46 protein-coding genes and 2 tRNA genes are annotated in these 44,144 nt (G+C 66.1%); 19 read left to right on the top strand and 29 right to left on the bottom strand.

What is annotated here, in order from left to right:
* Nucleotides 1-411: 411 nt before the first annotated feature.
* Nucleotides 412-897 carry a hypothetical protein gene (locus P2G62_RS16445; protein ID WP_275735971.1) on the bottom strand — a complete coding sequence of 162 codons (486 nt, stop codon included), beginning with the start codon at nucleotides 895-897 and terminating at the stop codon, nucleotides 412-414.
* Nucleotides 898-1,020: 123 nt separating this feature from the next.
* Here P2G62_RS16445 and P2G62_RS16440 point away from each other — a divergent pair, with 123 nt between their 5' ends.
* On the top strand, nucleotides 1,021-1,449 hold the full coding sequence (locus P2G62_RS16440; protein ID WP_275735969.1) for a SufE family protein: 429 nt from the start codon (nucleotides 1,021-1,023) through the stop codon (nucleotides 1,447-1,449).
* A 160-nt stretch (nucleotides 1,450-1,609) separates the two neighbouring features.
* On the opposite strand, the gene P2G62_RS16435 is transcribed toward P2G62_RS16440, so the two are convergent.
* The 8 genes from P2G62_RS16435 to P2G62_RS16400 form a co-directional block, all read right to left on the bottom strand.
* Nucleotides 1,610-1,960 carry a RidA family protein gene (locus P2G62_RS16435; RefSeq protein WP_275735968.1) on the bottom strand — a complete coding sequence of 117 codons (351 nt, stop codon included), beginning with the start codon at nucleotides 1,958-1,960 and terminating at the stop codon, nucleotides 1,610-1,612.
* 77 nt (nucleotides 1,961-2,037) lie between these two features.
* Nucleotides 2,038-2,898 (bottom strand): cell envelope integrity protein TolA, encoded by an 861-nt coding sequence (gene tolA, locus P2G62_RS16430; RefSeq protein WP_275735967.1) that lies wholly within the window; start codon nucleotides 2,896-2,898, stop codon nucleotides 2,038-2,040.
* Nucleotides 2,895-3,335, bottom strand: a complete 441-nt coding sequence (locus P2G62_RS16425; protein ID WP_275735966.1) for a biopolymer transporter ExbD — start codon at nucleotides 3,333-3,335, stop codon at nucleotides 2,895-2,897. Before P2G62_RS16425 ends, tolA begins: the two co-directional genes overlap by 4 nt.
* 3 nt (nucleotides 3,336-3,338) lie before the next feature.
* A complete protein-coding gene (locus tag P2G62_RS16420; protein WP_345799279.1) occupies nucleotides 3,339-3,719 on the bottom strand; it encodes a biopolymer transporter ExbD in 381 nt (126 codons plus the stop codon).
* Nucleotides 3,716-4,444, bottom strand: coding sequence for a MotA/TolQ/ExbB proton channel family protein (locus P2G62_RS16415; protein WP_275735965.1), 729 nt, complete (start codon nucleotides 4,442-4,444; stop codon nucleotides 3,716-3,718). The genes P2G62_RS16420 and P2G62_RS16415 overlap by 4 nt, the downstream gene beginning before the upstream one ends.
* Before the next feature lie 333 nt (nucleotides 4,445-4,777).
* A tRNA-Gly gene (locus P2G62_RS16410) sits at nucleotides 4,778-4,851 on the bottom strand.
* 58 nt (nucleotides 4,852-4,909) lie between these two features.
* The gene (locus P2G62_RS16405; protein ID WP_275735964.1) at nucleotides 4,910-6,934 is read right to left on the bottom strand and encodes an ASKHA domain-containing protein; all 2,025 of its coding nucleotides are present in this window, start codon (nucleotides 6,932-6,934) and stop codon (nucleotides 4,910-4,912) included.
* Between the two features lie 254 nt (nucleotides 6,935-7,188).
* Nucleotides 7,189-8,031: a MoxR family ATPase gene (locus tag P2G62_RS16400; protein WP_275735963.1), complete on the bottom strand. Its 843-nt coding sequence runs from the start codon at nucleotides 8,029-8,031 to the stop codon at nucleotides 7,189-7,191.
* A 240-nt stretch (nucleotides 8,032-8,271) separates the two neighbouring features.
* Here P2G62_RS16400 and dksA point away from each other — a divergent pair, with 240 nt between their 5' ends.
* Together dksA and P2G62_RS16390 are read left to right on the top strand one after the other, a co-directional pair.
* Nucleotides 8,272-8,694, top strand: a complete 423-nt coding sequence (dksA, locus tag P2G62_RS16395) for an RNA polymerase-binding protein DksA (protein ID WP_275735962.1) — start codon at nucleotides 8,272-8,274, stop codon at nucleotides 8,692-8,694.
* Between the two features lie 91 nt (nucleotides 8,695-8,785).
* Nucleotides 8,786-9,961 (top strand): FAD-dependent monooxygenase, encoded by a 1,176-nt coding sequence (locus P2G62_RS16390; RefSeq protein WP_275735961.1) that lies wholly within the window; start codon nucleotides 8,786-8,788, stop codon nucleotides 9,959-9,961.
* A 142-nt stretch (nucleotides 9,962-10,103) separates the two neighbouring features.
* On the opposite strand, the gene P2G62_RS16385 is transcribed toward P2G62_RS16390, so the two are convergent.
* The 4 genes from P2G62_RS16385 to P2G62_RS16370 all read right to left on the bottom strand — a co-directional run bounded on the left by P2G62_RS16385 (nucleotide 10,104) and on the right by P2G62_RS16370 (nucleotide 13,149).
* Nucleotides 10,104-10,673: a peroxidase-related enzyme gene (locus tag P2G62_RS16385; protein WP_275735960.1), complete on the bottom strand. Its 570-nt coding sequence runs from the start codon at nucleotides 10,671-10,673 to the stop codon at nucleotides 10,104-10,106.
* A gap of 76 nt (nucleotides 10,674-10,749) precedes the next feature.
* Nucleotides 10,750-11,529 (bottom strand): exodeoxyribonuclease III, encoded by a 780-nt coding sequence (xth, locus tag P2G62_RS16380; protein ID WP_275735959.1) that lies wholly within the window; start codon nucleotides 11,527-11,529, stop codon nucleotides 10,750-10,752.
* 55 nt (nucleotides 11,530-11,584) lie between these two features.
* The gene (locus P2G62_RS16375; RefSeq protein WP_275735958.1) at nucleotides 11,585-12,538 is read right to left on the bottom strand and encodes a hypothetical protein; all 954 of its coding nucleotides are present in this window, start codon (nucleotides 12,536-12,538) and stop codon (nucleotides 11,585-11,587) included.
* Between the two features lie 281 nt (nucleotides 12,539-12,819).
* Nucleotides 12,820-13,149 carry an iron-sulfur cluster assembly accessory protein gene (locus P2G62_RS16370; RefSeq protein WP_275735957.1) on the bottom strand — a complete coding sequence of 110 codons (330 nt, stop codon included), beginning with the start codon at nucleotides 13,147-13,149 and terminating at the stop codon, nucleotides 12,820-12,822.
* Nucleotides 13,150-13,228: 79 nt separating this feature from the next.
* Here P2G62_RS16370 and P2G62_RS16365 point away from each other — a divergent pair, with 79 nt between their 5' ends.
* Nucleotides 13,229-14,425 (top strand): deoxyguanosinetriphosphate triphosphohydrolase, encoded by a 1,197-nt coding sequence (locus tag P2G62_RS16365; RefSeq protein ID WP_275735974.1) that lies wholly within the window; start codon nucleotides 13,229-13,231, stop codon nucleotides 14,423-14,425.
* 127 nt (nucleotides 14,426-14,552) lie between these two features.
* Here P2G62_RS16365 and P2G62_RS16360 read toward each other — a convergent pair whose 3' ends face one another.
* From P2G62_RS16360 to P2G62_RS16350, 3 genes are all read right to left on the bottom strand, one after another.
* Complete coding sequence (locus P2G62_RS16360; protein ID WP_275735956.1) at nucleotides 14,553-14,915, bottom strand: hypothetical protein; 363 nt, start codon at nucleotides 14,913-14,915, stop codon at nucleotides 14,553-14,555.
* 73 nt (nucleotides 14,916-14,988) lie between these two features.
* Complete coding sequence (locus P2G62_RS16355; RefSeq protein ID WP_275735955.1) at nucleotides 14,989-16,584, bottom strand: peptide chain release factor 3; 1,596 nt, start codon at nucleotides 16,582-16,584, stop codon at nucleotides 14,989-14,991.
* Nucleotides 16,585-16,637: 53 nt separating this feature from the next.
* Nucleotides 16,638-17,645: a Hint domain-containing protein gene (locus P2G62_RS16350; protein ID WP_275735954.1), complete on the bottom strand. Its 1,008-nt coding sequence runs from the start codon at nucleotides 17,643-17,645 to the stop codon at nucleotides 16,638-16,640.
* A gap of 207 nt (nucleotides 17,646-17,852) precedes the next feature.
* On the opposite strand from P2G62_RS16350, the gene P2G62_RS16345 reads away from it, so the two are divergent.
* Both P2G62_RS16345 and P2G62_RS16340 read left to right on the top strand, forming a co-directional pair.
* Nucleotides 17,853-18,632: an SDR family oxidoreductase gene (locus tag P2G62_RS16345; RefSeq protein WP_275735953.1), complete on the top strand. Its 780-nt coding sequence runs from the start codon at nucleotides 17,853-17,855 to the stop codon at nucleotides 18,630-18,632.
* Between the two features lie 90 nt (nucleotides 18,633-18,722).
* Nucleotides 18,723-19,835 (top strand): ABC transporter ATP-binding protein, encoded by a 1,113-nt coding sequence (locus tag P2G62_RS16340; protein WP_275735952.1) that lies wholly within the window; start codon nucleotides 18,723-18,725, stop codon nucleotides 19,833-19,835.
* Nucleotides 19,836-19,939: 104 nt separating this feature from the next.
* Here P2G62_RS16340 and P2G62_RS16335 read toward each other — a convergent pair whose 3' ends face one another.
* From P2G62_RS16335 to ccmI, 3 genes are read right to left on the bottom strand one after another with little or no spacing between them, the layout of a single operon-like run.
* Nucleotides 19,940-20,161, bottom strand: coding sequence for a DUF1289 domain-containing protein (locus P2G62_RS16335; RefSeq protein ID WP_275735951.1), 222 nt, complete (start codon nucleotides 20,159-20,161; stop codon nucleotides 19,940-19,942).
* Nucleotides 20,154-20,633, bottom strand: a complete 480-nt coding sequence (gene ruvX / locus P2G62_RS16330; protein ID WP_275735950.1) for a Holliday junction resolvase RuvX — start codon at nucleotides 20,631-20,633, stop codon at nucleotides 20,154-20,156. The genes P2G62_RS16335 and ruvX overlap by 8 nt, the downstream gene beginning before the upstream one ends.
* On the bottom strand, nucleotides 20,630-22,162 hold the full coding sequence (gene ccmI, locus P2G62_RS16325) for a c-type cytochrome biogenesis protein CcmI (protein WP_275735949.1): 1,533 nt from the start codon (nucleotides 22,160-22,162) through the stop codon (nucleotides 20,630-20,632). The genes ruvX and ccmI overlap by 4 nt, the downstream gene beginning before the upstream one ends.
* A gap of 230 nt (nucleotides 22,163-22,392) precedes the next feature.
* Between ccmI and P2G62_RS16320 the strand changes: the two genes are divergently transcribed.
* From P2G62_RS16320 to rarD, 8 genes are all read left to right on the top strand, one after another.
* Nucleotides 22,393-23,640 carry a sarcosine oxidase subunit beta family protein gene (locus P2G62_RS16320; protein ID WP_275735948.1) on the top strand — a complete coding sequence of 416 codons (1,248 nt, stop codon included), beginning with the start codon at nucleotides 22,393-22,395 and terminating at the stop codon, nucleotides 23,638-23,640.
* A gap of 115 nt (nucleotides 23,641-23,755) precedes the next feature.
* On the top strand, nucleotides 23,756-23,908 hold the full coding sequence (locus tag P2G62_RS16315; RefSeq protein ID WP_275735947.1) for a hypothetical protein: 153 nt from the start codon (nucleotides 23,756-23,758) through the stop codon (nucleotides 23,906-23,908).
* A 48-nt stretch (nucleotides 23,909-23,956) separates the two neighbouring features.
* A complete protein-coding gene (locus P2G62_RS16310) occupies nucleotides 23,957-24,280 on the top strand; it encodes a sarcosine oxidase subunit delta (RefSeq protein ID WP_275735946.1) in 324 nt (107 codons plus the stop codon).
* A complete protein-coding gene (locus tag P2G62_RS16305; protein ID WP_275735945.1) occupies nucleotides 24,277-27,231 on the top strand; it encodes a sarcosine oxidase subunit alpha family protein in 2,955 nt (984 codons plus the stop codon). The genes P2G62_RS16310 and P2G62_RS16305 overlap by 4 nt, the downstream gene beginning before the upstream one ends.
* On the top strand, nucleotides 27,224-27,775 hold the full coding sequence (locus P2G62_RS16300) for a sarcosine oxidase subunit gamma family protein (RefSeq protein ID WP_275735944.1): 552 nt from the start codon (nucleotides 27,224-27,226) through the stop codon (nucleotides 27,773-27,775). Before P2G62_RS16305 ends, P2G62_RS16300 begins: the two co-directional genes overlap by 8 nt.
* A 155-nt stretch (nucleotides 27,776-27,930) precedes the next feature.
* Nucleotides 27,931-28,530, top strand: a complete 600-nt coding sequence (locus tag P2G62_RS16295; RefSeq protein ID WP_275735943.1) for a superoxide dismutase — start codon at nucleotides 27,931-27,933, stop codon at nucleotides 28,528-28,530.
* A gap of 154 nt (nucleotides 28,531-28,684) precedes the next feature.
* Nucleotides 28,685-29,119, top strand: a complete 435-nt coding sequence (locus P2G62_RS16290) for a host attachment protein (RefSeq protein WP_275735942.1) — start codon at nucleotides 28,685-28,687, stop codon at nucleotides 29,117-29,119.
* Nucleotides 29,120-29,229: 110 nt separating this feature from the next.
* Complete coding sequence (gene rarD / locus P2G62_RS16285) at nucleotides 29,230-30,108, top strand: EamA family transporter RarD (RefSeq protein WP_275735941.1); 879 nt, start codon at nucleotides 29,230-29,232, stop codon at nucleotides 30,106-30,108.
* Here the strand turns inward: rarD and P2G62_RS16280 are convergent, their stop codons facing one another.
* The gene (locus P2G62_RS16280; protein ID WP_275735940.1) at nucleotides 30,109-30,666 is read right to left on the bottom strand and encodes a TIGR00730 family Rossman fold protein; all 558 of its coding nucleotides are present in this window, start codon (nucleotides 30,664-30,666) and stop codon (nucleotides 30,109-30,111) included.
* Nucleotides 30,667-30,754: 88 nt separating this feature from the next.
* Here P2G62_RS16280 and P2G62_RS16275 point away from each other — a divergent pair, with 88 nt between their 5' ends.
* Together P2G62_RS16275 and P2G62_RS16270 are read left to right on the top strand one after the other, a co-directional pair.
* Nucleotides 30,755-31,987: a LysM peptidoglycan-binding domain-containing protein gene (locus P2G62_RS16275; protein ID WP_275735939.1), complete on the top strand. Its 1,233-nt coding sequence runs from the start codon at nucleotides 30,755-30,757 to the stop codon at nucleotides 31,985-31,987.
* A gap of 99 nt (nucleotides 31,988-32,086) precedes the next feature.
* Nucleotides 32,087-33,922: an ABC transporter ATP-binding protein/permease gene (locus P2G62_RS16270; RefSeq protein WP_275735938.1), complete on the top strand. Its 1,836-nt coding sequence runs from the start codon at nucleotides 32,087-32,089 to the stop codon at nucleotides 33,920-33,922.
* A 39-nt stretch (nucleotides 33,923-33,961) separates the two neighbouring features.
* Here the strand turns inward: P2G62_RS16270 and P2G62_RS16265 are convergent, their stop codons facing one another.
* The 9 genes from P2G62_RS16265 to P2G62_RS16225 form a co-directional block, all read right to left on the bottom strand.
* Nucleotides 33,962-34,321, bottom strand: coding sequence for a YigZ family protein (locus P2G62_RS16265; RefSeq protein ID WP_275735937.1), 360 nt, complete (start codon nucleotides 34,319-34,321; stop codon nucleotides 33,962-33,964).
* Nucleotides 34,322-34,503: 182 nt separating this feature from the next.
* Nucleotides 34,504-35,583 carry a 2'-deoxycytidine 5'-triphosphate deaminase gene (locus tag P2G62_RS16260; RefSeq protein WP_275735936.1) on the bottom strand — a complete coding sequence of 360 codons (1,080 nt, stop codon included), beginning with the start codon at nucleotides 35,581-35,583 and terminating at the stop codon, nucleotides 34,504-34,506.
* A 76-nt stretch (nucleotides 35,584-35,659) separates the two neighbouring features.
* Nucleotides 35,660-35,737 (bottom strand) — tRNA-Pro (locus P2G62_RS16255).
* Nucleotides 35,738-35,860: 123 nt separating this feature from the next.
* Nucleotides 35,861-36,874, bottom strand: coding sequence for a MerR family transcriptional regulator (locus P2G62_RS16250; protein WP_275735935.1), 1,014 nt, complete (start codon nucleotides 36,872-36,874; stop codon nucleotides 35,861-35,863).
* A gap of 80 nt (nucleotides 36,875-36,954) precedes the next feature.
* Entirely contained in the window at nucleotides 36,955-37,257 is a 303-nt protein-coding gene (gene ihfA / locus P2G62_RS16245) for an integration host factor subunit alpha (RefSeq protein ID WP_275735934.1), read from the bottom strand.
* A 207-nt stretch (nucleotides 37,258-37,464) separates the two neighbouring features.
* Nucleotides 37,465-38,439, bottom strand: a complete 975-nt coding sequence (locus tag P2G62_RS16240; protein WP_275735933.1) for a beta-ketoacyl-ACP synthase III — start codon at nucleotides 38,437-38,439, stop codon at nucleotides 37,465-37,467.
* Entirely contained in the window at nucleotides 38,436-39,527 is a 1,092-nt protein-coding gene (plsX, locus tag P2G62_RS16235; protein WP_275735973.1) for a phosphate acyltransferase PlsX, read from the bottom strand. Before plsX ends, P2G62_RS16240 begins: the two co-directional genes overlap by 4 nt.
* Nucleotides 39,528-39,636: 109 nt before the next feature.
* Nucleotides 39,637-39,843, bottom strand: coding sequence for a 50S ribosomal protein L32 (gene rpmF, locus P2G62_RS16230; protein ID WP_275735932.1), 207 nt, complete (start codon nucleotides 39,841-39,843; stop codon nucleotides 39,637-39,639).
* 196 nt (nucleotides 39,844-40,039) lie between these two features.
* Nucleotides 40,040-40,636 (bottom strand): DUF177 domain-containing protein, encoded by a 597-nt coding sequence (locus P2G62_RS16225; protein WP_275735931.1) that lies wholly within the window; start codon nucleotides 40,634-40,636, stop codon nucleotides 40,040-40,042.
* Between the two features lie 139 nt (nucleotides 40,637-40,775).
* Between P2G62_RS16225 and bamE the strand changes: the two genes are divergently transcribed.
* The 3 genes from bamE (at nucleotide 40,776) to P2G62_RS16210 (ending at nucleotide 44,051) form a co-directional block, all read left to right on the top strand.
* Nucleotides 40,776-41,258, top strand: coding sequence for an outer membrane protein assembly factor BamE (bamE, locus tag P2G62_RS16220; RefSeq protein WP_275735930.1), 483 nt, complete (start codon nucleotides 40,776-40,778; stop codon nucleotides 41,256-41,258).
* Between the two features lie 142 nt (nucleotides 41,259-41,400).
* Complete coding sequence (locus P2G62_RS16215; RefSeq protein ID WP_275735972.1) at nucleotides 41,401-42,186, top strand: GNAT family N-acetyltransferase; 786 nt, start codon at nucleotides 41,401-41,403, stop codon at nucleotides 42,184-42,186.
* 263 nt (nucleotides 42,187-42,449) lie between these two features.
* Nucleotides 42,450-44,051 (top strand): PAS-domain containing protein, encoded by a 1,602-nt coding sequence (locus P2G62_RS16210; protein WP_275735929.1) that lies wholly within the window; start codon nucleotides 42,450-42,452, stop codon nucleotides 44,049-44,051.
* The last annotated feature ends 93 nt before the right edge of the window (nucleotides 44,052-44,144 follow it).

Here is a 44,144-nt window from a genome sequence, read left to right as displayed (position 1 = left end):
AGAAAATAAAACGTCTCGGAGAAGGTCGTGCCGGTCATCGCCGCCTTCGCCTTCAGTTCGGCGACCGAAGCCGCCAATGTCGCAAGGTCCTGTTCCACGTCAAAGGCTCCCTGTTGGTGTGGAAGATCATTCTTGTTATTGGGAGGCCGCGCAGGCCCCCTTGGACCTTTTGTCTAAGGAGAATTTGCCTAAATCGCAAAGATTTTGCACAAAAAGCAATATTGGCGCAGAAATGACCGGCCACTTGCGCCACGGACGGGCGCTTTGCCGCAAAAAGCATCATGTCGGTTTTGGACCCGTCGCCGCATCGCGTGGCATGCAGACACCCGCCCCCCCCGCAAGGCCCAGGGGGCGCGTGTGCTGTGACGTGCGGACGTGAAATCCGGTGTTGCGGCCGGGGGTGGACGCCGCTTAGCGGCTGACCGAGCGGGCGTTGCCCGCGCCGCTGACCACGACCTTGCTGACCGAGGCCAGACGCGCGTTCGAGATGAAGGCGGCCACGGTGACTTCGCGCGATTCCGGGGTGCTCACGCGGCTTGCGGCCGGGCTTCCAGGCTGGGGTTCGGCCAGCACGAAGCGATAGCTCATCACCCCGTCAACCGGATAGCCGTCGTTCTCGGCGATCAGCTCGGCATCCCACCAGCCCTGCGTCGGCGGCAGCCCGGCGGCCGAGACAATGGCGCCGCCCTGCGTCGGCTTGATCTCGAGCCGGGTGATCGTGGCGGCCTCGACGCGGAAATCGCCACGTGCCTCGGCATAGCCGCCTTCGGGGGCCAGCGTCGTGGGCTCGGGCCGCGAGGGGCCGAACCAGTTGAAAGGGTTCAGGCGGCTTTGCCCGAAACCGCAACCGGCCAGAGCCGTGGCAAGGACGAGCGAGGCGATCAGGGGCGTTTTCATGGGGTCTCCCAAGGCTGCGGCAGCGTTCTGCCTTGGGTAGCCCATCGCGCGGGGTTTGAAAAGCCGCCACTGGACCCTCGCGCCCCGTCGCGTTAGGCAGGGGGCAAGTGACAGGAGGGGCAGATGGCCGCGCAAGCCTTTGAAGAAATCGCCGAGACCTTCGAATTTCTGGACGACTGGGAAGACCGCTATCGCCATGTGATCGAGCTGGGCCGCGCGATGCCGCCACTCGACGAGGCGGTGAAAGTGCCTGCGACCAAGGTCGAGGGCTGCGCCAGCCAGGTCTGGCTGCTGCCACGGATCGAGGGGCAGGGGCCGCAGGCGCGCTTCGATTTCGCGGGCGAGTCGGATGCCATGATCGTGCGCGGCCTGATTGCGGTGCTGCACGCGCTCTATTCCGGGCTGAGCGTGGCCGAGGTGCTGCAGGTCGATGCGGCGGCGGAACTGGGGCGGCTCGGACTGACCGAACATCTGAGCCAGCAGCGTTCGAACGGGGTGCGCGCGATGGTCGAGCGGATCCGGCTTCTGGCGTCCCAGACCGCGGCGGCCTGAGGGCGGGGAGGGGGCGCTGCCCCCTCTGCGGCCGCGCCGCATTCACCCCCGAGGTATGTATGGCAAGATGAAAGGGCCTTTGCGGTCGGCTTTCTTTCTGGCCGAAATATCCCGGGGGGCGGCGAAGCCGGGGGGCAGCGCCCCCCTGAGCGCGCCGGGCTCAGCCCTGCGCGGCGGTGATGATGATTTCCACCTTGTAGCCGGGCGCGGCCAGTTTCGCCTCGCCGGTGGCGCGCGCGGGGCAGTGGCCTGCGGGCACCCAAGCGTCCCAGACCGCGTTCATCTCGGCAAAATCCGCGATGTCGGCCAGCCAGATCTGCGCGCTCAGGATGCGGGTCTTGTCCGATCCGGCCGCGGCCAGAAGCCGGTCGATATTGGCCAGAATCGCCGTGGTCTGTTCGGTCACGCTGGTGTCGGGCGTGCCGACCTGACCGGCCAGCCAGATCAGGCCGTTGTAGGTGACGGCTTCGCTCATCCGCGCGCCGCATTCGATGCGTTCAATCGTGGCCATGGGGCCCTCCTGTTGCTGATGCTGTGGCGGTGTTAGCCAAGCCATCGCGCGCACGCCAGTGCAAAGCGCAGCCGCGCTCAGCGGGCGAACTGGATCTCGACGGCGAAGCGGTAGGTCGGATCGGCCAGACCTGCAGGAGCGGGCGGGAACCGGCCGGCGCGGCGCACGGCAGAGAGCGCGGCCTGATCCAGGGCGGGGTTGCCCGAAGACCGCGCGACCGATGCGCTGGCAAGTTGACCCGCGCGTGTCACGGTCAGCCGCACGGTGGTCACGCCCCGTCCGCGCCCCGCGCCCGAGGGCGGGCGTTTGGCGCGTTCGATCCGCGCCCGGATCGTGCCGCCCCATTCGGCGATCAGGCTGCGGGTTCTGGCAGGCGATGCGGTGGCGCTTTGGGCCTGGGCGCTCTGGCCGGCCTGCCTGTTGCCGCCGGTGCCTTTGGCGCGCTGTGCGGCCTGATCCTGATCCTGGCCGGATTTCGCCTGGCGTGGGGCGGTCGCGGCCGGTTCCTTCGCGGGGCGCGCCTGTTTCTTCCGGGCTTCAGGTTTCGGCGTGGGGCGGGTGTCGGGGACGGGATCGGCCTTCGCTTCGGCCTCGGGATCTGGCGGTACCTCGGCGCGGGGGCGTTCAGGGGCCGCGATGGCGGGCAGTTCGGGCAGCGGGGGCAAGACCGCAAGGGGCACTTGCGGCGGGGAAGGGGGCGCGATGTGCAGGGGGGGCAGCGGCTCGGGCAGGGGGGGAGTGTCGGTCAGGGGGGCATCGAAGCGGGCGACCATTTGCTGAACCGCTGCGTTGGCGGCCTCGAGACTGTTCAGCGTGTCGCCCTGCAGCCCCGCAGCCTCGGCCCCGCCTTCGGGCAGGCGCACGAGGAACACCGCCGCCTGCAGCGCCAGCGCCACGATCCCGAAGATCGCGGTTTCGGTCATGCCGCGCAGGGTCATCCGGCCTCTCCGGCGCGCACGACCAGATCGGTCACGGCAAAGCCCATCTGCCCCAGTTGTGGCAGCAGCGCGGCCAGACGGGCCACCCCGGTTTGCGCATCGGCACGCAGCATCAGGCGCGGCGCTTCGGCCGTGCAATCGTTTTGCGCGCAATAGGCGGTGCGTTGGGCCGCCAGCGCCGCCAGCACCGCCGCATCCGCGTCCGGCGCGGGGCTTTGCGTGTCGTGAAAGGCCAGAATGCCATCGGCGGCCAGATGCAGGGTGAATTCACCCTGCGCCTCGGAGGCGGCCTCGGCCTGCGGCGGGGTCACGGCGAAGGGTTCGGGCGGGGCCAGCTGCGCCGATATGAGGAAGAAGATCAGCAACAGGAAGACGACATTGATCATCGGCAGCAGGTTTCCGGTGCTTCCCGCGGGGCGGGGCGAGGGGATCTGCATTGCTCACTCCACCAGCATGAGGCGGGTGAAACCGGCTGCGCGCAGCCGTTCCATCACCGCCACGAGGTCTTGCAGCGTCACGTCGCGCCCGCGCAGGACCACCGGGGCCTCGGGCGGCGTTTCGCGTGCCTGCAAAGCGGCCGGCAGATCGGGCAGCGCAACCGGCAGCCCGTTGAGCAACACCCCCTCGGGGCGCAATTCGACCAGCCGCAATTCGACCGGGGCGGTATCGGAGGCAGCCGCGCCGTTGGCCAGCGGGAGCGCCGCGTCATTCGACAGGCGCGAGGCGAGCATGAAAAACACCAGCAGCAGAAAGACCACGTCGATCATCGGGGTCAGGTCGGGCTTGCGCGTGCCGCGCGGCGCGTCCAGCGACAGCATCATTCGGCCACATGCAGTTGCGCGGGAACATGACGGGCGCGGGCAAGCGGCTGCGCGGCATGCCGCGTATCGGGGCGCGCCACGAAAACACGGGTTGCGGCGTCTTCCATGTCGTGGCGCAGCCGTTCGATCACGCTTTCAAACCACGACAGCGCGATCTGCGCCGGGATCGCCACCGCCATGCCTGCGGCCGTGGTCAGCAGTGCCTCCCAGATGCCCCCGGCCAGCGTCGCGGGATCGGCACGGGCGCCGGCCTCTTGCAACGCCTGAAAGGCCGCGATCATGCCGGTCACCGTGCCCAGCAGACCCAGCAGCGGGCCGATCACGGCGGCAAGCTCGATCCCGCGCAACCCGGCGCGCGCCTGCGCTAGCAACATCTTGGCCACGCGCACCGTCTCGGCCTGCGCCTCTTCGGGGCGCAGGCCCGGGGTGCGATCGGCGTGCATCGCCGCACAGACCAGCCGTGCGCGCAGGCCGTGCCGCGCCGCGAGACTGGCGATTGCCGTGTCGTGCCGGTCCGCCGCCCAATCCGTCAAGGCGCGCTCGACCGCCTTGCCGCCGGACCAAGCGCCCAGCATCGCCAGCCGCCAGGTCTTCCACAGGATCAGCGCCAGGGTGATCGTGGACAGCACGGCGATTGCCCACATCGCAGGGCCGCCGAGCAACACGAATTCGCGCATCCGTGCAAGCGTCGGAAGGAGGATCTCTTGGGTCTCGGTCGGGAACATCTGCGCTCTCCGTCTGCGGGCATGGTCCGTCGGGCGATCAGGGGCTGACGGGGGAGGCGGTGGCCGGCACGCGCGGAAACGGCGCAGCCGGGCAGGCACTCGGCCCCTTGTCGGCAAGGAAAGGCCCTGACGGATGTCTCGTGCGTGGCTGGAATCGGCTTCGCGTCTGTTGCTGATCTAGCATCCAGCGCGGATATTGGCCAGATAAAACCTACAGAAATGATCGGGTATATTACGGGACAATCCACGGCCAAGACGGCCACACAACCTGATGCACGCAGCACCCGACAAGGCACGCTCAATGGCGCGCGGATGTGGCATTTTGAGGGAGATTGGAGCGGGTGAAGGGAATCGAACCCTCGTCATCAGCTTGGGAAGCTGCGGCTCTACCATTGAGCTACACCCGCGTTGCGCGACTAGGTAAGCGAAGCGCCCGGTTTCGTCAAGCGGGCGCCGTGCGTTTTGTCAGCCCCGCCTGCGCCGCCGCCCGCCACCTTCGCCGCTGCCGCCGGTGTTGAAGCTGACATCGGGCAGGGTGACGATCTTGGCCAGTTCGGGGAACGGGTCGGTGGCATGGGGCAGGGCGTTGGCGGCCACGAAATGCTCTTGGAAACGGGGTTCGATCGCGGTTTCGACCTTGTGGATGTTATGCACCTGCGCCTCGATCGCGCGCCGCGCGGTGACAGAGCACAGCGCCATCCGCGCGCCCGTGCCCGCCGCATTGCCTGCCGAGGTGACGGCACTCAGCGGCGCATCGGGGATCATGCCCAGCACCATCGCGTGTTTCGGGCTGATATGCGCGCCGAAGGCCCCGGCCAGCACCACCCGGTCCACCCGGTCCACGCCCATCTCGTCCATCAGCAGCCGCGCGCCGGCGTAAAGCGCCGATTTCGCCAGCTGGATCGCGCGGATGTCGCCCTGCGTCACGGTGATGCGCGGCCCGTCCGGGCTTGCGTCATGGATCACATATTCATGGGTGCGCCCGGTGGCCACGCAGCGCGGGGTGCCGACCTGCTCGGCCGCGCCGATCAGGCCCGAAGCATCGACGATGCCCGCCATGCGCATTTCGGCCACCGCCTCGATGATGCCCGATCCGCAGATCCCGGTGATCGCGGGCGTGCCGAAGGCCGGATCGTCGGACCAGTGGTCGTTGCCGATGATGCGAAAGCGCGGCTCTTTGGTTTGCAGGTCAATCTCGATCCGCTCGATCGCGCCGGGTGCTGCGCGCTGCCCCGAGGAAATCTGCGCCCCCTCGAAGGCCGGGCCGGTGGGTGAGGAACAGGCCAGAACCCGTTGATTATTCCCCAGAATGATCTCGGCATTGGTGCCGACATCGACGATCAGCGACAGGTCCGGGCGGGTTTCGGGCGCCTCGGACAGGGCCACGGCGGCGGCATCCGCGCCGACATGGCCCGCGATCAGCGGCAGGATATAGGCGCGCGCGGCCGGGGCGATACTGCCCAGCCCGATCTCGGCCGCGGCCAGGTTCAGCGCCGCCCCCGTGGCCAGCGCGAACGGCGCCTGACCCAGCTCCACCGGGTCGATCCCCAGCAGCAGGTGGTGCATCACCGGGTTGCAGACGACGCAGGCCTCGGTGATACCCGCGGCATCGACGCCCGCCTCTTCGGCCAGCGCGGCCGCCAGATCGGCCAGCGCCGCACGCACGGCGGCGGTCATTTCCACATCGCCGCCCGGGTTCATCATCACATAGCTCACGCGGCTCATCAGATCCTCGCCAAAGCGGATCTGCGGGTTCATCAGCCCCGACGAGGCCAGCACCGCGCCATCGGTCAGATCGACCAGATGGCCCGCGATGGTGGTCGAACCAAGGTCGATCGCCAGCCCGTAAAGCGGTGCCTCGCGCAGCCCGGGATAAAGCGCGACCAGACGCGGCGCGGCGCCGGTGCCATCGTCATGCACCGCCGCCGTGACCGACCAGCCCCCCTTGCGCAGCGCCGGCTGCAACCCGCGCAACACCGCAAGATCGGCCTGCAGCCCCTTGATGCCCCATTGTTTTTCCAGCGCTTCAGACAGGCGCTGAAAATCGCCCGAGGGTTCATGCATATCGGGCTGGGTGACATCGACGAAACAGGCGCGGCTGGCCGGGTCCATGACCATCACCCGCTCGGAGGCGCTTTTGCGGATCACCTGACGGTGGACCTGGCTTTCGGGCGGCACGTCCAGCACGACATCGCCCTGAATGCAGGCCTGACAGCCCAGCCGCCGCCCCGGTTTCAGCCCGCGCACGCGGTCATAGCGTTCCTCGACCGCGTTGATCGGGCTGAGCGCATCGGGCGCCACGGTGACGCCATGCTTGGGAAACTCGCCCAGACCCGGCTGGACCTGACATTTCGAACAGATCCCGCGCCCGCCGCAGACAGAATCCAGATCCACCCCCAGCTGCCGCGCCGCCTGCAGCACGCTGGTGCCCCGCGCCACGCGCCCGCGTTTGCCCGAAGGGGTGAAAATGACCAATGCGTCGTCTGCCATGCGCCTCTCCTGTGTCTTGATCCCGTTCTAGGCCGAAGCGGGGCCGAGGCAAAGCCCGGGCACGACCGGGGGCGATGAGAAAACGTCATGAAGATGATGAGCCGTGCAGGGGGCGCTGCCCCCTCGGGCCCCTGGCCCTCACCCCCGGGATATTTCGGCCAAGATGAAATAGCGGCCGGCGCCTGCCGTTCACCTTGGCCGAAATATCCCGGGGAGGCCCGCAGGCCGGGGGCAGCGCCCCCTGTGCCACCGCCTCAGCGGGTCTGACGCCGGGCCATGAAGGCCAGCCGTTCGAACAGATGCACGTCCTGCTCGTTTTTCAGAAGTGCGCCGTGCAGCTTGGGCAGGAGGTTCGCGCCCTCGCGCGCCAGATCCTCGGGGGCGAGGTCTTCGGCCAGCAGAAGTTTCAGCCAGTCGAGCACTTCAGAGGTCGAGGGTTTCTTCTTCAGTCCCGGGGTTTCGCGGATTTCGTAGAACTGCGTCAGCGCGGTGGTCAGCAGCGCCTCCTTGATGCCGGGGAAATGCACCTCGACGATCTGGCGCATCACCTGCGGTTCGGGGAAGCGGATGTAATGGAAGAAACAGCGGCGCAGGAAGGCGTCGGGCAGTTCCTTTTCATTGTTCGAGGTGATGATGATGACGGGGCGCTGCGCTGCGCGGATCGTCTCGCCTGTTTCGTAGACGTGGAACTCCATCTTGTCGAGTTCCTGCAGCAGGTCGTTCGGGAACTCGATATCGGCCTTGTCGATCTCGTCGATCAAGAGCACCACCTTGCCCGGCGCCTCGAACGCCTGCCAGAGCTTGCCCTTGCGGATGTAGTTCTTCACGTCATTGACCCGCGCATCGCCCAGCTGGCTGTCACGCAGGCGCGAGACGGCGTCGTATTCATACAGGCCCTGCTGCGCCTTGGTGGTGGATTTGATGTTCCATTCCACCATCGGCAGGCCCAGGCTGGCGGCAACCTGGCGCGCCAGTTCGGTCTTGCCGGTGCCCGGTTCGCCCTTGACCAGCAGCGGACGTTCCAGCGCCACGGCGGCATTGACGGCCACCGTCAGATCGGCGGGGGCAACATAGGTCTCGGTCGATTGAAACTTCACGGCGCGGGCTCCTGTGGCTGGGGCCGGACTGTCGCAAGGACCATCCGGGCCGGGCCACGTTATCTGCGCTGCGGCAAGCCCGCAACCCGGCCGCAGGGGGGCAAATGTGATCGCGCCACGTCACATCGGGGTGAAAGGGGGGCGTGACAACCCCTGCGCCATGCGGTATGGGAGCGCGCAAGAGGCGCCGGATGGTTTGCAAGAAACCCGAACCGGCAGGCACGAAGGAGAGGGTCGCGAATGAAAGCCGAATCGTTTCTTCCGGATGACTACCGCCCGGCCGAAGACGAGCCGTTCATGAACGACCGTCAGCTCGAGTATTTCCGCCGCAAGCTGCAGGCATGGAAAGCCGAACTTCTGGAACAATCCGCCGAGACGCTTGAAGGTCTGGCAGAATCGGCGCGCAACGTGCCCGACATCGCCGACCGCGCCAGCGAAGAAACCGACCGTGCGCTGGAGCTGCGCACCCGGGATCGTCAGCGCAAGCTGGTCAGCAAGATCGACGCCGCGCTGCGCCGGATCGACAACGGCGAATACGGCTATTGCGAGATGACGGGCGAGCCGATCAGCCTGAAACGGCTGGATGCGCGCCCGATTGCCACGATGACGCTGGAGGCGCAGGAACGTCACGAGCGCCGCGAGAAAGTCCACCGCGACGACTGAGCGGTTTCGGATCGGAGCGGTTTGATTTCGCTCAAGGACGGTTCGCACCGGCGCCCCCAAGGTGCCGGTGTTTTGATTTCAGGAGGGGCCGATGCTGATCGGACGCAAGATCACGGTGCTGGGGGCAGGGGTTGCCGGGCTGACGGTGGCGCGCGCCCTGGCGCTGCGCGGGGCCGAGGTGACGGTGTTCGAACAGGCCGAGGCGATCCGCGAGGTGGGCGCCGGGCTGCAGATCTCGCCCAACGGCGCGCGCGTCCTGCAGGCCCTGGGCCTGGGCGAAGCGCTGGCCGCGGCGGGGCCGGTGGGAGAGGCGGTCGAGCTGATCGACGGCGAAACCGCGACCCGTGTCGCGCGGCTCGATCTGGCGCGGCTGCGGCCGGGGGCAGAGTATCGTTTCGTGCATCGCGCGCGACTGATCGAACTGCTGGCCGAAGGCGCGCGCGCGGCGGGTGTGCAGATCCGGTTGCTGCAAAAGATCGACAGCGTGATTCTGGGCGATCACAAGCCCCGGCTGGTCACCGCACAGGGTGTCGAGCTGGAGGCCGACCTGCTGATCGGCGCAGACGGGCTGCATTCGAAGGTGCGTCAGGCGCTGAACGGGGCGGTGGCGCCGTTCTTCACCCATCAGGTCGCTTGGCGCGCGCTGATCCCCTGTGACGATACCGCGCCGAAACTGGCGCAGGTCTTCATGGGCGCGGGCAAGCATCTGGTCAGCTATCCGCTGGGCGGCGGGCTGCGCAACATCGTGGCCATCGAGGAGCGCCGCCGCTGGGTCGAGGAAAGCTGGACCCTGCGCGACGACCCGCTGACCCTGCGCGCCGCCTTCGAGGATTTCTGCCCGACGGTGCGGGGCTGGCTCGATCAGGTCGAGGAACCCTGGCTTTGGGGGTTGTTCCGTCATCCGGTGGCGGAACACTGGCACGGCCAGGGCGCGGCAATCCTGGGCGACGCGGCGCATCCGACGCTGCCCTTCCTCGCGCAGGGGGCGGTGATGGCGCTGGAGGATGCCTGGGTTCTGGCCGAGGCCCTGGCCAGCCATGATGGCGATGCGGCCGCGCTGGCCGCCTATCAGGCCGCGCGCCGCCCGCGCTGCACCCGTATCGTCGAGGCCGCAAACAAGAACGCGCGCAATTACCACCTGTCGGGTCTTAGCCGCACCGTCGGTCATCTGGGGCTGCGGCTGGCCTCGTCGCTGGCGCCTGAGCGGCTGATCGGACATTTCGATTGGGTCTATGGCCATGATGTGACCGCCGGCGCGGGCGGCTGACCGGGCAGGGGGCGCTGCCCCCGGCTGCGTGCCGCAGCCTCCCCCGGGATATTTGCACCAGAAAGAAAGCCCTATCCTTCTTTCTGGTCGAAATATCCCGGGGGGAGGCCGCAAGGCCTGGGGGGCGGCGCCCCCCTGCGCCCTATCGGCCCATGCCGAAGAATTCCTCATTGGCGCGGATCGAGGCCATGTTCACCAGCCGGTTCGACAGGCCGAAGAAGGCGGTGATCGCGCCGATGTCCCAGATGTCGTCATCGTTCAGCCCATGGGCGTGCAGCGCGGCGTAATCGGCCTCGTCCACCTCCTGCGCACGGGCGCTGACCTTCAGTGCGAAATCCAGCATCGCGCGCTGGCGCGGCGTGATATCGGCCTTGCGGTAATTGCTGGCCAGCTGATCGGCCAGGATGCGGTTCTTCATGCGCACCCGCACGATCGCGCCATGGGCTACCACGCAATACTGGCATTCATTCGCCGCCGAGGTCGCGACCACGATCATCTCGCGCTCACCCACGCTCAGGTTGCCCGGGCGCTCCATCAGCGCGTCGTGATAGGCGAAGAAGGCGCGGAATTCATCGGGGCGATGGGCCAGCGCCAGAAAGATATTGGGGATGAAGCCCGCCTTTTCCTGCACCGCCTCGATGCGGGCGCGGATGTCTTCGGGCAGATCGGCAAGCCGGGGCACCGGAAAGCGGCTGATCGGGTATTGGGTCATGTGTCACTCCTCCCTGAGTGCGGCCACTATGCACGGGCCGCCGGGCCGGGGGTGAGTGACGCAGCGTCACGCCGGGTCAGGCGTCCAGCTCGATCCAGACCGGAACGTGATCCGAGGGCTTGTCGCCGCCCCGCACCGCCTTGTCGATGCCCGCATCGCGCAACAGATCGGCGGCCTGCGGGCTGAGCAGCAGGTGGTCGATGAGGATGCCGTTGTTCTTGGCCCATGCGCCGGCCTGATAATCCCAGAAACTGTAATGCCCCGCACCTTGCACCCGGGCGCGGAAGGCATCGGTGAAGCCCAGGTTCAGGATGCGCCGGAACGCCGCGCGGCTTTCGGGCAGCGCGAGTGCATCCTCGCGCCAGGCTTCGGGTTTGGCGGCGTCCTCGTCCTCCGGGATGACGTTGTAATCGCCAGCCATCAGGAACGGCATTTCGCTGGCCAGCAACGCGGCCGCACGCGCGCGCATCCGCGCCATCCAGGCCAGTTTGTAGTCGTATTTCGGCCCCGGCGCCGGGTTTCCGTTGGGCAGGTAGAGCCCGCAAATCCGCACCGCCACCTTGCCCACCACCGTTGCCTCGATCCAGCGGGCCTGTTCATCAGTGTCATCACCGGGCAGGCCGCGGGTCACGTCCTCCAGCGGCAGTTTCGACAGGATCGCGACGCCGTTGAAGCCCTTTTGCCCATGCGTTTCAATGCTGTAGCCCAAACCGTCGAAAATCTCGTGCGGGAAGGCCTCGTCCACCGACTTGATTTCCTGCAACACCACCACATCGGGCTCTGCCGCGCGCAGCCAAGCGGGCAAAGCCTCGGCCCGGGCCTTGATGCCGTTGATGTTGAATGTGGCGATTTTCATGCGCGGCCCTCCGGTTTGCCCTGTTGTAGGGGGCTAGGCGTGTGAGTGAAAGGGGCTAGCCACCTGCGTAGCGCGCAATGGCCTCTGCGAGAGTTCGGATCGCGTCGTCTAGGCCCATCATTTTGACGATGAGTGTTCCGCCCCCAAGTGTGATCGTCCATTTTGCCGAGGCAGAGCCAACCTCTTCGGCAGCCTTTTGCAAGGCTTTGTCCGTCAGTTTTGCACAGTATCTCGCCATTGCGATTGCGGCATTCAGCAGGGTTCGCGCGATCTTACGCAGCGCTTGGCGCGAAGGCTTTACTTTCTCGAGTTCTCGCTCTGCGTTATTAAGTGTTAGCCAAATGATTGAGACTGCTTGGACTGCCTCAATATCGGTCAGTTCCTCGGGTGGATTATTGTGGCCAACCCGTGAGGAAGAAACATGCGAGGCGATAGGCGCCAGCTCTGCTTGAAGGCGGCGTGTTTGTGCGAGGAGGCGATGGCGTTCCTCGCGCGCGGCGATAAGCCTGGCCACATGCACAGCGCCCTTTTGCCAGTCTTCATTCGGGATGAGGGCAATGTCAGTCAGTAGCTGAAAATGGCTGTTCCAGTCGTCGGTGAGCGGGCGGCCATAGAGGGCGGATTCATACCAGCGGATCCAGAACTCATAGCCGGAGAGGCCGGAAAGCCAAGTGCGCGCTTTGTGCCAATGCGAACTGAATTCATCAAGAACGCGCCCTTTCTGGTATGGGGGATCCACCTGATCATACCTGCCTGGGGTTTCCAAGTGCATCCAAAGCGGCGAAAATTGTGGGGCGTTTCCGGCTTCGATCACAGCGGCGTCATCGCGCGTGCTATTCAAAACACCAGCGGAGCGTGTGATGGAAACAAAAAAGGCGGCTGCGGTGGTAGAGATAGCGGAGATTGCTGCGGAAAGTGCAGGTAGGGCGGAGACGGCTTTGGTAGAGGATGAGAGGGAAAAAATGGCGGACGAAAGTGCATTTTCGACGTCAATTGACATATTCGCCATGCAGACCTCTGACGTCAAACTTGTCCGCAGAAATGGAAGGGCTGCCAAATCTTGGTTCGCCACTGAGTGTTTCCCGAGATCCAAAACGAAAATCGGTAACACCCGCATGGCGGCCCGATGCGCAATAACTGTAACGTCCCGCTGCCGCGTGTCCTTTGGTCGCGCTTCTAACCACGCGACTAGAGTATTCTCGTCCCTGATCTCATTCGCCCGCACCATCCGCCCACCTCGTTCCCGCGCGGGTCAGGTTTGCATGGGCCTCTGACCCTGCACAAGCCGCCTCACATCGAGAAACTGATCCCACACCCGCAGGAACTGGTCGCGTTCGGGTTCTGCACCACGAACCTTGCGCCGATCAGCTCGTCGGTGAAATCAATCGTGGCGTTTTCCAGGAAGGGCAGGGAGACCGGGTCGATGAACACGCGCTGACCCGCGCCTTCCAGCACGATGTCATCTGCGGCCGGGGTATCTTCCAGCTTCAGGTCGTATTGGAACCCCGAGCAGCCGCCGCCCTCGACCGCCACGCGCAACGCGCGCGGCACGGCCTGACCGGCGTTGATCGCCGCCAGACGGGCAAAGGCGCGGTCGGTCACTTTGGGGGGCAATTGCATGATACGCACCTTGGGCCTGTATTTCGGTAACAATCGGGATATAGGGTGGGGCGAACGTGCCGACAAGACGAGGATGCCCGTGCTGCAACCCTATGCCTGCCATCCCGATGCCAGCCGGGGACGGCTTTACCCCGAAAGCATCTCGACCTTCCGCACGCCCTTCCAGCGCGACCGCGACCGGATCATCCACTCTTCGGCGTTTCGTCGGCTGAAGCACAAGACCCAGGTCTTCGTCGAGCACGAGGGCGACTATTACCGCACCCGGCTGACCCACACGATCGAGGTGGCGCAGGTGGCGCGCACGATCGCGGGGGCGCTGGGGCTCAACACCGATCTGGCCGAGGCGGTGGCGCTGGCGCATGACCTGGGCCACCCGCCCTTCGGCCACACCGGCGAGGATGCGCTGGCGGTCCTGATGGCGCCCTATGGCGGGTTCGACCACAACGCGCAGGCGCTGCGGATCGTGACGAAACTGGAACGCCATTATGCAGGCTTCGACGGGCTGAACCTGACGTGGGAGACGCTCGAGGGCATCGCCAAGCACAACGGACCGGTGATCTCGGACAAGGGCGGCTCGCATCAGGTGCCCGACCGCGCCAGCCTGCCCTACGCGCTGGCCGAATTCGACGCGCAATGGGATCTGGAGCTGGAAACCAACGCTTCGGCCGAGGCGCAGGTGGCGGCGGTCGCGGACGATTGCGCCTATAACCACCACGATCTGCACGATGGTTTGCGCGCCGGGCTGTTCACCGAAGACGACCTGTGCGAACTGCCGGTGATCGGCGAGTGTTTCGAGCAGGTCGACCGCCTGCATCCGGGGCTCGACGCCACCCGCCGCCGCCACGAGGCGCTGCGCCGGGTCTTTGGCGTGATGGTCGAGGATGTGATCGCGGTGGCGCAAAACCGGCTGACCAGCCTGCAGCCGCAATCGGTTGACGACATCCGCCAGATGGACGGGCCGATCATCCGGTTCTCGAAACCGCTCTATCAGAACCTCAAGGCGATCAAGCTGTTCCTGTTCCAGCGCATGTATCGCGCGCCGACCGTCGTGATCGAACGCAAGCGCGTGACCGCGATGGTGAATGCGCTGTTCCCGCTGTTTCTGGACGACCCGGGGCTGTTGCCCGACGACTGGCACGAAGATGTCGCGCGCGCCGCAGCCAAGGGCAACGAAGGCAAGACGGAACTTGCGCGCGTGGTTCTGGATTATGTGGCGGGCATGACCGACCGCTTCGCGATCCAGGAATACCACCGGCTGATCGAACCCGAAGCCTGAGCGGGGGCTTGCATCTTTGCAACCTCGATCCGTTGCCATTTATGGGTATTTGGTGCAAGGGGAAACGCTCGGGTCGGGGCACTAGGGAGGGGTAACGGCGCCTTCCTACTGCCCGCCGAGGTTGTAATTACTCACAGTCGAGTGAGGGTTTGCGATAGCCTGTGACTACCCAGTCCTTACCGTTGGGTTGGGCGAGAAGAGTGTAGATACAGGTATTGCTGTAGGGCACCCAAGTCGTTGTTGAGCCTGTCACGGTCGTTACCCCGCTCGGGCCGTATGCCGTCGCGCTGGTGGGAGTGTAGATCGGCATGGCGCCGGAGGCATCAACCTTCCACTGATATGCCCGGGTGTGATTGTCCAGTTCGAGCACATGTGTTGGTGGGCCGTAATCGAGGATCGGCTCATTTACCGACTTGCCAACATAGGATTCGAGTATCTGCGAGGCGCAGCCGCTCAGAGCAAAAATCATGGCAACCAGCACGGTTCGCATACGAAGCTCCCTCATTTTTTACTAGGGAAACGCTAGCGAAGTCAGGCGCATACGCAAGCTTTTTGTCCTAAGGCTACACCATCATTTCCTTCGTCGCCGACAGCACGATGCCGGGATAGTCGCGCACCACGCGGTCGATGTCCCATTGCAGGCGGGTCAGGAACACGATGTCGCCGTCGTGGTCATGGGCGATGTGCTGCTTGTTGACGTTCACCATCTTCTCGATGGCCGCCTTGTCGCCCTGCACCCAGCGGGCGCTGGTGAACTGGCTCGGCTCGAACCGCACGGGGATGCCGTATTCGATCTCGATCCGGCTGGCCAGAACGTCGAATTGCAGCGCCCCCACGACGCCCACCACGAAGCCCGACCCGATGGCGGGTTTGAACACCTTGGCCGCACCTTCCTCGGCGAATTGCATCAGCGCTTTTTCCAGATGCTTGCCCTTCATCGGGTCGGTCGAGCGCACCGATTGCAGCAATTCGGGCGCGAAACTCGGGATGCCGGTGAAACGCAGCACCTCGCCCTCGGTCAGCGCATCGCCGATGCGCAGCTGGCCGTGGTTGGGAATGCCCATGATGTCGCCTGCCCAGGCCTCTTCGGCCAGTTCGCGGTCGGCGGCCAGGAACAGCACCGGGTTCGACACGGCCATCGGTTTTTTCGTGCGCACATGGGTCAGTTTCATGCCGCGCGTGAAATGCCCCGAGACCAGCCGCACGAAGGCCACGCGGTCGCGGTGCTTGGGGTCCATGTTGGCCTGCACCTTGAACACGAAGCCGGTCACCGCCTTTTCGTCGGGCGAGACCGCGCGTTCGGCGGCGTTCTGCACCTGCGGTTCGGGGCCGAATTCGCCGATCCCGTCCATCAGTTCCTTGACGCCGAAGGAATTGATCGCCGAGCCGAACCAGATCGGCGTCAGATGGCCTTCCAGAAACGCCTGCCGGTCGAAGGCGGGCAGCAGTTCGCGCGCCATTTCCAGTTCTTCGCGCAGCTTGGCCAGCTGCGCGGCGGGCACATGTTCGGCCAGCTTCGGATCGTCCAGCCCAGAAATCTTGACCGTCTCGGCCACCCGGTTGCGGTCGGCCCGGTCCATCAGCTCCAGCCGGTCGTGCAGCAGGTCGTAGCAGCCCAGAAACTCGCGTCCCATCCCGATCGGCCAGCTGGCGGGCGCCACGTCGATTGCCAGGTTTTCCTGGATCTCGTCGATGATCTCGAACGTGTCGCGGCTTTCGCGGTCCATCTTGTTACAGAAGGTCAGGATCGGCAGGTCGCGCAGGCGGCAGACCTCGAACAGCTTGCGCGTCTGGCTTTCCACGCCCTTCGCCCCGTCGATCACCATGATCGCCGCATCGACCGCCGTCAGCGTGCGATAGGTGTCTTCGGAAAAATCGCTGTGGCCGGGGGTATCCACCAGATTGTAGCGGAACTCCTTGTATTCGAACGACATGGCCGAGGCCGAGACCGAGATCCCGCGCTCTTGCTCGAGCTTCATGAAGTCCGACCGCGTGCGCCGCGCCTCGCCCTTGGCACGCACCTGACCGGCCATCTGGATGGCGCCGCCGAACAGCAGGAATTTTTCGGTCAGCGTGGTCTTGCCGGCGTCGGGGTGCGAGATGATCGCAAAGGTCCGGCGGCGGGCGATTTCGGGCGGAAGGGCGGCTGTGTTTGTCATGTGCGCCCTTTAGCCGAAGGGGCGACAACGGGCAAGCGGGATGGGGGGGGCGCTCAGTCCTTGTCGCGGTGTTTGAACAGCGCCTCGCGGCCGACGCGGTCCAGCACTTCGCGCCCGGCTTCGGTGCCGAAATGCGGCTTGTGGCTCAGGTCGGGCAGGCGCGCGCGGATCTCGGCGGTCAGTTCCTCGGGCAGCAGGCTCAGGGTGGCGGCGTTGACCATCAGGCTCTCGACCGGGATGCCCTCGGCATAGATGATCTCGTGCCGGTCGAAGACTAGCGCGTAATAATCGACATAGCCGCCTTCGCGGCGCCAGACATGGTCGTCATCCACCAGATGCTTGGCCTGCACCAGAATTTCGGACGTGTCGCCCAGCCGTTTGTCGCCGCGGCGATACAGGAACACACGATGGTGCGGCGAGATCACCAGATCACCGTCATTGCCCAGCGTGCCTGCGGAAATCACCACCGGCGCGAAGGAGCCAAGCGCACGCAGCGTTGCCTTGCTGACCAGCCGCAGCGGCTGCGGGCCGTTATCGCGGGTCAGCACCCGGTCACCCGGGCTCAGCGTCTCGATCGCGCGTTGCGCGCCGCCTGCCAGGGTAATCATCGTGCCGGTGGTGAAGGCCACGCAGACCAGATCGGACAGCCGCACGGCGCCGGGGTCCTCATGCGCCTCGATCAGCGTGTAATCGGTGCGCGCGGCAATCGGCGAAAGCGGCAGCGCATAGAGGGCCTGCGCCTCGTCATGGCGGATCAGCAGGATGTCGACGGTGTCGCCATCGGGCGCCATCATCACATGGCGCGCCAGCAGGGTGATGCAATCGCCGGGCTGGCCCAGCTCGGACCCCTGTGCAATATGCTGCGATCCGTTTTCGGCAGGCGTTGGTTGCAACATCAGCCGCAGCGGCTGTGCCGCACGATCCAGCTGATACACATCGCCAGGCTGGCACAGGCCTGCCAGATCCAGACCGTCGCCCTGATTGGCCCCCGAGGTGACCCAGATCAGATCCGCATCGAAGACGTGAACGGCCTGAGCGGGCGGAGCGGGGCGCGAAACCATCGGCGTGGGGATCTCTGGCTAAGGGGGCGTGTGCGGCACAAACTGGACGTGAAAGGCTTCCGTGGGGTTAATCAGGACTTGTCGCGTGCGTCAAGCCTTGGGAGGCGCTGCGGACAGTTGTGCCTTGTCTTGCCCGCCGTTCACGCTAGGTTCGGGGGCCGGGACGATCGGCCCTCAACGGGCGGGATCAGCAAAGAGGAGAGAGGGATGGATCTGGGGATCAAGGGGCGGCGTGCGATCGTCTGTGCGGGCTCCAAGGGGTTGGGGCGCGGATGTGCCGAGGCGCTGGCCGAGGCCGGCGCCGAAATCGTGCTGAACGCGCGCGGCGTCGATGCGCTGGCCGCCACCGCCAATGACATCGAGGCGCGCTTCGGCGTGACGGTGATCCCGGTCGCCGCCGACATCACCACGCCCGAGGGCCGCGCCGCGGTGCTGGATGCTGCGGGCGATGTGGACATTCTGGTCAATAACGCAGGCGGCCCGCCGCCCGGCGTCTGGAGCGACTGGACGCGCGAGGATTTCATCAAGGCGCTGGATGCCAACATGCTGGCGCCGATCGCGATGATGCAGGCCTGCCTGCCGGGCATGATGGCGCGCGGCTGGGGCCGGGTGGTCAACATCACCTCGCAATCGGTGCGCGCGCCGATCGCGCAGCTTGGGCTGTCGAATTCGGCCCGCGCCGGGCTGACCGGGTTTGTCGCGGGCACGGCGCGGCAGGTTGCCCACGCCGGGGTCTGCATCAACAACCTGCTGCCCGGGCTGCATGCGACCGACCGCGCCGATGCGCTGGACGGGGCCGTTGTGCGCGCCGAGGGGATTACCCTGGACGAGGCCCGCGCGCGGCGCTTTGCCAATATCCCGGTCGGGCGCTATGGCACGCGGGCAGAATTCGGCGCGATGTGTGCCTTCCTGTGTTCGACCCATGCGGGGTTCATTGTCGGGCAGAACATCCTGCTTGATGGCGGTGCCACGAATATCACCATCTGAGGGCACGGCAGGGCGCAGGGCGGTGGCTTGCACCCCCGCGCGCGCCCTGTTATCCCGCCTTATCCCTGAGTGATTTGATCGGAAAGCCCGGTGAGCCCATCCTCCGCCCCGCAGCCGCACCACGCCGAAGCCCCCCGGCTGGAGGTGCAGAACCTGGTGCGCCGCTTCGACGGGCAGGTGGTGGTCGACGATGTGTCCTTCAGCATCCCGGCGGGACAGGTCACCTGCCTGCTGGGGCCTTCGGGTTGCGGTAAATCCACCACGCTGCGGATCATCGCGGGCGTGGACATGCAAGATCAGGGCAAGATCTTCGTCGATGGCAACCTGGTGTGCGACACGGTGTTCCGCGTGCCGCCCGAACGCCGGGCCATCGGTCTGATGTTTCAGGATTTCGCGCTGTTTCCGCACCTGAGCGTGGCGGACAACGTGGCCTTCGGGCTGGACGGTTCGCGCGCCGAGAAACGCGCGCGGGTGGCGGAACTGCTGGAACGGGTGCATCTGGAAAAACACATCGACAGCTTCCCACATGCGCTGTCGGGGGGCGAGCAACAGCGCGTGGCCCTGGCCCGGGCGCTGGCGCCGCGCCCGCGCATCCTGCTGATGGACGAGCCCTTCTCGGGGCTGGACGAGCGGCTGCGCGACGGCATCCGCGACGAGACGCTGGCGCTGCTGAAAGAGGAAGGCACCGCCGTTCTGCTGGTCACGCACGAGCCGCACGAGGCGATGCGCATGGCCGACCAGATCCTGCTGATGCGCGGCGGCAAGATCGTGCAGCGTGGCGCACCCTATAACCTCTATAACGCGCCGGTGGATCGCGCGGCGGCGGCGTTCTTCAGCGATATCAACGTTTTGAAGGGCGTGGTGCGGGGCGCCCTGACGGCCACGCCCTTTGGCGATTTCCTGATGCCCGGCCATCCTGACGGTACCGAGGTCGATATCGTCATCCGCCCGCAGCACCTCAAGATCGACTTCGATCGCGCGGGCCGCGGCCCCAATCCGACCGCGCAAGATGGCACGCCCGCCCGCGGCGTGGTGGAACGCGCGCGCTTCATGGGGCGCGAAAGCCTGGTGGAGTTCCGCATGGATTTCGACGGCCGCGTGTTGCGCGCGACGGTGCCCAATGTGTTTTTGCCCAAACCCGGCACACCGATGTGGCTGATGATCCGTCGCGACCGCTGCTTCGTGTTTCCTTCAAAAGACTGAGGGGGCGCTGCCCCCTCGCGGCCTGTGGCCGCTCACCCCCGGGATATTTGAACCAAGGTGAAAGCTCGTTCATCTTGCCGCAGGCAAAGAGCGGGCCGCCCCCTTCATTCGCCCGTGCGTCCGGTGTGCCCGCCGCGACGTTTGTGAAGGCGGGGGGCGCGGGCGGGCAGTTCGGCCATGATCGCGCGGCGCGCTTCGGGGGTCATCCGCGACCAGTTGCCGATTTCGGCGAGGGAACGGAAGCAGCCGACGCAGATCTTCTCGACCGGGTGGATCGCGCAGAGCTTGACGCAGGGGCTTTCGATCTCGTCGGTCGGGTCAGCCATGCGCCGCCCCCATGTGACTGAGCCGGTCCAGCGCGCCCTGCAGGATGAAACCGGCCGCGACATGGTCGATCACCTCGGCGCGGCGCTTGCGGCTCATGTCGGCTTCCAGCATCGCGCGTTCGGCGGCCACGGTGGACAGCCGCTCGTCCCAGAAGGTGATCGGCAGATCGGTCAGTTTTTCCAGATTGCGCGCGAAGGCCCGGGTCGACTGGCAGCGCGGGCCTTCCGTGCCGTCCATGTTCATCGGCAGGCCCAGCACCAGCCCCACGATTTCGCGCTCGGTGGTGATCTTCAGCAGGGCCGCCGCGTCCAGCGTGAACTTCTCGCGCCGGATGGTGGAAAGCGGCGAGGCGACCGAGCGCATCCGGTCCGAGACCGCGACGCCGATCGTCTTGGTGCCCAGATCAAGCCCCGCGAGCCCGCCGTAGCGCGGCAGGTGGGGCGCGAAATCTTCGATGGTGGCGCAGATCACTGCGCCACTCCGGCGGCCTCTGCGGCGCCCTTGACCATTGCAAGCGCAGCCTCGTCGCCCGCCAGCGCGGTCTGTGCCGCGGCATAGACTTCGGCGGCGCGGTCGGTCTTGCCCAATGTCGCCAGCGAGGAAATGGCGCGCGCCCATTCGTTGGCGGCCCCGCCCTCGGTGGTCAGCCGGTCGACCAGCCCGTCGACCATGCCCTCGATCATCTGCTGGCGCTCTTCCGGGGTCATTTCGGCGGCGGACTGCATCTGCTCGGCGCTGGGGCCGGGCATCATCGGTGCCTGCGGGGCGGCCATCGGCATTTGCGCCACTTCGCCTTCGGCGGCCTGACGGATACGTTCCAGATCGTCGGGGGCGGTGGCGAACAGCCCCTGCGCCTCGGTCCAGATTTTCTGCGCGCGGTCTTCCTCGCCCAGCATCCGCAGCGAAGAGATCAGCTTGGCCCAGTCGGCGGCGGTGCCGCCTTCGGTGGCGAGCCGGTCGTTGAGCTGTTCGACCATGCCGCGGATCATCTGCTGGCGCTCTTCGGGCGACATCTGCGCCGCGGCCTGCATATCCTCGGCCGTCGGGCCGCGCCCGTTTGCCTGCGGCATCTGATAGCTGGTCTCGCCCGCGATCCAGGCCAGTTGTTCGATATTGGCCCGGATCGGCGTCATCCAGGGCCCTTCGGGGGTGCCGTCGCGCAGCATGGCATCCCAGATCCGGAACGCCCGGTCGCCGCGCGCGTTCTGCGCCATCATCAACCCGATGTAATAGCGCGACAGCGCATCGCGCGGGTCCTTGTCGAGCGCGGTGGCGAAGGCTTCTTCGGCCTCTTTGGTCACCAGGCCGCCGGCGGCCACGGTCATGTATTCGCCCAGCTGCGCGTAATCGGCGGCGGTGGCGGCATCGCCGCGCAGCGCGATCAGCCGGCGTTGTGCCTGCCAGGACGCGCGGAAATTGCCCATGTTGGCTTCGTTCCGCGCAAGCAGTGCCAGACCCTGCACATCGTTGGGACGCTCGGACACGGCCTTGCGCAGCCGCTCCATCAGTTCGGCGAACTGCGGCTCGGGGGTCGGCATCGGGCCACGCTGAACCTCGGCGGCCTTTTCCGCATCGTCTTGACTGGGACGGCTGTCATACAGATCGTTGGCCAGTTCGAACCGTCCGGCGATCGGCTGATCGGCATAGCCCGCCGCGCCCAGCCGTTGATACAGCCAGAACGACCCGCCCATCAGGGCCGCCAGCCCCAGCAACACGGCCACCGTTGCCGCGCGGGGTGCCTCGGAGGGGCGGGCGGCCTTTTGCGCGGCGCGGTCGGCCTCCAGCATCCGGCGCGAGATTTCGATGCGCGTGCGCTCGGCTTCCTCGGCGCTCATCACGCCGCGGGTGAGGTCGCGCTCCAGATCGCGCAACTGGTCGCGATAAACCTGCACGTCATAATCGGCGGCGGTCGCCGTCGCGGGGTGACGGCGCACGAGGGCCAGCACGAAAAGCAGCGCGACAAACGCCACCAGGGCGGCGGTGAGGGTCCAAAACAGCATGAGGTCTCCTATCCTTGCGCATCATTTAGGCCGGATGGGCCGCGCAAGAAAGTGCCAAGCGCGTGAAAGGGGCGACCTGTCGCAGGACGATGTCGCATTTTTCCCTCAATTGCCGCTTGGGGGTGGCTTTCGTCGCGGCACGGGGTGCATCACAGGGGCAGGGGATGCGGCCCGCCCGACGGATTCGCCGCCCGCCCCGACTGCGCAGACACCAGAAAGGCCCGTGCCCGATGAGACGCTATTCGATGTTCGCCGTTGCCCGCGAAGCCGCGCGGTTCCACGCCGGGTGGGAGCGCGCCTGGCGCAGCCCCGAGCCGAAAAAACGCTACGATGTCATCGTCGTGGGGGCAGGCGGTCACGGTCTAGCCACGGCCTATTACCTGGGCAAGGTGCATGGCATCACCAATGTCGCGGTGATCGAGAAGGGCTGGCTGGGCGGTGGCAACACCGGCCGCAACACCACGATCATCCGCTCGAACTATCTGCAAGACCCGTCGGCGGCGATCTACGACAAGGCGCTCAAGCTTTACGAAGACCTGAGCCAGGACCTGAACTACAACGTCATGTTCAGCCCGCGCGGCCTGTTGATGCTGGCACAAAGCGAACACGAGATCCGCGGCTACAAGCGCACCGTCTATGCCAACAACCTGCAAGGCGTCGAAACCCGCTGGATCGAACCGGCCGAGGTCAAGGAGCTGGTGCCGATCCTGAATATCGAGGGGCCGCGCTATCCGGTGCTGGGGGCGCTGCTGCAGGAACGCGGCGGCACGGCGCGGCACGACGCGGTGGCCTGGGGCTATGCGCGGGGCTGCTCGAACATGGGCATGGACATCATCCAGCAATGCGAAGTGACCGGCGTGCGCACCGAAGGCGGCCGTGTGGTCGGCGTCGATACCACCAAGGGCGCGATCGACTGCGGCAAGCTTGCGATCGTCGTGGCGGGCCATTCCAGCGTTCTGGCCGAGATGGCGGGCTTCCGGCTGCCGATCGAATCCATGGCGCTGCAGGCCTGGGTGTCCGAGCCGATCAAGCCGACGATCGACGTGGTGGTGATGGCCAACTTGGTGCATGGCTACATGTCGCAATCCGACAAGGGCGAGCTGGTGATCGGCGGCGGCACCGACGGGTTCAACAACTACACCCAACGCGGCAGTTGGCACCATGTCGAGGAAACCACGCGCGCGCTGGTCGAAACCTTCCCGATCATCAGTCGTCTGAAAATGCTGCGGCAATGGGGCGGTATCGTCGACATGACCGGCGACCGCTCGCCCATCATTTCGAAAACGCCGGTCGAGAATATCTTCGTCGATTGCGGCTGGGGCACTGGTGGTTTCAAGGCGATCCCCGGCTCGGGCTGGGCGATGGCCGAACTGGTGGCCAAGGGCGAACCCGGGCCGCTGGCCGCCGATTTCGGGCTGAACCGTTTCCGCGAGGGCCGCTTCATCGACGAAAGCGTGGCGGCCGGGGTGGCGCACTGATGGCACCGCAGTATTCCTTCTTCCGCTTGCGGCGGGCGGCGGTTTGCGCGCATGGGAACCGCGATGCGGCGACCGGCGTTATCTTTCTGCAACAAACACAGAAGGATGATGACCCATGGCAGAACCGACCGGCACCGGCCTCAAGAGCTTCCTCATCGGCGTGCTGCTTGTCCTCGTTGTCGGGGCAGGCTGGTACATTTTCACGGGCGGCGATGTCCCCGCGGCCGATGAGCCGGAAATCCAGATCGACCTTCCCGACAAAAATTAACTCCGGGCACGACCGCATGGCGCGCCCCCTGATGCAGGAGCGCGCGTCATGCTGACCCTCCAATGCCCCTATTGCGGGGCGCGTGTTGAGGAAACCGAACTGGCCCCGGGAGGCGAGGCGCATCTGAAGCGTTTCGGTCCCGGGTCTTCGGATGCCGATTTCGAATCCTACATGTTTGCGCGCAAAAATCCCAAGGGCGTGCATTTCGAACGCTGGCGCCATGCCTATGGCTGCGGCAAGTGGTTTCTGGCGGCGCGCTGCACGGCCACGCTTGAAGTGTTCGGCACCTATCCTGCCCAGACCACGGAACCGCCCGCCGATCTGATTGCCAAGATCAAGGAAAAACGCCCCACTTGGGAGGGCTATAAATGAGCACCCGTCTGGCCAAAGGCGGCCGTCTGATCGACCGCGCCAAACCCCTGAATTTCACCTTCAACGGCAAGCCCTTGCGCGGCTATGCGGGCGATACGCTGGCTTCGGCGCTTCTGGGCGCGGGCCAGGTGATGCTGGGGCGCAGCTTCAAATATCACCGCCCCCGCGGGCTGGTGGCCTCGGGCGTCGAGGAACCGAACGCGCTCGTCGGTCTGGGCCGCAATGCGCGGTTTGAACCCGATCAACGCACCACCACCACCGAACTGTTCGAGGGCGCCGAGACGCGCAGCCAGAACCACTGGCCCAGCCTCGACTTCGACGTGGGCGAGATCAACGACAAGCTGTATAAATTCTTCCCCGCCGGGTTCTATTACAAGACCTTCATGTTCCCGCGCTTCGCCTGGAAACATCTGTTCGAGCCGATCGTGCGGCAATCCGCAGGTCTGGGCGGCGTCCCGCGCGAGGCCGATGTCGACCGCTATGAACAGGCCTATGCCTATACCGACGCTCTGGTCGCGGGGGGCGGGGTGGCCGGTCTGGCCGCAGCGCTGCGCGAGGCCCGCACGGGCAAGCGGGTGATGGTGCTGGAACAGACCCCGCATTGGGGCGGGCGCGCGCCCGTCGACGGGGGCCAAATCGACGGTCAGGCGGCTGCCGACTGGATCAGAAATGCCGTGCAAATCCTTGAAGGCATGGACAATGTCACCCTGATGACGCGCACGATGCTGGCCGGTCTGCATGACCACGGCTATGCCATCGGCTATCAGTCGGTGGGCGATGCGACCCCGGGCGATGGCCGCCCGCGGCACCGTCTGTGGCGCATTCGCGCCGGGCTGACGATCACCGCGACGGGCGCCATCGAACGCCCGCTGGCGTTTGCCGGCAACGATGTGCCCGGCGTCATGTTGGCGGGTGCTGTGCGCGACTACATCGTGAACTGGGGTGTCAGCCCCGGCGACCGCACCGTGATCGTGACCAATAACGACGATGCCTATCGCACCGCGCTGGCGGTGCTGGATGCCGGGCTGACGGTGGCCGCCGTGGTCGACGCGCGCGAACATGCCTCGGGTCGGCTGGCGCAGAAGGTGCGCGAACGCGGCGTGCGCGTTCTGGAAGGCCGCGGCATCGCCAAGGTGCATGGTCGCAAGGCGGTGACCGGCGTTGCGATCTGCGCGCAGGCGGGCGAGGGCGGCGTGATCGAACAGATCGCTTGCGATTGCGTGGCGATGTCGGGCGGCTGGTCGCCTGTGGTCCATCTGTGGAGCCATTGCGGCGGCAAGCTGACCTGGGACAACACGCATGCGATGTTCCGCCCCGATCCCGACCGCCCGCCGCTGGGCGATGCCGGGCAGCCGCTGGCCCGGGCGGTCGGCGCGGCCAATGGCCTGCTGACCCTGCCCGAGATCATGGCCGAGGCCGATCTGCCCGCCGTGACCGAGCCCGAGGCCCCGCTGGCCCCGGTCTGGGTGATGCCGGCAGGCGCGAAAGAGGCGCTGAAGTTCAAATCCTTCCTCGATTATCAGAACGACGTGAAGGTGTCGGACGTGCAGCTGGCCGCCCGCGAAGGCTATGAATCGGTCGAACACACCAAGCGCTATACCACGCTGGGGATGGCGACCGATCAGGGGAAACTCAGTAACATCAACGGCCTGGCGGTGTTGTCCGATGCCCTGGGGCAGCCGATCCCGGCCACCGGCACCACCACCTTCCGCCCGCCCTATACCCCGATCAGCTTTGGCGCGATCGCGGCCGAGGCGCGCGGCGAGATCTTCCAGCCGCTGCGTCGCACGCCGATGCACGCCTGGCACGAATCCCATGGCGTCGCGTGGGAGCCGGTGGGCCTGTGGCGGCGCCCCTATACCTACCCGCGCACTGGCGAAAGCCACCGCACGGCGGTGAACCGTGAAATCACGAACACCCGCAGCAATGTCGGGCTGCTCGATGCTTCGACGCTGGGCAAGATCCTGGTCAAGGGGCCCGATGCGGGCCGGTTCCTCGACCTGATGTATACCAACATGATGTCGACCCTGCCGGTGGGCAAATGCCGCTATGGGCTGATGTGCAATGACAACGGCTTCCTGATGGATGACGGCGTCGTGGTGCGCCTGTCCGAGGATAGCTGGCTGTGCCACACCACCAGCGGCGGCGCCGACCGCATCCACGGCCACATGGAAGACTGGCTGCAGTGCGAATGGTGGGATTTCAAGGTCTATACCGCCAACCTGACCGAGCAATTCGCGCAAGTGGCCGTGGTCGGCCCGAAGGCGCGGCTGCTGCTGGAAAAACTGGGTGGCATGGATGTCTCGGCCGAGGCGCTGCCCTTTATGACCTTCGCCGAGGGCACGCTTGGCGGGTTCGACGCGCGGGTGTTCCGCATCTCGTTCTCGGGGGAGCTCAGCTATGAAATCGCCGTGCCCGCGGCGCAGGGTCTGGCCTTCTGGCAGGCGCTGCATGACGCGGGCGCCGAGTTCGGCGCGATGCCCTACGGCACCGAGGCGCTGCATGTGATGCGGGCCGAGAAGGGCTTCATTATGATCGGCGACGAAAGCGATGGCACCGTGATCCCGCAGGATCTGGGGCTGTCCTGGGCGATCAGCAAGAAGAAGGCCGATTACATCGGCAAGCGCGCCCAGGAACGCAGCCATATGACCGACCCGGATCGCTGGCAGCTGGTGGGGCTGGAAACGCTGGATGGCTCGGTTCTGCCCGATGGCGTCTATGCGGTGGCGGATGGCTATAACGCCAACGGTCAGCGCCATACCCAAGGGCGCGTCACCTCGACCTATTTCTCGCCCACGCTGGGGCGCGGCATCGCGATGGGTCTGGTCAAACACGGGCCCGCGCGGATGGGCGAGGTGCTGGATTTCCCCGCCGACAAGGGCGCGGTGATCAAGGCGCGGATCGTCGATCCGGTGTTCTACGACAAGGAAGGGAAGAAGCAGAATGTCTGATGCGGTCAGCGCCCTGAACGGGCAAACCCATGACGGCTTCGCCCGGGTGGCCGAGGCCGGGCTGCGCGGCATGGTCACGATCCGCGCCGATCTGGGCAGTGCGGCCCTTGCCGGGGCGCTTGCGGCGCTTGGGCTTTCGGTGCCCGCGCAGCGCGGCATCGTCAGCGCGGGCGGCAAGGCGGTAGGCTGGATGAGCCCGGACGAACTCTTGCTGCTGTGCGATTATGCGCAGGCGCCGCAGATCGCCGCCGATCTGACATCTGCGCTGGCGGACGAACATGCGCTGGTCACCGTGGTGTCGGACGCCCGCGCGCTGTTCACCGTGCAGGGTGCGAAGGCCGATCAGGTGCTGATGAAGCTGTGCCCCGTCGATTTCGCCACCCTGCCCGAAGGCGAGTTGCGCCGCACCCGCGCCGCGCAGGTTGCCGCCGCGCTCTGGCGTTCGGGGCCCGACGAGATCAGCGTCGTCTGCTTCCGCTCGGTCGCAGGCTATATGATGGGGCTGCTCGAGGTCGCCTCGCGCAAGGGTGGCGAGATTTTCTGAACGCGGGCAGGCCTTGGGCCGGGCAGGGGGCGGCGCCCCTTGCGCCGGTTCCCGGCTGATCCGCACAGGGTCTTGCGCGGATGCGCCCTTGACCTCTGATCCCCGCGCGCTTCTATAGAGGCAGCAACAGGACCCCTTCGAAAAGGATGCATATTATGGCTTTCGAACTTCCCGATCTTCCCTATGCCCATGACGCGCTGGCCGATCTTGGCATGTCGAAGGAAACCCTCGAATACCACCACGACCTGCACCACAAGGCCTATGTCGACAACGGCAACAAGCTGATCGCGGGCACCGAATGGGAAGGCAAGTCGCTGGAAGAGGTCGTCAAGGGCACCTATCAGGCGGGCGCCGTCGCGCAGAACGGCATTTTCAACAACGCGTCGCAGCACTGGAACCATGCCCAGTTCTGGGAAATGATGGGCCCGGGCGGCAAGGTGATGCCGGGCGAGCTGGAAAAGGCGCTGGTTGAGTCGTTCGGCTCGGTCGCCAAGTTCAAGGAAGAGTTTGCCGCTGCCGGTGCGGCCCAGTTCGGTTCGGGCTGGTGCTGGCTGGTGAAGGATGCCGACGGTGCGCTGAAGGTCACCAAGACCGAGAATGGCGTGAACCCGCTGTGCTTTGGCCAGACCGCGCTTCTGGGCTGCGACGTGTGGGAGCACAGCTATTACATCGACTTCCGCAACAAGCGCCCGGCCTATCTGACCAACTTCCTGGACAAGCTGGTGAACTGGGAAAACGTCGCCTCGCGCATGTAATCGCGGCCGCGATCGTCACAGCAAGCCCGCCGGAGCGATCCGGCGGGCTTTTTGCTGGGCGCGTTTGCGCCGGGGTGCGGCGCATTGACCAAAGGGCTGGTAACCGGGTGTACTCGGGACTACCTTTCTTTCAGGCATGAGAAAGGAGGACGCCATGCTGTTTTCCAAAGGTGTGAGGTTTCTGATTGCCGACGAGGCGCGTGCGTTTCTGGTCGAGAACGTGGGCAACCCGAGCGCGCCGGAACTGAAGGTTCTGGGCAGCCGCACGGCTGAGCCTGCGGTCGATTTTGCCGCTCCTCCGGGCCGTGAGGGGGATCGAGGGACGGGCCATGGCACCGCCTTCGTGCAGGGCGATCCCGAGCGCGTCGCGCAGGTCCGCTTTGCCCGTGTCTTGGTCGGCTTCCTGGGGGCGCATGCCGGCGATGCCAAGCTGGTTCTGGTTGCCCCGCCGCAGATGCTGGCCGCGTTGCGCGCCGAAATGCCTGCGGCGCTGGCCGAACGGATCGTGGCCGAGATCGACAAGACCCTGACCGGCCATCCCCTGCCGGATCTGGCGCGGGTTCTCGTCGCGGCGCTTGATCCGGTCTGAGGCCGGTTTTCAGGGCGCCGGGGGCTTTCCTTTCCCCGCCGGATCGGGCAGCGTGGCGCGATCTGGCGGGGGCGTAGGCATGTCCTTGCCGCAGGCAGGGACATCAGACAATGCGCGACACGGTCAAGGGCTTTTGGGCGATCGTCGCCGCATGCACGGTCTGGGGCCTGTCGGGGATGTATTACAAGATGCTGGCGGCGGTTCCGCCGCTGGAGGTGCTGGCGCATCGCACCTTGTGGTCGCTGGTGTTTTTCGGGGCGGTGCTGATCGTGCAGCGCCGGGTCGGTGCCTTGGCCGCAGCGCTGCGCGGGCGCAATCTTGGCATCCTGGCGATTTCCGCGCTGGTGATTTCGATCAACTGGTTCGGCTTCATCTGGTCCGTGCAGAACGGCCGCGCAGTCGAGGCGAGCCTTGGCTATTACATCTTTCCTCTGGTGGCGGTGGTTCTGGGGCTGGTCGTCTTCGGCGAGCGGCTGGATCGGTTGCAGGGCGCGGCCGTCGCGCTGGCGGCGCTGGCGGTCGGTGGGCTGACCTGGGGGCTGGGCGCGGCGCCCTGGATGGCATTGCTTCTGGCGGGCACATTCGGGGCCTATGGCCTGATCAAGAAGCGGCTCGATCTGGGGCCGGTGGTTTCGGTCACGGCAGAGGTGGCGCTGCTGGCGCCCTTCGCACTGGGCCTTTTGCTGGCGCTGCATTACGGCGTCTTCGGCCTTGCGCCGGGGTCGGGGCATTTCGGTGCCGATTGGCGCGAAAGCGCGCTGCTGGCGTTTTCGGGGGTGCTGACCGGCGGGCCGCTGATGCTGTTTTCCTATGCCGCGCGGCGGGTGCGGATGGCGACGCTGGGGCTGGTGCAATACCTCAATCCGACCCTGCAATTCGCGGTGGCCGTGCTGGTCTTCGGTGAGCCGCTGACGCAGTGGCACGCGATGGCCTTTCCGCTGATCTGGGGCGCGCTGGCGCTGTATTCCCTGGCCAGCCTGCGCCGCTGATCAGCCCAGGGCAGTGGCGAGTTCGCGTTCCAGCGTGGCGACATCGGGCGCCCAGATCAGCATGTCCTGCAGGCTGGGATCGGCAAAGCCCTCGGCCACGATCTGATCCAGCATCGCGCGCAGCGGTTCCCAATATCCGTCGGTGTTGAGGATCAGGATCGGTTTGCGATGCAGGCCGATCTGGCGCCAGGTCAAGACCTCGAACAACTCGTCGAGCGAGCCGGCGCCGCCGGGCAGCACGACGATCGCGTTCGAGTTCATGAACATCACCTTCTTGCGCTCGTGCATGTTCTCGGTGACGACGAAGGTGGTCAGGTCGCGCTTGCCGACTTCGCGCGGGAACAGGTGTTCGGGGATCACGCCGAAGGTGGCGCCGCCCGCGGTCTGTGCCGCCCGGGCGACCTCGCCCATCAGCCCGACATCGCCTGCGCCATAAACCAGCCGCCAGCCGCGTGCGGCCAGCATCGTGCCGGTGTCGCGCGCTGCCTGCACATAGGCGAGGCGGGCCCCCGCGCGCGAACCGCAGTAAACGCAGACAGAGGGAAGGGGTCTGGTCATCGGAAAATCCTTTCGTCGCCATGCGTCGTCGCACGGGCGCCACAATCGGCGCGAAGCGATCAGCGAATTGTTGTTCGGTGATACCGGCTTGGCTAAGCTTGCTCAAGCCGCGCGGCGCAAGATCGCGCGAGAGAAAGGGACGGATATGGAACACGGCAAGGCAGAGGCCCCGGAACAGGCGGCACCGGCGCAGGCCGGGGCGGCGTCGGGGGCGGGTGGCGCGGTGTTGGGCGCGCTGGCGGCGTTGGGGGTGCTGGCAGTCGGCGCGGGCTATTGGGTGCTGAGCAGCAGCACACCGTCCACGCAGGCCCCGGCCCCGGTGGCACAGATGCCTGCCCCGGTGGCGGAACCCGTGGCCGAAGCCGCGGCGCCTTCGGCGACACAGGCACCGCCTGTCGCCGCCCGCTTCGATCAGTTCCGCGCCTCGCCCGAAGGGGCGATCACGCTTGCGGGGCATGCTGAACCGGGCGCCACGGTCGAGGTTCTGCTCGACGGGCAGGTGGTGGACACGGTGCAGGCGCTGGCGGGGGGCAGTTTCGCCTCGGTCGTGCTGGCCGGGCCTGCCGCGACGGCCCGCAGCCTGAGTGTGCGGATCACCGGCGCCGATGGGGTGGCCCGTGACGGCGGCGAGGTGCTGACCGTTGCGCCAAGCCCGCAGGCCGTGGCCGAGGCCGCGGCTGCCGCTGGCGCCGCCCCCGAGGTGGTGGCCGAACAGGTCGCTGCGGTCGAAACCGCCGCCGCCGCGCCGGTGGTGGCCGATGCCGCGGGCGCGCGGGTGCTGGCGGAGGCCAGCGCCGTGCTTGTGATCGACACGCTGTCCTATGATGCGGCAGCGAATGTCGCGCTCAGCGGACGCGGGGCCCCCGAGGCGGCGCATCTGCGGGCCTATCTGAACGAAGCGTTTGTGGCCGAAGGCACCGGCACGGCGGATGGCAGCTGGCGCATGGTTCTGGCCGATGTGGCCCCGGGGCGATACAGTTTGCGCGTCGACGCGCTGGATGCCGCAGGCAAGGTGCTGGCCCGGGCCGAGACGCCCTTTGAACGTGTCGCCCCCGCGCTTCTGGCGCAGGCGGCACCGGCGGTGCCGGCCGCCGAAGGGGAGGTTGCGGTTAGTGCTGCGCCCGCCCCGGTCGCCGCGCCCCCTGCGGCCCCCCCCGCCGTGCGGCTGCTGACCGTGCAGCCGGGCAATACGCTTTGGGCGATCGCACGCGAAACCTATGGCGACGGGTTCCTGTATGTGCGGGTGTTCAGCGCCAATCAGGACCAGATCCGCGACCCCGATCTGATCTATCCGGGACAGGTCTTCACCCTGCCCGAATAGGGCTGGACATCGTGCCTGCAGGGCTTAGGTAATGCGCTCCGGGTGGCTGGCGATGGCCGTGCCGCCCCGCGATATTTCAACAGTTGGAAAGGGCGCGATATGCCGCCGTCACAAATCACGCAAGCGGGCAAGCTGGACCGGGCCGAGCGCTCGCGCGGGGCCCGGACGATCCGGCAGGTGGCGCCCTATCTGTGGCCCGAAGGCCAGCCCTGGGTGAAAAAGCGCGTGGTGCTGGCGATGCTGGCGCTGGTGGTGGCCAAGCTGATCTCGGTCGGCACGCCGTTCCTGTATAAGGCGGCGGTGGATGCGCTGGCGGGCGAGGCGCGGGCCGAAGGCTGGCTGCTGGGTCTGGGCGCGGTGGCGCTGACCATCGCCTACGGGGTGGCGCGGCTGTCCTCGGTGGGGTTTGGCGAGCTGCGTGATGCGATCTTCGTGCGGGTGGCGCAGCGCGCGCTGCGGCAACTTGCGCTGGAGACCTTCGAACACATCCACCGCCTGTCGATGCGCTATCACATCACCCGCAAGACCGGCGGGCTGAGCCGGATCATCGAACGCGGCGTGAAGGGCGTCGAATTCCTGCTGCGCTTCATGCTGTTCTCGGTCGGGCCGCTGATCCTGGAACTGACGATGGTGTCGATCCTGTTCGCGGTGCTGTTCGACTGGCGCTATGCGGCGGTCGTGGTGGTGACGATCTGGGCCTATGTGACCTTCACCTTCAAGGTCACCGAATGGCGCGTGGCGATCCGGCGGCGGATGAACGAGGCGGACACCCAGGCCAACCAGAAGGCCATCGACAGCCTGCTGAACTTTGAAACCGTGAAATATTTCGGCGCCGAAAAACGCGAGGCCGCACGCTATGACGCCTCGATGGAAGGCTATGAGGCGATGGCCGTGAAAACCGGGCAATCGCTGGCGGTGCTGAACTTCGGCCAGAGCCTGATCATCACCACGGGGCTGGTGATCGTGATGGTGATGGCGGCGATGGGGGTGCAGGCGGGCACGCTGACGGTGGGCGATTTCGTCATGGTGCAGGCCTATATGATCCAGATCACGATGCCGCTGGGCTTTCTGGGCACGGTCTACCGCGAGATCCGGCAAGCCCTGGTCGATATGGGCGAAATGTTCGATTTGTTGCATCAACCGGCCGAAATTCAGGACAAACCCGATGCAAATGTTCTGAAAGTGCAAGGCGGCGAGGTCACCTTCGACAATGTGCAATTCGCCTATGACCCGGCGCGTCCGATCCTCAAGGGGATTTCGCTGACGGTCCCGGCGGGGCAGACGGTGGCGCTGGTCGGGCCGTCGGGGTCCGGAAAATCCACCATCGGGCGGCTGATGTTCCGCTTCTACGAGGTCACGGGCGGCGCGATCCGTATCGACGGGCAGGACCTGCGCGATGTGACGCAAGACAGCCTGCACGCCGCCATCGGGGTGGTGCCGCAGGACACCGTGCTGTTCAACGACACCATCCGCTACAATATCGCCTACGGTCGCCCCGATGCCACCGAGGCCGAGATCATCGCCGCCGCCCGCGCCGCCAAGATCCATGACTTCGTGACGCATCTGCCCGAAGGCTACGACACGGCGGTGGGCGAGCGCGGGCTGAAACTTTCGGGCGGGGAAAAGCAGCGCGTGGGCATCGCCCGCACCTTGTTGAAGAACCCGCCGATCCTGCTCTTGGACGAGGCGACCTCGGCGCTCGATACCCAGACCGAACGTGACATCCAGGACAGCCTGAAGGCGATGGGGCAGGGGCGCACGGTCATCACCATCGCGCACCGGCTCAGCACCATTGCCGATGCCGACCGGATCGTCGTGCTGGAAAAAGGCGAGATCGTCGAAGAGGGCACGCATGAGACGCTGCTGGCCCGCGGCGGGCGCTATGCCGCGATGTGGGCGCGCCAGTCGGCCGAGGAAGACGAAGACGCCGCCTGAAATGCGGGCGCTGCGTGGGGACGATCCCGCGCGGCGCCCTTACCCCGGCATGCCGGTTCTGGCCAGATAGATCCGAACAGCCTCCTGCACATGGCGGAAGCGGTCGCCGCCCAGATGCTTGCCGCCATACCAGCGCGTCACCACGATCAGATGGCGCTCCAGCGCGGCGCTCTCCAGCATCCGCAGGATGATCGCCCCGGCCCCCGCTTCTCCGTCATCGCTTTTAACCGGCCCGTCGGGCCCCAGAAGCCCCCAGCTGTTATGCGTGGCCTTCGCGAATTTCTTGATCCGCTTCAGCTCCTTGAGCAGGGCCTTGGCCTGCGCCTCGTCGGCACAGGGCGCGCCCGAAACCGCATAGCGCGAGCCACGGTCGCTGATGATATCCTCAAAGATCTGCATGGGGGCACGGGTAAGGCTTTGCCCGCCGATCTGCAAGCGGCCCATCCTCAGGGGGGCGCTGCCTCCCGCTACGCTCCCCCCGGGATATTTGGGCCAAGATGAAACCGCGGCGTTTTCACTTTGGCAGAAATATCCCGGGGGTGAATGGCCGCAGGCCAGAGGGGGCAGCGCCCCCTGCGCGCTCAGCCAGCCTTGAAATGCTTGCCGAGTTTCAGCCCCTGTCCCTGATAGTTCGAGGCGATCCCAGCCCCGTAAAGCCGCTCGGGGCGGCCCGCCATGCGTTCATAGACGAGGCGGCCCACCACCTGTCCATGTTCGAGCACGAAGGGCGCCTCGTGGCAGCGCACCTCGAGCACCCCGCGCGAGCCCGTGCCGCCCGCCGCGCCGTGGCCGAAGCCTGGGTCGAAGAAGCCCGCGTAATGCACGCGGAACTCGCCCACCATGGCAAGATAGGGGGCCATTTCGGCGGCGAAATCGGGCGGGATCGTCACCGCCTCGCGCGACACCAGAATGTAGAACGCGCCGGGGTCGAGGATGATCTGGCCATCGCGGCTGTGGATTTCCTCCCAGAATTCCGAGGCCGGGTAATGCGCGATCCGGTCGAGGTCGATCACCCCGGTATGCGGTTTCGCGCGATAGCCCACCAGATCGCCCGTCTCGGGGCGCAGATCGACCGAGAAGCCCAGACCGTGGTCGATCACTGCCTCGCCCGAGACCAGCGGTTCGGCGGAATGCAGCGCTTTCAGTTCGGCGTCGCTGAGCACGGCCTGCCCGGCACGGAAACGGATCTGGTTCAGGCGCATCCCCGGGCGCACCAGCACCGAAAACGAGCGCGGGCAGATCTCGGCGTACAGCGGGCCGCTGTAGCCTTCGGGAATGCGGTCGAATTCGGTGCCGCCATCGGTGATGACCCGGGTCAGCAGATCAAGCCGGCCGGTCGAGGATTTCGCATTGGCGATCGCCGTCAGGCCCGGCGGCAGCGCCAGACCTTCCATCAGCGGCACTAGGTAGACGCAGCCCTTTTCCAGCACTGCACCGGCGGACAGATCCATCCGGTGCATTTCGAAATCGGACAGTTTCGCATCGACCCGCGTGCCCTTGCCCGCCAGGAACGAGGCGCGGATGCGGTAGGCCACGGTGCCCAGCCGCAGATCGAGGCTCGCGGGCTGGATCTGCTCGGCGGTGACGGGCGTCTGGGCGGTAATTTCACCGCGCGCGATCATCGCCTTGAGCGCGGTATCAGGCAGCACACCCAGCGTCATCCGGTCAACCTCCCAAGGGCAAGTGGCAGATACACGAACGCCCACCGCATGGGAATGCGATGGGCGTTTGTCGTAATGGTCGGGCCGGAGAGATTCGAACTCTCGACCTTCCGCCCCCCAGACGGACGCGCTAACCAGGCTGCGCCACGGCCCGACGAGGCGCATATAGAGGCATTGCGCGGGCGGGTGCAAGCGGCAAAACGCAACTTTTTTCGCCCGGCGCGCCCTGCCGTCTGGCGCATGGTTTCACGGCCCGCGCAACGGGGCATGACGGCCATCAGCCCAGCGTCGCGCGCGGCGGCTGTTGCAGCCGGTCGCGCAGCGCCTCTAGCCGGTCGTAAGCGGCCAGAAGGCGGGTGCGTTCACCGACCGACAGCGTTGCCGGGTTGAGCGCACGCAGGCGCGTGCAAAGCGGCGGGTGCGTCGGTGCAGGGGCCTCGTCGGACTGCGGGGCGGGGCGTCCGACCATCAGGCTGACGATCTGCGCCACGGCGGGATCAGGTTCGGGCGGCGGTGCGACATCCAGCGCCATCGGGGCTTCTTCCGAAAGGGGCGCTGGCGGCTCCGCTGCGGCCTCCAGATCCTGTGCTTCGCCGGGTTCGATCAGCGGTTCGGCGTCTTGCGGCTCGTCAAACAGCGAGGTTTGGTGCCAGCCGCTTTCCCGGTGGGGGGGGCGTTTGGCGCCAGTGCGCAGGGATTGCTGCGGGGCCGGGCGGTCCTCGGGGTCGGCGGGAAACAGCGAAACCACAGCGGACGGTGCCGGAGGGGCCGCCGCAGGCCAGGAAGCCTCGGGCGGGGCAGGCGGTTCTGGCGTGGCTGCGGGGGCGGTGGGCGCTTCCGGTTCGGGTTCCGGGGCCTCGGCAGCAGGGGCGTCGGTGCCCTCGGCCTCGGGCCAGTCGGCCGTGTCGGGTTCTGGCTCGGGTTCGGGGGCAGGGGGCACCGGAACAGCCAGCAGTTCGGCGACGGCCCGGCTGGTGTCGCGCGAAGCAGAGGCTTCGGCTTCGGCCACCGCTTCCAGATCCAGACCGGACAGCGCCATCACATGGCGCACACCTTCATCTTTCAGGATCTTCTGCACGCCGCGGATGGCCAGCCCCTGTTCGTGCAAAAGCCGCTTGATCCCGCCCAGAAGTGCCACGTCGTCGGGCCGGTAATAGCGTCGCCCGCCCGCGCGCTTGACGGGTTTGACCTGCGGAAACCGGCTTTCCCAGAAGCGCAGCACATGGGTGGGCGTTTCCAGAATGTCCGCGACCTCGGAGATGGTGCGGAATGCATCGGCAGATTTCGACATCGCGCCGTCCTCGTCAGCTTGGGCCCGCGAAACGGGCCTCTCGGATCAGGGTGTGGGGCGGTGCGGCCTGGCCCGAAGGCTCAGCCCGCGTTTCCGGCGGCCACGCGGTCTTTCATCAGATGCGAGGGGCGGAATGACAACACGCGGCGCGGCGAAATCGGCACTTCTTCGCCGGTTTTCGGGTTGCGCCCCATGCGCGAGGATTTCTCGCGCACCGAGAAGGTGCCGAAGGACGAGATCTTTACCGTTTCGCCGGCCGCCAGCGCATCGGAGATGTGCTGCAGCACGCTTTCGACCAGTTGCGCGGATTCGTTGCGCGACAGGCCAACCTCGCGAAACACCGCTTCGCTCAGATCCATGCGCGTCAAAGTCTTTTCAGCCATCATATCCCCCCGGACAGGTTTCGGCCACGATGGCGGCAATGACATTCCGAGTCAATATCAATGGCTTGCGCGGTGCACTTGAGACAGGCTTCGGGGGCCGGTTGCGCGCAATTTCGATGCACTGGCGGGGTGGGCGGTCGGTCTTGAGTATTTTTGCCAAGAAGAAGGGCAGCCCGCGGCTGCGCGGCAGATCCCCGCGCAGGGTGCTTACCAGCGCAGGACCACCGCGCCCCAGGCCAAACCGCCGCCGATTGCCTCTGTCACGATCAGATCGCCGGTCTTGATCTGGCCGCGGTCGCGCCCGACCGACAGGGCCAGCGGGATCGACGCCGCCGAGGTGTTGCCATGGTCCTGCACGGTGACCACGACGCGATCCATCGGCACCTGCATCCGCTCGGCCGTGGCGGCGATGATCCGCAGGTTGGCCTGATGCGGCACGATCCAGTCGACATCCCCGCCCGACAGGCCGACCTTGGCCAGCGCGGTATGCGCGGTTTCGGCCAGTTTCTGCACGGCATGTTTGAACACCGCATTGCCCTGCATCCGCAGATGGCCCGCGGTGCCGGTGCTGGAGACGCCGCCATCCACATACAGAAGGTCGCGATAACGGCCATCGGAATGCAGGTCGGTCGCCAGGATGCCGCGGTCGGCAGTATGGCCCGGGCCGGTTGCGGCTTCGAGCACCAGAGCGCCCGCGCCATCGCCGAACAGCACACAGGTGCCGCGGTCGTCCCAGTCCATGATCCGGCTGAAGGTTTCGGCGCCGATCACCAGCACGCGTTCGGCCTGGCCGGAAATGATCAGGCCGTTGGCATTGGTCAGCGCGAAGATGAAGCCCGCGCAGACCGCCTGCACGTCATAGGCATAGCCGCGGGTCGAACCGATTCCCGCCTGCACCATCGTCGCGACGGAGGGGAAGGTGAAATCCGGGGTCGAGGTGGCCACGACGATCGCGTCGATGTCATTGGCGGTCAGTTCGGCGTCCAGCAGCGCGGCCTGCGCGGCCTTGATCGCCAGTTGCGAGGTGGTTTCCCCCTCGGCCGCGAAATGGCGCCGTTCGATCCCGGTGCGGGCCCGGATCCATTCGTCGCTCGTCTCCAGCCGCGATTCGAATTCGGCGTTTTCGACAATGCGTTCAGGCAGGTAATGCCCCACACCGCGAACCACGGCTCTGATTTTCATTTTAGGGTCTCGCTGGTTTCAACGGCTTGCGGCGCATCCTGCCCCGAGACTGACGCAGAGGCAACCCGTGCGGCGAGTTTTGCCGCGAATCCCGATTGTGCCAGGCGCACCGCCAGGTCGATCGCGGCGGCCACGCCGGTGCCGTCGGCGCCGCCGTGCGATTTGACCACGGTGCCGTTAAGGCCCAGGAACACCCCGCCATTGGCGCGGCGCGGGTCGATCTTGGCTTTCAGGCGGTTGAGCGGTCCCATCGCCAGCAGTGCGCCAAGGCGCGCCAGCAGGGTGGCGGTGAAGGCCTCGCGCATCAGGGCGCCCGCGAATTTCGCGGTGCCCTCGCCGGTTTTCAGCGCGATATTGCCGGTGAACCCGTCGGTCACGATCACGTCGACCCGGTCCGAGGGCAGATCGTTGCCTTCGACGAAGCCGATGAATTCGAATTGCCCGGCGTCTTGCGCGCGGCCCATCATTTCGTAGGCGGCTTTCAGCTCGGGCGTGCCCTTGTGTTCTTCGGTGCCGACATTCAGCAGGCCAACGCGCGGCCGCACGATTCCCAGGGCATTGCGCGCGTAAGAGGTGCCCATCAGCGCATAGGTCAGCAGATCGGGCGCGTCGGCCTTCACATCGGCCCCCATGTCGAGCATCACATTGACGCCGGCGGGGTTGCGCGAGGGCCAGAACGAGGCGATCGCGGGGCGGTTCACCCCGGGCATCTTGCGCAGGCGCAGCATCGACACCGCCATCAGCGCGCCGGTGTTGCCGCAGGATACGGCGACCTCGGCCTCATGCGCGCGCACGGAATCGATGGCCGACCACATCGAGGTGTTCTTGCCGTTGCGCATCACCTGCGCGGGCTTGTCCTGCATAGTCACGACATCGGTGGCGTGGCGCAGGGTGCAGCAACCGCCAAGCTTGCGCGCGGCGATCAGGGGGGCGAGTTCAGATTCGGGGCCATGCACGACAAACCGCACCTGCGGTGCCTTGCGGGCGGCCAGTGCGATTCCATCCAGCACCGCGGCAGGGCCGCGATCGCCGCCCATCGCGTCGATGGATATGACAATGGCGCCGGAAGCGTCCGGCGCCGTAGCCATATCTTGGCCCTGCGTGCGCGCAGTCATGTCGATCTGGTCCTGAGCCTGCCCCGAGAGCGTTGGGTTGTCCTGCGAATTAGGCATGACTGCGGGCATCGGGGCGACGGGCTTACGCCGCGTCGTCGTCCAGGTCGGCCTCGGCGGCTTGAGCCACCACTTCGCGGTCATCGTAGTGACCGCAAGCACCGCAAACGTGGTGCGGGCGCTTCAGCTCGCCACAGTTCGGGCATTCTGCCGGGTTCGCGGCAACAAGGGCGTCATGCGCACGGCGCATGTTGCGACGGGAACGCGTGACTCGGTTCTGCGGGACAGCCATGTCTCGACCTCGGGTGTTCGGGGGCGTTACAGCCCTGATTTTCCTGGAGTTTCGTCACTGGCGCCAAAGGGCTGACCGGGTGCGAACCCAAACTTTGAATGAGGCCGGGAACATACTGCGATTCTTGCGCGGCGCAAGCCCTATTCTGCGCTTTTTTGCGACCCGTCTTATGGGGCGCGCGCAGGGGCGGGGCAGGTCAGTCCTTGTCCGTATCCTCGGCCCCGTCCTTATCCGCTTGTGCCCCGCCAAGCAACGCCTTTAGTCCGGCAAAGGGGCGGGTATCTTCGTCGCGCAGCGGCGTGACCCCGGCTTCGGCTGCCAGCGTCTCGTCAAGCACGGCACCCGCTGCACGCGGAAACATCGGCAGTGCCAGTTCCAGCGCCTCCAGCGCCACCGCGGCCAGGTCGATCACCGAACCCAGAGCCTCGGCGCTGTCATCCTCGGGCATTTCGGCCTCTTCGCCGCTCGGTTCGGGCATGTCTGCCAGATAGCGCCGCAGCACGGGTTCGCGCAGATCGGTGGTCACCGGCTCCAGCGTGATGGCGCAGGGCTGCACCACGCGGGCGGTGAAATCGGCCTCCAGCAGCCAGTCGCTGCGGCCTTGCGGTGTCAGGGTGCCCTTCAGCCGCAGCCGGCGCAGTGCCGAAATCCCGGCCCATTCGGCAATCGCCGCGCAGGTGGCGGTGTCGGGGGTGATGTCGAAGCGGTTCGGCTTGCGGCTGGCCAGTTCGGCCACGCGCAGCGGCTGGCTCCAGGGCAGGGGGGCGGTCGGGTCGAAGGCGTGCTCGCTCATGGCGGTCCTTTCGCGGCAGAGGGTCCCGGAAGCCCGCCGGGCGCGGCAACGCGCTTGAGGGCCGGGCCGGGTTGTTGTAAGCGGGATAAAAGGCCGGAGCCTGCGAAGCAAGTGCTTGGGCGATCGACGAGGCCAGGAGATGGTCAAGAGGGGGTATCAGGTGGCAAGCGGATCGGTAAAGCGCGTGGCGCTGGCGATGGCACTTGGCGCGGCGCTGCTGGCGGCCGGCTGTTCGGCGGTCTATCGCAATCACGGCTATGTTCCCGTTGACGAAGACCTGGCGCTGATCGAAGTCGGCAAGAGCACCCGCGAAGACGTGGCCGCGGCCGTTGGGCGGCCGTCGTCCTCGGGCCTGCTGGAAGGCGCGGGATGGTATTACGTCGGCTCCAGCTGGAAATACTACGGTGCGCTGCCGCCGCAGGAAATCGACCGTCAGGTCGTGGCGATCACCTTCACCGACAAGGGTGTGGTCGAGAATGTCGAACGCTTCGGGCTGGAGAACGGGCAGGTCGTGGCGCTGTCGCGGCGGATCACCAGCACCAGTATCCGTGGTGTGAGCGTGGTCGGCCAGCTGCTGGGGTCGCTGGGCCGGGTGTCCGCCGGGCAGGTTCTCGATCGCTGACGGGCACAGCCCCGGCCCGCGGCGTCCCGCCGCGCACCCGGGGCGTGTTCCTGTGCGCAGCGTGGTTGTCGCGTTTGTTTCGCTTTCGCGGTTTAGGGCTTTGGGGTAGGATTCGATGGATCAGCCCAACGGGGTCACCGCAATGCTCTCGCTCAGCAAAGGCCGCTATGGCGCGCGGCTGGCCGCGACGCCGCAGGATTTGCACGCCGCGCAGGCGTTGCGCTGGCGCAGTTTCATCGGCCAGCGGCAGGGGGCGACAGCCACGGGGCCTGCCGACCCGGCGTCTGCATCCGATGCCGCGCTGGATGCCGATGATTTCGATGCGATCTGCCGTCACATTCTGGTGGAAGAGCTGGCGACCGGGCGGCTGGTGTGCTGCTTTCGGATGCTACCGCTGAAGGACGGGTCGGAAATCGGGCGCAGCTATGCGGCGCAATATTACGAACTCTCGGCCTTGCGGGCATTTCAGGGGCGGATGGTCGAGATGGGGCGCTTCTGCATCGACCCGGACTGCCGCGACCCCGATATCCTGCGCGTGGCCTGGGCCGCGATGACCCGTTTCGTCGATGACGAGGGGGTCGAGATGCTGTTTGGCTGTTCCTCCTTCATGGGTACCGACTGGGAAGGCTATGCCGATGCCTTCGCGGTTCTGGCCGAGCGTCATCTGGCGCCCAAGCGCTGGCTGCCGCGGGTCAAGGCGCCGCAGGTGGTGCGCTATGCCCGCGCGCTGATCGGGCGCAAGGGTGACCCGAAGCGTGCCATGCTGCATATGCCGCCGCTTCTGCGGACCTATCTGCTGATGGGCGGCTGGGTCAGCGATCATGCGGTGATCGACCGCGACCTGAATACGCTGCATGTCTTTACCGGCCTTGAAATCAAGGCGATTCCCCCGGCCCGGGCGCGCGCGTTGCGGCTGGTGGCGGGCTGACGCCCGCGAGGGCCCCGGGGGCGCGGAGCAGCACAGCTTCGTGTCAGACGATGCACAAATTCCATCCAAAGGGAATGAGGGCTGGCGATCTGCGCCGCGAATGTGTCGTATTTGCCAGAAATGCGATTTTTTGATGACGGCTCTGCTTCTTAAGCGCGGGAAAGCTTATAAGATCGCGTGAAGGTTGTGGTGAGCTGGGTATATGAAAAATCTGCGAACCGTAGAGCCAAAACGCGATGCAAGAAGATAAAAAGAAACGCACGATGCCCGACCTGGAAAAGCTGCGGCGCAAGAATTTTTTCGTACTCGAAGCTTTGGCTTATGCAGCCATCGTTATGGTCTTTGTGCTGCTTGGCCTGACGTTGCAGCGTGTCGTGCTTCTGGAGCATCAGGAAGATCAGACGACCGATCTGATACGGACCCAGGCCGAAATCGCCGAACGTGTGCAAGAGGCGATCAACAGCAAGCAGCTGTTCGCGCGCGGCCTTGCCGGGGCCATCTCGCTCCGGCCCGACATATCCGAGTCGGACTTCGCGAAGTTCTGTAGCAAGATCAAGACCGAAGACCCCGCGGTCGTGAATATGGCCTTTGTGCAGGATATGATTGTTACGCGCGTCTATCCAGAGGAAGACAACGCCAAGCTTCTGGGACGCAGCCTGAAAGGCATGCCACAGCAGGCGGCCATGCTGGCCGAGATCGAGCGCACCGGCAAGGCCGCGCTCGAGGGGCCGGTGCCGCTGTTGCAGGGCCAGCAAGGCTTTATCCTGCGCGAACCGGTTTTCCTGAATTCCGATGACGGTCTGGACGACAAATATCATGGTGTGGCCTCGGTGGTCTTCCTGGCCGATCGGTTCATCGACGAAATCCGGCTGAGCGATTTCGCAGGGCGTTACGCCGTTGCCTTGCAGGCCCGGAGCATCCTGGGCGATGTCGCCATGGTCTACGGTGATGCACAGGTGTTCGATCTGGCGTCGGAAACGCAAGAGCTGGCCTTCCCCTCGGCGACTTGGACGCTTGCCGTCGTGCCGATCGCGGCGCCGATCAAGCCGCTGGAGATGTTCGGCGTGATCTGGGGCTGGATTGCGGTGGCGATGCTCTCGGCGCTGACGGTGGCCTCGTATCTGCACCGGCTGCGCCGTGAGAATTCTTATAACATTGCCCGGCTGAGCGCTGCGATCAGTGCGCTGCCCGCGGGTTTCGTGCTGTTCGACCGGAACGACCGGCTGGAACTGTGCAATGAAAGTTACAAGAAGATTTATGGCCGCGCTGCGGATGCAATCGTCAAGGGGGCCACGCTGGAAACCATCCTGCGCGCGACCCTGAAACACGGATATTTCCCGGATTCGATTGGGCGGGAAGAAGAGTGGATGCAACTGCATCTGTCGCGTGGCGACGTGAAGGGCGAGCAGTTCACCGTAGAGCTGGAAAACGGACGCTGGTTGCAGATCGTGGAGCGTGAAACGCCCGATGGGGGCCGCGTCGCGGTGCTCAACGATATCACAGAGCCGTTGATGAGCCGCAAACGCGCCAAGATCGCCGAACAGTTGCTGCGCGACGCGATCGACGCGCTGCCGGTCGGATTCTGGCTGTTCGACAAGGATGACCGGCTGGTCATGTTCAACACGGTGGCGGGCGTGAAACTGCCCAAGCAGATGCGCGAACTCACCTTGGGGCGCGAACTGAGCGAACTGACACAACGCCGGATGGAAATTTCCGACGAGATCCGCCTCGATGGCGTGCAGATCAGCGACAGTGCACAGGCCGTCGAAGCCCTGCGCACTGAAACCTCGGATCTGGAAGTCCGCTATGACGGCAATCTGTGGTTCAAGTATTACCCTGCATTCCCCAGGTGGCGTGTCGTTTGAGGTGAAGATCGCCTGTATCCGATCGCTAGACAAGGATTTTCTGCCGCAAGCGGCACCTGCGGTCGCGCAGACTGCTGGATCTGGACGGATCAG

This window comes from Paenirhodobacter sp. CAU 1674 (assembly GCF_029222945.1).
Lineage (GTDB): Bacteria > Pseudomonadota > Alphaproteobacteria > Rhodobacterales > Rhodobacteraceae > Rhodobacter.
Note: the sequence above shows the minus strand (reverse complement) of the source record. Positions and strands in the feature narration are given on the sequence as shown.

Bases quoted from the DNA above. Each gene is read 5' to 3' on its own strand.
- P2G62_RS16445 (WP_275735971.1), bottom strand. From the start codon at position 897: ATGAAAACGCCCCTGATCGCCTCGCTCGTCCTTGCCACGGCTCTGGCC.
- P2G62_RS16440 (WP_275735969.1), top strand. From the start codon at position 1,021: ATGGCCGCGCAAGCCTTTGAAGAAATCGCCGAGACCTTCGAATTTCTG.
- P2G62_RS16435 (WP_275735968.1), bottom strand. From the start codon at position 1,960: ATGGCCACGATTGAACGCATCGAATGCGGCGCGCGGATGAGCGAAGCC.
- tolA (WP_275735967.1), bottom strand. From the start codon at position 2,898: ATGACCCTGCGCGGCATGACCGAAACCGCGATCTTCGGGATCGTGGCG.
- P2G62_RS16425 (WP_275735966.1), bottom strand. From the start codon at position 3,335: ATGCAGATCCCCTCGCCCCGCCCCGCGGGAAGCACCGGAAACCTGCTG.
- P2G62_RS16420 (WP_345799279.1), bottom strand. From the start codon at position 3,719: ATGATGCTGTCGCTGGACGCGCCGCGCGGCACGCGCAAGCCCGACCTG.
- P2G62_RS16415 (WP_275735965.1), bottom strand. From the start codon at position 4,444: ATGTTCCCGACCGAGACCCAAGAGATCCTCCTTCCGACGCTTGCACGG.
- P2G62_RS16405 (WP_275735964.1), bottom strand. From the start codon at position 6,934: ATGGCAGACGACGCATTGGTCATTTTCACCCCTTCGGGCAAACGCGGG.
- dksA (WP_275735962.1), top strand. From the start codon at position 8,272: ATGAAAGCCGAATCGTTTCTTCCGGATGACTACCGCCCGGCCGAAGAC.
- P2G62_RS16390 (WP_275735961.1), top strand. From the start codon at position 8,786: ATGCTGATCGGACGCAAGATCACGGTGCTGGGGGCAGGGGTTGCCGGG.
- P2G62_RS16385 (WP_275735960.1), bottom strand. From the start codon at position 10,673: ATGACCCAATACCCGATCAGCCGCTTTCCGGTGCCCCGGCTTGCCGAT.
- xth (WP_275735959.1), bottom strand. From the start codon at position 11,529: ATGAAAATCGCCACATTCAACATCAACGGCATCAAGGCCCGGGCCGAG.
- P2G62_RS16375 (WP_275735958.1), bottom strand. From the start codon at position 12,538: ATGGCGAATATGTCAATTGACGTCGAAAATGCACTTTCGTCCGCCATT.
- P2G62_RS16370 (WP_275735957.1), bottom strand. From the start codon at position 13,149: ATGCAATTGCCCCCCAAAGTGACCGACCGCGCCTTTGCCCGTCTGGCG.
- P2G62_RS16360 (WP_275735956.1), bottom strand. From the start codon at position 14,915: ATGCGAACCGTGCTGGTTGCCATGATTTTTGCTCTGAGCGGCTGCGCC.
- P2G62_RS16355 (WP_275735955.1), bottom strand. From the start codon at position 16,584: ATGACAAACACAGCCGCCCTTCCGCCCGAAATCGCCCGCCGCCGGACC.
- P2G62_RS16350 (WP_275735954.1), bottom strand. From the start codon at position 17,645: ATGGTTTCGCGCCCCGCTCCGCCCGCTCAGGCCGTTCACGTCTTCGAT.
- P2G62_RS16345 (WP_275735953.1), top strand. From the start codon at position 17,853: ATGGATCTGGGGATCAAGGGGCGGCGTGCGATCGTCTGTGCGGGCTCC.
- P2G62_RS16335 (WP_275735951.1), bottom strand. From the start codon at position 20,161: ATGGCTGACCCGACCGACGAGATCGAAAGCCCCTGCGTCAAGCTCTGC.
- ccmI (WP_275735949.1), bottom strand. From the start codon at position 22,162: ATGCTGTTTTGGACCCTCACCGCCGCCCTGGTGGCGTTTGTCGCGCTG.
- P2G62_RS16320 (WP_275735948.1), top strand. From the start codon at position 22,393: ATGAGACGCTATTCGATGTTCGCCGTTGCCCGCGAAGCCGCGCGGTTC.
- P2G62_RS16315 (WP_275735947.1), top strand. From the start codon at position 23,756: ATGGCAGAACCGACCGGCACCGGCCTCAAGAGCTTCCTCATCGGCGTG.
- P2G62_RS16310 (WP_275735946.1), top strand. From the start codon at position 23,957: ATGCTGACCCTCCAATGCCCCTATTGCGGGGCGCGTGTTGAGGAAACC.
- P2G62_RS16305 (WP_275735945.1), top strand. From the start codon at position 24,277: ATGAGCACCCGTCTGGCCAAAGGCGGCCGTCTGATCGACCGCGCCAAA.
- P2G62_RS16300 (WP_275735944.1), top strand. From the start codon at position 27,224: ATGTCTGATGCGGTCAGCGCCCTGAACGGGCAAACCCATGACGGCTTC.
- P2G62_RS16295 (WP_275735943.1), top strand. From the start codon at position 27,931: ATGGCTTTCGAACTTCCCGATCTTCCCTATGCCCATGACGCGCTGGCC.
- P2G62_RS16290 (WP_275735942.1), top strand. From the start codon at position 28,685: ATGCTGTTTTCCAAAGGTGTGAGGTTTCTGATTGCCGACGAGGCGCGT.
- rarD (WP_275735941.1), top strand. From the start codon at position 29,230: ATGCGCGACACGGTCAAGGGCTTTTGGGCGATCGTCGCCGCATGCACG.
- P2G62_RS16280 (WP_275735940.1), bottom strand. From the start codon at position 30,666: ATGACCAGACCCCTTCCCTCTGTCTGCGTTTACTGCGGTTCGCGCGCG.
- P2G62_RS16270 (WP_275735938.1), top strand. From the start codon at position 32,087: ATGCCGCCGTCACAAATCACGCAAGCGGGCAAGCTGGACCGGGCCGAG.
- P2G62_RS16265 (WP_275735937.1), bottom strand. From the start codon at position 34,321: ATGCAGATCTTTGAGGATATCATCAGCGACCGTGGCTCGCGCTATGCG.
- P2G62_RS16260 (WP_275735936.1), bottom strand. From the start codon at position 35,583: ATGACGCTGGGTGTGCTGCCTGATACCGCGCTCAAGGCGATGATCGCG.
- P2G62_RS16250 (WP_275735935.1), bottom strand. From the start codon at position 36,874: ATGTCGAAATCTGCCGATGCATTCCGCACCATCTCCGAGGTCGCGGAC.
- ihfA (WP_275735934.1), bottom strand. From the start codon at position 37,257: ATGGCTGAAAAGACTTTGACGCGCATGGATCTGAGCGAAGCGGTGTTT.
- P2G62_RS16240 (WP_275735933.1), bottom strand. From the start codon at position 38,439: ATGAAAATCAGAGCCGTGGTTCGCGGTGTGGGGCATTACCTGCCTGAA.
- plsX (WP_275735973.1), bottom strand. From the start codon at position 39,527: ATGGCTACGGCGCCGGACGCTTCCGGCGCCATTGTCATATCCATCGAC.
- rpmF (WP_275735932.1), bottom strand. From the start codon at position 39,843: ATGGCTGTCCCGCAGAACCGAGTCACGCGTTCCCGTCGCAACATGCGC.
- P2G62_RS16225 (WP_275735931.1), bottom strand. From the start codon at position 40,636: ATGAGCGAGCACGCCTTCGACCCGACCGCCCCCCTGCCCTGGAGCCAG.
- bamE (WP_275735930.1), top strand. From the start codon at position 40,776: ATGGTCAAGAGGGGGTATCAGGTGGCAAGCGGATCGGTAAAGCGCGTG.
- P2G62_RS16215 (WP_275735972.1), top strand. From the start codon at position 41,401: ATGCTCTCGCTCAGCAAAGGCCGCTATGGCGCGCGGCTGGCCGCGACG.
- P2G62_RS16210 (WP_275735929.1), top strand. From the start codon at position 42,450: ATGCCCGACCTGGAAAAGCTGCGGCGCAAGAATTTTTTCGTACTCGAA.